This window comes from Shewanella sp. AS16 (assembly GCF_021412365.1).
In the GTDB taxonomy this organism is placed as follows: domain Bacteria; phylum Pseudomonadota; class Gammaproteobacteria; order Enterobacterales; family Shewanellaceae; genus Shewanella; species Shewanella salipaludis.
The window spans coordinates 1-57671 of the sequence record NZ_JAKCLK010000004.1 but is presented as its reverse complement, the minus strand read 5'-3'; the positions used below and the strand labels follow the sequence as shown (position 1 = coordinate 57671).

The window sequence follows — 57671 nt, the reverse complement described above, 5'->3', positions numbered from 1 at the left end:
AATGCCCTGTGGGAAGTGGCCGAGAAAGATGCCTTTGGTAACGCCTTTCACGGCGACGTGATTGCCACAGATACCCGTAATACCTTAGTACACAGCGGTGACAAGCTGGTGGCCGCAGTAGGTCTGGATGATCTGGTGGTGGTTAACACCAAGGATGCCGTGCTGGTGGCTCACAGGGACAGGGCGCAGGAGGTCAAGGCGATAGTCAATCGGCTTAAGACCGATAATCGTTCCGAGGTCAGCTTCCACCGTGAGGTCTATCGTCCCTGGGGTAAATATGATTCTGTGGATATGGGGCAGCGCTTTCAGGTGAAGCGGATCACAGTTAAGCCGGGGGCCAAGCTGTCGGTGCAGATGCACCACCATAGGGCCGAGCACTGGATAGTGGTATCGGGTACCGCCAAGGTCACCAATGGCGAACAGCAAATTTTGCTGTCCGAAAATCAGTCCACCTATATCCCCATAGGTGTCGTTCACGCGCTGGAAAACCCGGGTAAGATGCCGCTGGAGCTGATAGAAGTCCAATCCGGTTCATATCTGGGGGAAGATGACATAGTCAGGTTTGAGGATCGTTACGGCAGAGACTGATCTAAAACGGGCTTCAGCCAGGAAGGTTGGAACGGAGTAGATCAAAGATACAAGTAGAAAGTTGCCAGGGCATAGGGAGATGCTGATGAGTATGAGGTTTGAAGATTTAGAGGTTTGGAAACGGTCGGCGCGGCTGTCCTGTGATATTTATAAAGATTTTGCCGAATGTCGCGACTTTGGATTTAAGGATCAAATTACGCGTGCAGGTCTATCTGTACCGTCCAATATCGCCGAAGGCTATGAGCGATTTTCCAACAAAGATACGATCCGCTTCTCATATTACGCCAAAGGTTCCTGTGCTGAGTTACGTACCCAGATTTATATCGCAATGGAAATTGAGCTGCTTACAAAAGAATCCGGCAAGCAGCGGCTTAATGAAACGGTAGACATTTCCAGGATGCTCCAAGGTTTGATCCAGTCACTGCGTCATACCAGCTAGCAAGCTTCTATCTTTCTACTTTCTACTTTCTACTTTCTACTTGTATCGCCAGTGATATTGACTGACAAACAATGAAATCAAATTGGATAATTACAAATGAAAAATGTATCGCCCGAAACCCGATACTCGCAACCCGCAACTGTTTTCCCTCCTATCACTATTTCCGCTTTTAAGGCATACGATATCCGTGGAAGACTGGGCGATGAACTGAACCAAGATATTGCCTATCGCATTGGGCGGGCATTTGGCGATCTCAGGCAACCCAAGAAAGTCGTGTTGGGGGGAGATGTTCGCGCCACGTCCGAGGAGTTGAAGCTGGCGTTGGCCTCCGGCTTGATGGATGCCGGCGTTGAGGTGATCGATTTAGGCATGACAGGCACGGAAGAAGTGTACTTTGCCACCTTTCACCTTGGTGTGGACGGTGGTATCGAAGTTACCGCCAGTCATAATCCCATCGACTATAACGGCATGAAGTTAGTACAGGCTGGCGCCAAACCCATTAGCGGGGATACTGGCTTGTTCGATATCCGGCACCTCGCCGAAAGCGGAGAGTTCAAGCCTCTGGGCAGCCGCGGTAGTCTGACACGGTTATCCGTGTTGCCCGCCTACGTCGAGCATCTGTTGGGCTATATCGATCCCGCCAAGTTCAAACCGCTCAAGATAGTAGCCAACTCGGGGAATGGTGCAGCAGGGCATGTAGTAGATGCGCTGGAACAGGCCTTTAATGACTCGAATATACCGATCGAATTCGTGCGGCTACATCATGAACCTGACGCAACTTTCCCCAATGGCATACCCAACCCCTTGTTGCCGGAAAATCGTGCCGATACCGCCGGGGCCGTCAGAGCACATCAGGCCGATTTTGGTATCGCCTGGGACGGTGACTTCGACCGTTGTTTTTTATTCGATGAAACCGGTGAATTCATCGAGGGCTACTACATAGTGGGCCTCCTGGCTGAGGCATTTTTGCAGAAACATAAGGGGGCGAAAATCATCCACGATCCGCGCCTGACATGGAATACCATCGCCTTGGTCGAGGGCGCTGGTGGGCAGGCTATTCAGTCCAAGACAGGCCATGCCTTTATCAAGGAGCGTATGCGGTTGGAGGATGCCGTCTATGGCGGCGAGATGAGCGCACACCATTATTTCCGTGACTTTGCCTACTGTGACAGTGGCATGATCCCTTGGCTGCTGGTGGCCGAGCTGATGTGTGTCAAAGGCCAGAGGCTATCCCAGCTGGTCAAGGCCCGCATTGCTGCCTTTCCCTCATCAGGTGAAATGAACTTTACCCTCGAAGAGCCGCAGGCAGCCATAGCGCGTGTGCTGGCTATGTACGCTAAAGATGCGCTAGTGGTCGATAAAACCGATGGCATTAGCGTCGAATTTGCCGATTGGCGCTTCAATTTGCGTAGTTCTAACACCGAGCCTGTCGTGCGCCTCAATGTCGAGAGCCGTGGCGATATGATTATGATGCAGCTCCAGACGCGCCGACTGGCCGCCTTGCTGCAAGGGAGCGAAACTTAGGGTTAGGCACTCGCTCAGTGTCGATTTTGTCATGAGAGTCGCTGGCACCTTCGATGTGGTAACTGGCAAGGTCAAACGTGCGCCCCTGTGGATGCAAAACGCCGGCCTGGAATGGCTTTCCGGCTGATGCAGGAGCCGGGCCGCATCTGGAAACGCTATCTGGTCACCAATACCAAGTTCGCTTGGTTGTTGCTGAAAGAAAAGTGTGCATCTCGATAAGATGCACTTTTGCAATAAGCCGTGAGTCGCAGCTTCATCTGCTCCGCTTATTTTCAGTTTATCTTTTGAGAAATGACGTCATGTGGCTGACCTATTCAGTACCTGTATCCCGGCGCAGTTTAAGCGCTAACCCATGGTCACTGCCAATATAGAAGCTTGTGTATGATGCACCCAGTAGATTGCCGATCCTTATTCTGCTATTTGGAGTGGGCTCTAAGGTTGCTCCTTTAGATTGATGTCTTTTTAGACAATTCTGCTGGCGTTTCTTCCTATGCTTTGCCTTAAGCTTGTCAGTTGGACTTGTGAGCAAAGTTGTCTTGTGCCATGAGCTTCGCGATCGAGTCATTTTGTTGACAAAGCGTGCTATAAGGCTATTTTATTGACGATTTTAGGCGGGTGCCACTTTTTTGTTGCTGTGAAAACAGGTATCATTCCGCACTATAAATTTGGGTATGGTTCAAGGATTATGAACGTCACCAGGGAGGAACCGTAATATGACAGGGCCGTCAAATTTCAAGTTTGAAAATAATAGTTTTTCTTTCCTATACCGCTTCATCGATGTGCTGATCCTCGGGATGGCGTTAGCCATCATGTTGATGCTTTATGGTGTCGAGTTCGATCGCAGCTATCTGTTGTTACTGGCGGTAGAGCTGTTTTTGTTCACCTACCTGGCTGAGTCTGCACAACTCTACAAATCATGGCGTATTGGGCGTTTCTCGCGAATGATTTGGTCTCTGTCCGGCATTCTCTTGCTGTCATTCTTTTTGATCGTGGCCGCGCTATTCATACTCAAAGAAGGCGAGACCTATTCCCGGGTCGTGATACTGGGATGGTTTCTTTGTGCCTGGTTCATTCTGGTTGCCTGGCGAGTCACGGCTAAAGCCATTAAAACCTATCGACGCAAGCATGGCTTGAGCATGCAGAAGGTGGCCATCATAGGCTTGACCCACTCGAGCATGGAACTGCATCGTCAGATCGAGAAAAATATCGAATTGGGGTTCGACTGTGTTGGTTTCTTCGATGATCGTGACGCAGAGCGCTTGAAAGAGTTTGACCCGCAACTTATTGCCGGTTCCATTGAGGATGCCGTCGCCTTGGCTCGCCGCGGTGAAGTGGCCAAGTTATATCTGTGTTTACCCATATGGGCCGAGAAGCGGATCGCCACTATTATACAGGCGCTCGGTGATACTACCGTAGACGTGCTACTGATCCCGGATTTTATGCTTAAAAACCTGATGCATGCGCGTATTGGCAGCGTGGGTGAGATAGATACTATCAGCGTATTCGAGTCGCCGCTTAATGGTATGAAAGACTTTTATAAACGCAGCTTCGATATCCTATTCAGTGTTTGCGTCTTGCTCGCCATTGCCCCCTTGTTGGTTATTATTGCCCTTGGGATTAAATTGACGTCGCGGGGCCCGGTACTATTTCATCAGGATCGCTATGGGCTGGATGGAAAGCGGATTGGTGTATATAAATTTCGCTCCATGACTGTGGCTGAAAATGGTGATAAAGTGACTCAGGCGACGAGGGGGGACAGGCGTATTACGCCATTCGGTGCTTTTTTGCGTCGCACTTCGTTGGATGAACTACCCCAATTTTTTAATGTGTTGATGGGCGACATGTCGGTCGTCGGTCCCCGTCCCCATGCCGTGGCGCATAATGAAGAATACCGCCAGCTGGTGAATTATTACATGTTGCGGCATAAGGTGCGTCCCGGCATTACCGGCTGGGCTCAGGTGAATGGCTGGCGTGGCGAAACCGATACGTTGGAAAAGATGGAAAAAAGAATCGAATATGATTTAGCCTATATTCGCAACTGGTCGTTGTGGTTGGATATAAAAATCGTCTATATGACGTTTTTTACAGGTTTTACCAATAAAAATGCGTATTAACTGGGTAACTAAAGTATGAATCAAGGAATTAAAAAATGAACCAAGGAATTAAATTATGTATCCTGGCCCTGAGCAGCAGTTGCACTCTGCTTGCCGGTCAAGTTGCCGCGCAGGATGGACAGCAAGGGGCTATCACTACCGCATCAGGCATAGATCTGATCCCAGGATTGAATTCCAAGTTAAAACACGATGACAACATTGCCAGCAGCAGTGCCAACGAAGAAGAGAGTTGGGTACTCGAGGTCATGCCGGCATTGAGAGCACAACTACTGCGCGGTGCTGACCAGTACAGCCTGGATGTTGCCGTGGCTGCGGGCCGCTACTTCAGCAGCAGTGACGATGACTATGTCGATTTCCGCCTGGGTGGGGATGCCGCCGTCGAATTGAATCAGAGCAACAGGTTCAACCTTAATGCTTTATGGTTGAAAGGCCATGAAGACAGGGGTACCGGGGTATCCGAGGGCGCGGGTAATGCGCAGGATGAACCCAACAAGTTCACCAGTTATGATCTGGGTGGCTATTACGAATACGGTGCCATGACGACTCCGGCGCGCATCAGATTGAATGCCAACTTACACGATAAAGACTATACCAACTTCGAGGCTGTGACCCGCTACAAAGATTATGCCTCTTACACCTTGGGTACAGCCTTCTATTATGACACTCGGGCCAACACCAGCCTGGTTGCCGAAGTCAGCCAGGAAAACATCAGCTACGATGAAATCGACCCAAGCGGCGATCGCGACAACATCAGTCGTGACTATAAGTTGGGTGTCGACTGGCAGGCTACCGCCGCCACCGCGGGTAGTTTCCGTATCGGTTACCAACAGAAAGACTTCGATAACCAAGCCCGTGAAGACTTTGGCGGTTTAGCCTGGTTGCTCAGTGTCACATGGCAACCCCTGACGTACTCGACGCTGCAGCTGAATTCGGGTCGTAAGGCGAAAGATCCCAGCACAGATGGCGATTATATTCGTGAGACCAGTTATGGCGTCAACTGGACCCATGAGTGGTCACCCATCTGGTCAACAGATGCAGGTTTCAGCCGGATGAAAGAAGCTTATACCGGCATAGATCGTGATGATACCCTCGATAGTTTCAACCTTTCTGTGACCTACGCCGCAGCACGTTGGTTGACCATGAAAGCCGGTGTCGATATCTCCGACAAGAGTTCCACGGTTGAAAACATCAAGTTTGACAAGAATGTGTTCTACCTTAGCGCAAACATGACACTCTAGGAATTGACATGCGATTTGTAGTACTGATGCTGATCCTGTGCCTGGGATGCGTTAACGCCCAGGCGGCTGATAACAGCTATAAACTGGGACCGGGCGATGAAATCGTGATCAAGGTCTATGGTGAGGAGGGGCTGGAGCTGGATACCCAGCTGACCGACAGTGGCACGGTAAATTACCCGTTTCTGGGGACTTTGCAACTGCGGGGCTTGACCATCAAGGATGTGGAGCAGCTGGTATATAACGGCCTCAAGGGCGATTATCTGGTTGAGCCCAATGTGTATGTGGGCATAGTCCAATACCGGCCCTTCTATATCCATGGCGAGGTGAAAAAACCCGGTGGTTATCCTTACCAGCCGGGGATGACAGTCAACCAGGCGATAGCCTTGGCCGGCGGCCTCACCGAGCGAGCCTCCCAGGATAAGATTTATATCTCCCGGGAAGGCGCCAAGACACAGAGTGAAAACGGTTCCATCAACAGCAAGATAAGCGCCGGTGACACCATTATCATAGAGCAGAGATTTTTTTAATGATGCCATCAGCAGCAGAACCCAAAGCAATATCGCAAACCGAAGTGATCGACCTGGGCAAGATGCTTCAGGTCGTTAACAGGGTCAAGTGGCGTATCGTCACCTTGGCCACTTTAGTGACTGTGCTGAGTGCCTTCGTGGTGCTCAGCATGGAGCCTATTTATAAATCGACCTCGACCCTATTGATCGAAGCTCATGAGGCGAGGGCGATTAAGATTGATGAAGTCTATGGCATCAACTCGGGGCAGAGCGAGTATTATCTGACCCAATTCGAGATTTTGAAATCCCGCTCCATCGCCGAGCGGGTATTTACCCAGTTGGATCTCGCCAGGCATCCGGATTTCATCGCCAAACCATCTCTTATCGATGACATCAGGGCCTCGCTCAGTTTTCTGCCGAAAGAAAACGCGACCCGTTCCGCCGAGGAACTCGAGGCCATCAGGCTGCAACAGCAGTTGGATGCCTTCATCGAGAAGATCAGCATAGCGCCGGTGCGCAAGACCCAGCTGGTGCGGATCAGCTTTGAAACCCCGGATGCCAAGCTGGCCGCCGCCGTGGCCAATGCCTTGGGCGATGCTTATATCAACAGCCAGTTGGAAGCCAAGATGGGTATCACCCAGAGAGCCAATAGCTGGCTGGGTGGCCGCCTTGGGGAGCTGCGTGAGCGTCTGGACGCCTCAGAGCTGCGCCTGGAAGCGTTTCGTCAGCAACATGGCCTGGTGGATGTGGAGGGGGTGACCTCACTCGATGCCAAGGAGCTTGAACGCCTGAGTGATGAAATTACCGTGGCCCGCTCCAGCCTGGCCCAGGCCGAAAGCTTCATGAAGGTGGTGCGTAAATACGGCGCCACTGACATAGGGCGTCTGGAGAGCCTCCCCGAGGTGACCTCGCATCTGTCGATACAGAACGTCAAGAAAGAAGTGGTTCTGGTCGAGCGCAAGGTATCCGAGCTGCGTAAGGTCTATGGCCCCAAACATCCCAAGATGATTGCCGCCGAGGCCGAACTGAGTGCGGTGCAACAGAGTCTGCATGCTCAAATAGCTCGTCTGGTTCAGGGCATAGAGGATGAAGCGCAAACGGCGAAGCAGAATCTGCAGGCGCTGCAGCAGCAATTCAACCAATCCAAGGGCGCGTTTCAACAGCTGAGTTCGGTTGAGACGGATTACCGCCGCATGCTGCGCGAAGTCGAAACCAACCGCCAGTTATTCCAAAGCTTCCTGTCGCGTCAGAAGGAAACCGAGGTCACGGGGGACTTCGACTCGCCGGTTGCCCGTTTCACCGACAGGGCAGTGGTTCCCACCGAGCCTGTGAAACCGAAAAAAGCGCTGATAGTCTTGCTGACTTTCGTCGCCAGCCTGGGGCTGGGCATAATGCTGGCCTTGATGCTGGATGCGTTTAACGACACCATCAAGACCACCCAGGACGTGGAGCTGCTGTTGGCACAACGCGCCCTGGGTTACTTGCCTAAGGCCGCGAAGCGCAGCAACAGCGAACAGCGGGACTTCGCCTTCTTCGACTCGGAGCAGAAGCTGCATTCGGAGGCGGTGCGCTCGATTCGTACTTCCTTGTCGCTGATGGCGATCGATAAGCGTCTCAAGTTCATCGAAGTGACCTCATCCTATCCGGGCGAAGGTAAAACCTCTGTGTCCATGAACCTGGCGTTCGCCTTCTCGTCACTGGAGCGGGTGTTGGTAATAGATGCCGATATGCGCAAACCCACCATGGGGATGCGCTTCGGTCAGCCGAGCTATCAGGCGGGCTTGGCCAATTTCCTGTCCGGCACAGACGCGCTTGGCGACTGCATTGTCAAGGAGGTTCGTCCGAACGTGGATCTCATGCCCGCAGGTGCCATTCCCCTCAACCCCTTGGAGTTGTTGGTGTCGCCGCGTTTTGCCGAGTTGCTGACACAGCTCAATGAGCAGTATGACAAAATCATCATAGACACGCCGCCGGTACAGGCGGTGAGCGATGCGTTGGTACTGGTTGGCCATGCCGATGCCGTGGTGATGGTGGTGAAGGCGGATCATACCCGTAGCGGTGCCGTTAAACAGACGCTGGGACAATTGAACCAGGCGCATGCCAAGGTGTATGGCGTGGTGTTGAACCAGTTCAACCCCAAGAATGCCAGCAGCTATTATGGCCAGTATGGCTATTATCAGGCCTATGAGTCGAACGAGGCAGTGTCTTGATCGATTTGCATTGTCATATTCTGCCGGGACTCGATGACGGCGCCAGAGAAATGGATGATGCCATTGCTCTGGTGCGTCTCGCCGCCGAGCAGGGCATTAGCCGCATGGTTGCCACGCCCCATATCCAGATTGGTCGCTTCGATAACAATCTGGCGACTATCCAGGCGGCCTTAAGCTCCCTGAATGAGGCGATAGCCCCCCTGGATCTTGGGGTGGATATACGGGCCGGAGCCGAATTTCGTATCTGCCCGGAAGTCATGATGCTGGCCGAGCGCAATGAATTGCCTTTCATAGGTGAATATCAGGGGGCCAAGGTGTTGTTGCTCGAGCTGCCTCACAGCCAAGTGCCTGCGGGTAGCGATAGGCTGGTCGATTGGCTGATCCGCAACAATATCTTGCCCATGATTGCCCACCCGGAACGGAATCGCGAGCTGCAGGCTTTTCCCGACAGGATAAGACCTTTTGTCCGCAGTGGTTGTTTGTTTCAGCTCACTGCGGCCTCGCTCGTTGGTGACTTCGGTGACGTTGCCATGGCGCTGAGTGAGCGTTGGCTCGGTGAACAACTGTTCACCGTCATTGCATCCGATGCCCATTCCGAAAAGCGTCGTCCCCCAAAATTAGCCCAGGCATTTGCCAGGGCCAAAGAGTTGATTGGTGAAACCCGGGCGCTGGAGCTGGTACAGCAGCGTCCTTGTGCTATCTCCCAGTCCTTGTTTATTTAATCCATGCGCCATTTCCTGTCCCGAAAACTGCTCCCCTGTCTGCTGCTCTTAGCTCTCTTGGCTAGCTTGCCTTTGCTGTTTCAGACCGGCTTGGCCAATGCCTATCACTTTAAGTCTCGTCACTATATAGACCTCTGGAACCTTGAGGCTAAGCTGACGCCGCCAGAGTTCGAGGATGCCTTGTCGGCCGCCCAGCGGGCCAATGAATTAGATCCCGGCAACCCCCATTATCAGCTAACCTTGGCCAAGGTGATGGAGTGGGGAGCGTTCGCCGGTATTTATCAAATAGATACCTCATTATCGACCAGCCTGTACCGGCAGGCGATTGCCCGTCGCCCCAACTGGCCCAATGCTTACGCAGATTATGCTTATCACTTGGCCTTCTTCCGGCAGGATCTTGCCGCCGCTTGGCCCCAATTGCTCTTGGGGCTGGATTATGGTCCCTTTACCCCGGAAGTGCTGCGGCAGGTGTTGGTGGTGGGCTTCAATTTTTGGCCCGAACTCAGTGCCGGCCAAAAGTTGTTGGTATTGCAAAGTGCCCATAAGTTAGTGCTTGCCAACGGCAGGCATTACCAATTGGTGAACAAATTGGCCAGGCAGTATCGGCGAAGCGGTGCGCTCTGCAGTTATTTGAAAAATCTGTCTGACCCCTTACCGGCTGCGAAGCTCACTCAGTTGAATCGTGACGTATGCCGAGCCTAACGCCCCGATAAGGGTGAGTCCCAGTGATTTTGTTCAGGAATTATGATGGAAAAACGACATAGCTTTGCCACAGGTATGGTGCTGGCGTTGGGGCTGCTGCTCGTCTGGATGCCGATCCCCCTGGGCAGCAATCGCCCCTGGGCCTGGTCTTTGCTCGAATTGGCTATCGCCATTCTGACCCTGGCACATCTCAGCCATTGCATTATTTACTCCTCCCCCCTGGTGCGTTCGCGTTGGCAGTGGCAGTTGCTCCTGCCTCTGTGGGGATTCATAGGTTTCATGGCGCTGCAACTCACGGGGATAGTGCCGGACATAGCGACCGTCGATCCCTATCAAACCCGTACCCTGTTGATTAAATCCGTTTTTTTCGCTTTTTTTATCCTGCTGGTGAGCCAGTATTGCCTCTCGGCCAGGCTGTTGCGTGTTTTGCTGGTGGCGATCATCATTTCCGGTTGCCTGCAGGCCTTCTACGGCACTGTGATCAACCTGCTGCAGTTTGAAAATTCCCCCATCTGGGGATATCCTGAGGCCGGCCGCGCCCGTGGCTCTTTCGTGTATCAGAATCACTTCGCCAACTATTTAGGCCTCTGTCTCAGTTTGGCAATCGGCTGGCTGATCTCCGAGATGAAGACCGGCAAGAGCCATTTTACCGTGCGCGGCTTCTTGGTGGGCGCCATGAATAATCTGCTCAGTCGTAAGTTTATTCTGCGTCTGGCGATTATCATAATGATCATAGGCCTCATCCTCAGTCGCTCCCGCATGGGCAATGCCGGCTTCTTTACCGCCTTGGGTGGGGTGGCCTTGCTGGCGCTGTTCATCTATCGCAATCCGCCCAGGTTATTCAAACCTCTGGTGCTGAGCATCTTCGTGCTGGATCTGATTATCGTGGGTTCCATGTTTGGCCTGGAGAAGGTCAAACAGCGTATCGAAGATACCAGCTTCGCCTCTGAAACCCGTGATGAGGTAGTAATAGATAGCCTGCCGATAGTCGAGCAGCACTGGCTGGCCGGCACCGGCGGTGGCAGCTTCTATACAGTGTTTCCCAATTATCAGCCCAATATCTATTCCGGCTTCTATGACCATGCCCATAACGACTATCTGCAATTTGCGCTGGAGTTTGGTATCCCTGCCACTGTGTTGCTGGGTCTTTGGGTGCTATACGCCTTCTGGCTCGCCTGCCGCAGCATGTACCTGCGACAGGAGAAGCTGTATCGAGGGATAGCCTTCGGTTGTGCCATGGCGATAGTGTTCATGTTGCTGCACATCACGGTAGACTTTAACCTGCAGTCGCCTTCCAATGCCTTGCTGTTTCTTTGCGTGCTGACTTGCTGTTATTTGGTGCGTTACCTGCCGGCGGAAACCAGGTCAGCAAGAGCCTAGTTTTCTATGGGGTAGGTGTGCAGTCTTACCCCAGTCGCTTGCTGGAATATAGCGCCGTTTTCACTGTTGGCAGGGCCGCCGACCGCAGCGCCGGCCTGCAGATGAATTTTGTGCAGATTCATTTGAATAGGATTCAGTTTTTTATCAGAACTGCTATTATGGCTGAGTTCCTTTTCCGGCATTAAGTGCGTATATGGCAAGCAGATCCCCGTTCGAATCCTTTCAGTGGAAGTCCAATATTTTCGATTGCGAAAGCACGGATATAGACAGCTTCTATCTTCAGTTGGCCCAGGAAACCCGTCGTCTTGGACTGACATCGAAGAAACTCGGGGAGGTCGGCGATTATCCTATTCACTTGTATCAGTCTCCCGCGCCCAAGGCAGGGTTGCCGTCTGTGCTGATCAGCGCAGGTTTTCACGGTGAAGAAGCCGCCGGCCCCTGGGGTTTGGTGCATTTCCTGAGCGAGGCCGGCAGCGAGCTGTTCGAGCGGGTCAATCTGACTCTGTTGCCGCTGGTGAATCCGACCGGTTTCAGGAAGGGGCATAGATTCAACAAGTTCGGCGAGAATCCCAATCGTGGTTTCGTGCTGGAGAATGGCAAACCCAAAGCCAACTCGGATACCTCGGTCGAGGGCAAGATGTTGCTCGAGCATAGCCAGTTGTTATTGGCGGCCAGCCGCGACGGCATACTGACCTGTCATGAAGACGTGCTGCAGCAACAGACCTATGTGTACTCCTTCGAGCCCAGCCAGGTGCCGGGACGTTTCAGCCTGGGATTGCGTGATGCCTTAACCCAGTACTTCCCCCAAGCCGTCGATGACGCCATAGATGGTTGTCCTGTGAAGGATGGCATCATATTCAACCACTTCGATACCTCGTTCGAGGCTTTCCTGGTTCGCAGCGGCGCTAAGCTCGGAGCCTGCAGCGAGACCCCTGGGTTGCAGAATTTCGATCAGAGGATCTTGGCCAACAGCGCCGTGATGACGGCCTTCCTCAACGTGTGCGCCCCAGCGGGCGAGTGAGCCCTGCCGTCAGTCGTTGATCTGTGTCGGTATGCCGCTGCGCTGATCCAGCAATTGCTTGATCACATGGGAGTTGGTATCCGCCTTGGCGATGAAGCGGGTGATCTCCCTCGGCAACGTCAGGCTGACCGGCTCCCGGGATTCAAATTCTTCCACTGAGCGCGACAGCGGCTGATGGACGGCGAGATAACGCTTGCCGTCCGGCTCTTCCGTGGCCTTGATTGGCTGGTTGACGAACTGCACTCGGGTACCCGTAGGCACCGAATTGAATAAGTGTTCTATGTCGTCGTTGCGCAGGCGAACACAGCCATGACTGACCCTGAGGCCAATACCGAAGTTGGCATTGGTGCCATGAATGGCGTACAGCTTGCCTATGTAGAGGGCGAAGAGCCCCATAGGGTTATCCGGGCCTGCGGGCCATACCTTAGGCAAGGTTTGACCCATGGCGGCATATTCCTTGTGTACCTTGGCCGTTGGCGTCCACGTCGGATTGGCCCGCTTGCGGTAGACCTGGGTGACCCAGTTCTCCGGGGTGTCCTTGCCTATCTGGCCTATGCCTATGGGCAGTACTTCGACCGTCTTCTTGCCCTTGGGGTAATAGTAGAGGCGCATTTCGGCCACATTGATGACTATGCCTTCGCGGGGGGCGTCGGGCAGGATCAGTTGATGGGGGATTAACAGGCTGCTGCCCGGGGTCGGCAAGAAAGGATCCACCCCTGGGTTGGCTTCCAGCAGGTTGGTCAGACCGAGTTGAAATTCGGCGGCGATAGCTTCCAGGGTGCGCTTATCGTCGGGCACCAGATAATGCTGATTCTCGCCTATGAGCCTGCTGTGTGCCGGCGGCAGGGGATATTCCAGGGCGGCAAGCGACAAACTAACCAGCATGAGCGGCAATAATAACGCCGTGGTACGAAGCATACTCATCATAGGGTAACTACAAGTCCTATTAGTAAAGGTGTTGGCTGGCCGCGGCTGCGAGTACCTCATAGGTACTGCAACAAAGAGTGCATAAGCACTGCCGGAGTCGGCGGCATAGGGCCCGCATCCTTGCTTATTTCGCACATAATTTCAACTGCTAAATGGCACTGAGCTCCTTTCTTAGCGGTTATTTTAGCCCCAGTCGCTTGGCGAGTCTATGCAGATTGCCCGAGTCCAGCTGCAGGCTTCTGGCGGTTGCCGCCCAGTTGTCGCCTTGCTGTGTCAGGGTCTGGCGTATGTAATCTGCCTGAAACTCGTCGGTGGCCTGCTTGAGGCTGCCGGTATAGTGGCAATAGGTAGGGGGTATTTGAGGGTGATTCATCTCCTGCTTGATGTCCCGCTGCCGCCCTGCCAGTTCGAAATGCTCCGGCTTGATGATGCAGATCTCATCGGCGCTTTGGGAACGGGCGAGAATGGCGGCCCTGTGGACCGCATGTTCCAGCTCGCGAACATTGCCCGGCCAGGCATATTGGTTTAACAAGCTCAGGCTGGAGGGACTCAGGTTGAGGTGTTTGAGCCCCAACTTCTGACGGTAACGTTCGGCGAAGAAACCGCTCAGCAAGGTGATGTCTTCTTCTCTGTCTCTCAGCGGGGGCACCAAGAGGGGGAATACGCTGAGCCTGTGGTATAAATCGGCACGAAACCGACCTTCGAGCACCTCGGTTTTCAACTCCTTATTGGTCGCGGCTATGATGCGCACATCGACCTTGAGGCTGCGATCGTCACCTATCTTCTGCAGATCGCCATATTGCAGCACCCGCAGCAGTTTGGCTTGTAACGACAGTGGCAGCTCACCTATCTCATCCAGGAATAGGGTGCCCTTGTCTGCCATCTCGAACTTGCCGCTTCTATGGCTTATGGCGCCGGTGAAAGCCCCCTTAACATGGCCAAAGAGTTCACTTTCGGCCACGGATTCGGGCAGGGCGGCGCAGTTGAGGTAGACCAAAGGTTTGTCGGCCCGCTGCGAGCCCTGGTGTATGGCCTTGGCGACCAACTCCTTTCCCGTCCCGGTTTCACCTAAGATCAGCACGTTCAGATCTGTGTTGGCAACCACCTGCAGTTCTTTATTCAGACTCAGCATGACGTCCGAGTGGCCTATGATTTCTGAGTCTGTACTTATGTTGACACTGTGGTCGTCGACGGTTTCCTGGCTATGTATCGCCATTCTCTCCAGTTTTTCCACCATGAGGGCATTGTTCAGCGACGCCGCGGCGATGGCACTCAGGTTTCTCAGTTCTGTGTTATTGAATTTGTCGAACTGCTCTGGGTTGAAGGCATCTATGGTGACGGCCCCTATGAGGCGTTCATTGGCGAATAGCGGCAACCCTATGCAGGCATGGACCCTTAGCTCGTCACCCTGATTGGGAATGAGGCCATCGTAGGGATCGGCCAGCTCGCTGTTGGCGGGAAAGCGGACTATGTCTCCGGCACGGGCTATGGCTTCCAGCCTCGGGTGTTCACTTAGAATGAAGCGGCGCCCCAACACATCGGCATTGAGGCCGTCTATCGCCAGTGGGGTAAAGTACTCCCCCTGGAAGGCGAGCAGGGCGGCGGCGTCACATTGTAGATTCTGGCGCACTGTGTTCAGCAGACGCGAATACCTGTCGCGATTTGCCAGTCCAGAGGTGATATCCAGTGCGATGCGAGTGAGATCGGATTGACTCAAAGCCATGGCATTCTCCACATGAGAGCTAGGTTGAGATTGCATGAGTCCTACCAGGTTGGGTAATTTGTTGTCATATTGACACCCACCACAGATGCAATCTTTGATTTGGATCTATATTTCTTCCACTTTATAAAAAAGGAGCCGCGAGCGGCTCCAATGTGAGTGAGCAGTAAAGCTTACCTCTTAACGCGTCGGCGTCGGCAGCACCTCACCGATGGCTTGAGGCTTGTTACCCAGGGTCTTCTTGATCAAATCGATCAGGAAGGCTCCCATGAACAAGGCACCGAAGCTGAAGATGATGTCACCGAACATACGCATCCACACCAGGTTTTCGACCGTTGCGCTGTGGATGACGGCTGGCGAACGTGCGTACCAGTAGCCATGGTCTATGACAGCGAAGAACTGGGTCAGGCCGACGGGCAGCAGTGACATGAACACCATGGCCGCCAGGCCCAGGTTCAGGCTCCAGAAGGCGCCCTTGAGCAGCTTGTCGTTCCACTGCATTCTGCCCGTGATCCCGCGCAGACAGAAGAGCATCAGTCCCATGCCCAGCATGCCATATACCCCCATGAATGCCGCGTGACCATGGGTCGCCGTGGTGTTCAGGCCCTGGATGAAGTACAGGGAGATGGGGGGATTGATCAGGAAGCCCAGCATGCCGGCACCGACCAAGTTCCAGAAGGCGGTAGCCACGAAGAACATGATGGACCAGTGATATCTATGCATCCAAGGGCTGGCCTTGCGCAGGCGGAAGGTTTCCATCGCTTCGAAGCCTATGATAGCCAAGGGTACGACTTCCAATGCCGAGAAGATGGCGCCCCAAGCTATGACAGGGGTAGGTGCACCCGTGAAGTAGAGGTGGTGCAGGGTGCCGATAAGACCGCCGGTCAGGAAGATGACGGTCGTGAACAGCACGGCACTGTTGGCGCTGCGGCCGCGGATGAGACCCAGGCGTACCAACATCAGGGCGATGACCGAAGTGGCGAAGGTTTCGAAGAAGCCTTCGACCCACAGGTGCACTACCCACCAGCGCCAGTATTCGGCGATAGCCAGGTTGGTGTGTTTGCCCATGAACAGACCGGCGCCGTAGAACAGGCCTATGGCAACACAGGAAGCGTACAGCACCCAGACCACGGCGCGCATGTCGTCACGCACCTTCAGCGCTGGACGTATGGCGGCCGTCACCAGTGCCAACCAGATAAGCAAGCCAGCCAGCAGCAACACCTGCCAGACACGGCCCAGATCTATGTATTCATAACCCTGATGACCGAACAGGAAGTTCATGTCCAGGCTGAAGTACTGTTGCACCCCAATCCATTCACCGGCCATGGAACCCAGAACGACTATCACCAGGGCAACCCAGAGCACATTGACCCCCAGGCGTTGGAACTTGGGCTCATGACCCGAGAGCGCCGGTGCTATGTAAAGGCCGGTACCCAGCCAAGCCGTGGCAATCCAGAAGACCGCCAGCTGGGTGTGCCAGGTGCGGGTAACAGAATAAGGTAAGATCTCGGACAGTGGCAGGCCGTAGAAGTTTTGCCCTTCCACCGCATAGTGCGCCGTGATACCGCCGAGCAGAATTTGCAGCAGGAATAAGCCCACGGCGGTTACGAAGTACTTGCCGACGGCCTTCTGGGATGCGGTAGGCTTGGTCATGAACAGCGGATCTTGCTCGGCAGGCTTGGGCAGGCTCTCGTGTTTTCCGCTGGCATGGTGCCACAACAGGGCGCCGACCCCCCCAATCAGGGTCACGATACTCAGGATCGACCAGACTATGTTGTTGGACGTTGGGGTATTGCCCAACTGGGGGTCGAAGGGCCAGTTGTTGGTATAAGTGTATTTTTCACCCGGGCGTTCGGTAATCGCGGCCCATGCTCCCCAGAACAGGAAGGCGTTCAACTGTTCACGGCGGCCAAGATCTGGCACTGTGCCTTCTTTCATGGCGTACTGTTCACGCAGACCGGACAGTTCAGGATCGTCACCGAACAACGCCAGATAGTGACGGCTGACTGCTTTTATGGCGTCGATGCGGGTGTTTGACAGTGTCACTTGGGTGGTGCCATCGGCATTTTGTATCACAGTGTTGTGGCGCATATCATCGCGCAGCGCCTGTTCAAGCTTGGCCTGTTCCTGTAGCGACAGGTCGGCAAAGTCTTGTTGCAGTGTTTGTTGGGCCGTGATGTTCAGCCAGGCCTGAGCCTCCTTATGCAGCCAGTCGGCTGTCCAATCCGGGGCAACGTAGGAACCGTGCCCCCAGATGGAACCGAGTTGATGGCCACCCATGGAGCGCCATACCAGCTGGCCTTGCTCTATGTCGTTTTGGGAGAATATGACCTGACCGCCGACGTCACTGAACGCGGTCGGTATGGGTGGTTTCTCCTGATATATTTCACTACCCAGACTCAGTAGTACGGTAAATGAAGCGATCAGCACTATTAGCAGCGCGATTGCCGTGAGTCGTAATTTGCTCATAAATCCCCTTAGCACAACGTCAATTGATACAGACGCCTTAGCTATAGCGGGTTTTATGCCAACTTTATATCTTATTGATTAAAAGCGGTTTTGTTTGTTTTGTTGCTGGAAGTTACTGTCGAAATGACAATGCCGCAAGGTGTCATTTCGACATGCGTGTCCTTATGACACTCTCGGGCCTGGGTCATAAAGACAGGGCACGACAGCCGGGGCATTTTGCCGCTATTGGCACGCCTGCGACTCGGGCCGACGCCCAGGCATAACAACGCCGGCGATAATGCCGGCGTTGTTATGTCTGTAAGAGGCGATGGGTAAACCCTATTGGTAGAGCGAGGCGCCTTCCGGCTGGGGGCGGGTCTTGAAGCGTCGGTGCAACCACATGTATTGGGCCGGATTTTTCTCGATAAGCGTTTCGATGATCTTATTCCCCCGGATGGCATCCTGGGTTTCATCCTCACCGGGAAAGTCCTCCAGCGGTGGCAGTATCTCTATGCGGTAACCCGTATCGCCTTCGGTGCGCTCGACAAAGAACGGCAGCACCTTGGCCTTACCCAGGCGTGCCAATGTGGTGGCGCCGGTGATGGTGGCGGCATCGGGCACGGCGAAGAAGGGGATGAAGACGGCGCTGGAGCGGCCGAAGTCCTGATCCGCCGTGTACCAAATCACATCCGGATGACGCAGGCAACGCACCATCTGGCGCAGGTCCCGCTTAGGGACCAAGGCCTTGTTGGAGCGCAGCCGGCCCTTCACCTGCAGGTATTCCATCACGGGATTGTCGTGGGGGCGGTAGACGCCGACGCCGGGTTGAAATTGACCGAAGATGCGGGCGCCCATTTCCAGCGGCAGACAGTGCACTGCGAACAATATCACTCCCTGACCTGCGTCCAGCGTCCGGCGCACATGCTCTTGCCCCTGGATCTGCATATGGCGGTGGATTTTCGCATCCGACCACCACCAGCCATTGATGGTATCGAATATTGCCTTGCCGGTTTCCTCGAAATTACGTTCGAGCAGGGCTTGCCGCTCGGCGGGGGACATGTCGGGAAAGCATAGCTCCAGATTGCGCCTGGCCGTATGGGTGCGGCTGCCGGCGAGCGCCATCGCCAACCGGCCTATGCCGGCGCCCAGTCGCATCTGCCAGCGCAGCGGTAATAGCTGGGTCAGCCGCATCAGGCCAACGCCGAGCCACAAGAGCCAATATTTGGGATGATACAGATGAGATGAAAATTCGGCTTTCTCTACCACAATGAACTCTAAACTTTGCAAAAATTACTGCACATTCTAACTCAAATTTTGCCGGAAATTAGGTACAATCAGGGTTTAATTCGGGTAAAAAATAAGATCCCCTATGAAGGTTACTCTGCCAGCGTTCGAAAAAGCCAAAGTATTAGTCGTCGGTGACGTGATGTTAGACCGTTACTGGGTCGGCCCCACGGGGCGTATCTCGCCGGAGGCACCTGTGCCTGTGGTCAAGATCAATCAGATCGAAGACAGGCCCGGCGGTGCGGCCAACGTCGCGCTGAACATAGCGACCCTGGGGGGCCAGGTGCAACTGGCGGGACTCGTGGGCAAGGACGAAGCCGCCGCGGCGCTGACACTTGGGGTGAAAACCTTGGGGGTCGAGCCTGAGTGGCTCGAAGTGAACGATAAGCCCACCATCACCAAGCTCAGGGTGCTGTCGCGTAACCAACAACTGATCCGCCTGGACTTTGAAGAGCCCTTCGCCAAGGCTGACAGCCAGCGGCTGCTCGAGCATAGCAGCGCCTTGCTGGACGGTGTCGGGGTGCTGGTGCTGTCCGATTATGCCAAGGGAGCCATCGACAGCCCGCAGGAGTTCATCGCCCAGGCCCGCGCCAGGGGAATCCAGGTGCTGGTGGATCCCAAGGGCAGCGATTTCGCTCGCTATCGGGGCGCCTCCCTGATCACTCCCAACATGAGTGAATTCGAGGCGGTTGTCGGCACTGTCACCTCGGAAGCCGACCTGCTGGAGAAGGCCAACAAGCTGCTGCAGCAACACGACTTGGGCGCCATCCTGGTGACCCGTTCGGAGAAAGGCATGACCTTGGTCACGCCCGGGCAAGCCGAGCTGCACATACCCACAGTGGCCAGGGAAGTGTTTGACGTCACGGGCGCCGGCGATACGGTTATCTCGGCCCTGGCGATTTCACTCGCCGCCGGCAGTGACCTGCCCCAGGCCTGCGCCATAGCCAACACGGCTGCGGGCGTCGTGGTAGGTAAGCTCGGCACCTCGACCGTGAGCCGCATCGAGCTTATCCAGGCCTTGTCAGTCCATCATGGGGAGTCGGGGTTTGGCGTCATCAGCGAAGATCAGCTGGTGTATGCCCTCGAGCAGGCGCGCCAGCGCGGTGAGACGGTAGTGATGACCAACGGCTGTTTCGATATATTGCATGCAGGCCATGTCAGCTACCTGAAACAGGCCAAGGCGCTGGGCCACAGGCTGATAGTGGCGGTCAACGACGATGCCTCGGTGAAGCGTCTCAAGGGCGAGGGGCGTCCCGTCAATCCGGTCGAGCGGCGGATGGCTGTGTTGGCCGGCTTGGCTTCGGTCGACTGGGTGCTGCCCTTCTCTGAAGACACGCCGCAGCGGGTGATAGCCCACCTGCTGCCGGACTTACTGGTCAAGGGCGGCGACTATAAGGTTGAAGACATCGCCGGCGGCGCCGAAGTGCTCGCCAACGGCGGCCGGGTCGAGGTGTTGGGCTTCGAAGACGGGGTCTCGACCACGGCGATTATCGAAAACATCATGGCCAACAAGTGAGGCTGTTAGCGTGAGCATGTTGGCGCTGGCATTGGTCTCAGGCCTCTACTGGACCCAGGTCGGCTCGGCACAGGCACTGGTGTGCCCAGTGTCCCTCCTGGGTCAGTGTCTGGAGGAGTTGAGCCCTGAGGTGCGGCGCCAGCTGCCCGACAGCGAAAGCAAGATCCTCGGCGCCATGGGGCTGCGCAGTGCCATGGTGATGCCGACGTCAGACGCCAAATGCGCCGGTCTGGTGCTGGTGAATGGCAACGAAGACCGCACCTCGCTGTCGGTAAACCTGAGTGGCAATAGCTATAGTTTGCCTCTGGCCCGGCAGCACGAACTCACCCTATGGCATGAATTGGGCCATCTGCAGAACCTGGCGCTGCTGGGCACCGTCTTGCCTCTCGAGCTGAGGCCCTATCAGCATGAATGGCTGGCCGACATGTATCTCGTCTGGCGCAGTGTCCATGAGACTGGCAGCCTCGACTTGGCCTGGCAGCAATACCATAGGCGCAATCTGGCGGTGCTGGCCGATGTCACCAACATGTCACACTGGAGTCCTCCTGTGTTGCGGCAATTACTGGAAAAGTACGATGCCGGCCAGCTGCTGGGTTTCGGCCATTATGCCGACTTCCTGAAGGCCAGCTATCCCCTGTTGCGGCAGTATGACGCAGATGCCCTGGGAGAGTTTTCGAGTCTGATCCAACGCACCTTCGGTCCCGGGACTGTGCAAGACCTGCCCAGGTATATCTTCTGGCGCAAGGCCAGGCTGGGTTACTACCTGCAGCCCACCTTGAGGGCATTGATGGGCCCAAATGCGGCAGATGCCTGGTTGACCCAGGCGGCGATGTTGCCTCTCTCCGAGCAGGGGGCGCCTTAGGTTTTGTTGCGAACTGAACCTTAGCTGAACGTAAGTGATATTCACTTAGTTTTCACATTTTTCCAGCAGTATTCTCTCGCCCGCTTTGGTAAGCTTTTCATTCACAAGAATAAGAAGGGGAGAAGTTGAACATGGCAAAGCGTTCGAAGGCTCAGACAGAGCAAACTATTAATCAGATCATGGACGAAGCATTAAAACAAATCCTGACCCTAGGATTCGACGCTATGTCCTACACTACCTTATCCGAAGCGACGGGGATCAGCCGCACGGGTATCAGTCATCATTTTCCGCGCAAGACAGATTTTCTGGTACGCCTGGATGAGCGTATCGGGCGTTTCTTCGTTGCCAGTCTGGATTTTTCCAGTGTGCAGGCGCTGGAAAACTCCTGGATGCAGGCACTGACCGAATCCCATTACCGGGCGGTACTCAAGTTGTTTTTCAGCCTCTGTGGCTACAGCAATTCGGAGATAGCCCTATTCCGCGCCATCAACAGTGCCCGCGAGACCGCCTTGCTGGAACTGGGGGCTGAAGGAGAGCGGGTCGTCAATCAACTTCTGGGCCGCAGTGCCTTACAGTTGCTGACCCAAGTCAACGACATGCCCAAGGTTCAGGCGGCATAAGCCGGGACAGCAGTGAAATAACTGTGACAAGCAAGAGGCGCCGATGGCGCCTTTTGCTTGTCCTGGGTTTGCTTTGGGCTGCGGCTCAGTCGGCTTCCTTCAGGCTCTGGGTCAGCTCGACGATTTCCTTCTTGCCATCGCCGAACAACATCAGGGTGTTGTCTTTGGCAAACAAGGGGTTGGGCAAGCCGGCAAAACCCGGGCTGAGGGAGCGCTTGACCACTATCACGGTACGGGCCTTATCCACGTTGAGGATCGGCATGCCATAGATGGGGCTGCCCTTGTCTTCCCTTGCCATGGGATTGGTGACATCGTTGGCACCTATGACTATCGCCACGTCTGTCTGTTCGAACTGGGGATTGATCTCATCCATTTCGATCAGCTGCTCGTAAGGCACCTCTGCCTCGGCCAGCAGCACGTTCATATGCCCAGGCATGCGCCCGGCGACCGGATGTATGGCATATAGCACCTCAGTGCCCCGACTCTGCAGCAGGTTGGCCAGCTCGCGCACCGCGTGTTGGGCCTGGGCCATGGCCAAGCCATAGCCGGGCACTATCACCACCTTAGCCGCGGTTTCCAGCATCATGGCGACTTCCTCCGGCGAGGTCGACTTGACCTTGCCGGCATAGACTTCGTCAGCGTCTATGGTTTCGCCACCTGCGGCCATGACACCGAACAAGACGTTGAACAGCGAACGGTTCATGGCCTTGCACATGATCTTGGTCAGTATGATGCCTGAGGCGCCCACCAGGGCGCCGGCGACGATCAGCACTGTGTTGCCCGTGATGAAACCTGTGGTGGCCGCGGCGATTCCCGAATAAGAGTTCAGCAGGGCGATCACCACAGGCATGTCGGCGCCGCCTATGGGAACCACCAACAGCACGCCGAGCAGCAGGGACGCGCAGGCCAGGGCATACAAGAGGCTGGTGTTGCCCGGGGTGATGACTAGGGCGATGGCCAGCCCCAGTGCGGCGGCGAGCAGCAGGGCGTTGAAAAACTTGTTGCCCGGCACCCTGATGGGATTTCCCGGGATCAGCTCCTGCAGTTTGGCGAAGGCGATCAAGGACCCCGAGAGGGTGACGGCCCCGATCAACACGGCGGCGCCTATGGAAACCAGGGCAACGCTGTGAGTCGCAGACTCTGGGTCCAGCAGGCTGGCGATGGCGATAAACAGCGAGGCGCCGCCACCGAAACCGTTGAGCAGGGCCACCATCTGGGGCATGGCCGTCACCTGGATCTTGGTCGCCATGATGGCACCTATGGCGCCGCCGAGCAGCAGACCGGCAATTATCCACTCGTAACTGAGAATGTTCTTGTCCAGCAGGGTGACCACCACAGCGACCAACATGCCCAGAGCCGACAGCTGATTGCCCCTGACTGCGGTTCTGGGCTTGGTCAGCCCCTTGATCCCCAGGATAAACAGGCTCGCCGCCAAGAGGTAGGCGAGATAGATAATCGTCATGTTCATTGATGTTATTTCCTTGTAAACCTGGCCGGCAGGCAGTAGTGCGCCTGATTGCGGTTGGCGGGCATGGAGAGGCGTGTGATGCTCATCCGTGGCTACTTCCTTTTAAACATGGCCAGCATGCGGTTGGTGACCAGCTGATTGTGGCGTACCACCCGATTTGGGTTGGCGGGCATGGAGAGGCGTGTGATGTTCATCAGTGGCTACTTCCTTTTAAACATGGCCAGCATGCGGTTGGTGACCAGATAACCGCCGACCACATTGATGCTGGCCAGCACCACGGCGATGAAGCCGAGCACATTGACCCAGAAGCCGGCGCCCGACCCGGCCGACAGCAGGGCGCCCACCAGGGCAATACCCGAGATGGCATTGGAGCCGGACATCAGCGGGGTATGGAGGGTCGGCGGCACCTTGGTGATGAGTTCGACCCCGAGGAATATCGCCACCACGAATAAGGTCAGCAAGAGTAAGATTTCCATCAGTGTGCCTCCTGGCTCAGGTTCGGGTTGGATTCGGTTAAGTGCAGCAGCTCACGTAGGCGGACGTTGACCAGTTGCTTGTCATGGGCCACCACAGTGTCGCGGACGATTTCATCCTCGAAGTCCAGGGTCAGCCGGCCTTGCTGATCCAGCAGCAGGTTGAGCAGGTTCTCGACGTTGGTGCCATACATCTGGCTGGCATGGTTGGCGGCGCTGGCGGGCAAGTTGGCCGGCCCAAGTATGGTGACCCCCTCATGTACCACCTCCTCATCCAGGCGGGTAAGCTCGCAGTTGCCGCCTGTCTCGGCGGCGAGATCGATAATTATGCTGCCGGTCTTCATGCCTTCGACCATGGCCCGGGTGATGAGTATTGGCGCCTTGCGCCCCGGGATGGCGGCCGTGGTGATGACGATATCCTGCTGCGCCAGTACCTTGGTCATGGCCTGCTGCTGACGCTTGAGGAAGTCATCGCTCTGTTCGGCGGCATAGCCGCCCTTGGTCTCGGTATTTTCCGCTTCTATGTCCAGCTCGACCGGCTTGGCGCCGACCGAGAGTATCTGCTCCCTGGCCGCCGGGCGTATGTCATAGGCCTCGACGACGGCCCCCAGGCGTTTGGCGGTAGCACAGGCCTGCAGCCCAGCGACTCCGACGCCCATGATGAAGGCGCGGCTCGGTTTGAGGGTACCGGCGGCTGTCATCATCATGGGGAAGAGGCGCGGTGCCCGGTAGGCCGCCAGCACTACCGCCTTGTAGCCGGAAATGGTCGCCATGGAGGAGAGCACATCCATGCTCTGGGCCCGGGTGATGCGTGGCATCAGCTCCAGGGCTATGCCTGTGGCGCCTGTGTCGGCCAGACGCCGGGCGTTCTGTGGCTGCATCAGGGGATCCATCATGCCTATGAGCAACTGGCCGGGTTTGAGTGCGGCGCTCAGCTCATCGAACTGACTGCCCTTGCAGTTCACGACCGTGATTATGTCGGCATCGCGCAGCAGTTGTGCGCGACTGGCGGCTATGCTGGCGCCTGCCTTGAGGTAGTCTTCGTCGGTGAAGCCTGCCGCCAACCCGGCCCCGCTTTCGACCTGGACCTCCAGCTGCTTCTTGCGTAATCGTGCCACATTGGCCGGGATCAGGGCGACCCGTTGTTCGCCGGCCTGACATTCTCTTGGTAGACCTAGTTTCACAGGAACACCTCTAAGGTTAAGGGCAAGGTTAGCCATGGGGCAGGTCGGCATTGGGCGCGTCCCGGCGCTGGCATGGGGGCTGTTTTTCATGCTGAGATCATTAAAGCGTGCAAAGTCAAAACTTTGCTGCTGTTGTACTTTTGTAGCTTAATTTTTCACCTTTGTATATTCCAAAATGGAATTAAAAATCAAATTTTATTCTTTTTTGCTTTTCTTAAAGGCGGCTAAGCTTACCGACATTACACTGACATAGGGCCGTCTTCATGTTGTTAAAAGAACTTTCATCGCTCGCTTCACCTCTGTCTCAGGGGCAGGTGGACAAGCTCAAGCAGCTCACCGCCGAGCTGAGTGCCGTGCAACTGGCTTGGGTCAGTGGTTACCTGGCGGCCTCGGCCAATCAAGGTCAACTCGCCGGCGCGCCCGAGAGCACTGCGGCGCAGAGCATCACCATCCTCTATGGCAGTCAAACCGGCAATGGCCGTGGTGTGGCCAAGGCGCTGGCGGCCAAGGCCCAAGCTCTGGGCTATGGGGTGAATCTGGCATCCATGGGCGAATACAATGTGCGCCAGCTGAAGCAGGAAACCTTGCTCTTGCTGGTGGTCAGTACCCATGGCGAAGGCGATGCCCCGGATGATGCGATCGAATTGCATAAGTTCCTGGCCAGCAAGCGTGCCCCCAAACTTGAGCAGCTGCACTATTCAGTGTTGGCGCTGGGGGATTCCAGCTACGAATTTTTCTGCCAGACGGGCAAAGACTTCGATGCCCGCCTGAGCGCCCTGGGGGCCAAGGCCCTGTTGCCGACCCTCGAGTGTGATGTCGATTACGAAGACAAGGCCGAGCAGTGGCAGCAACAAGTGCTGGAGACGGTTAAACCTTTGATCCAGACCGCGGGTGCCAATGTGGTGTCCATAGGGGCGGCCAAGGGCGACAGCGAATACAGCAAGCAACAACCGTACAGCGCCGAAGTCTTGGTCAGCCAGAAGATCACCGGCCGCGGCTCGGATAAAGACGTACGCCATGTGGAAATCGACCTGGCAGACTCGGGCCTGAGTTACCAGGTGGGCGATGCCCTGGGCGTCTGGTTCAGCAACGCCCCGGCACTGGTCGCCGAGGTTATCTCTGGTCTCGGGCTCGATGCCGCCGCGTCTGTGACTGTCGGCAAGGACACCATGACCTTGGCTCAGGCCCTGAGTGACAGGAAAGAGCTGACCCAACTGTATCCCGGCCTGGTCAAGGGCTGGGCCGAACTCAGCGGTAACGCCGAGCTGCTCGGCATCAGCCAGGACAAGGAGCTGACGCGACAGTTTATCCTCAAGCATCAGCTGGCGGATCTGGTGGCCCTGTATCCAGTGACTGTGACTGCGGCCGAGCTGCTGGAATTGCTGCGGCCACTGACGCCGCGCCTCTACTCCATCGCCTCCAGCCAGAGCGAAGTGGAGGCCGAGGTGCACCTGACGGTGGCCCTGGTGGAAGACGAGCGCCATGGCGCGGCCCGCTTCGGCGGTGCCTCCCACTTCCTGGCCTCGGCCGAAGAGGGCACCCGAGTGCAGGTCTATGTCGAGCCCAACAAACACTTCCGTCTGCCGGAGAACCCAGAGACGCCGGTGATCATGGTGGGTCCAGGCACTGGGGTGGCGCCGTTCCGTGCCTTCATGCAGGAGCGTGTGGCCCAGGGGGCGAGCGGCGACAGCTGGTTATTCTTCGGCAATCCGCATTTCGAGCAGGACTTCCTCTACCAGACCGAGTGGCAACAGTACCTCAAGAACGGCGACTTGAGCCGCATAGATGTGGCCTTCTCCCGGGATCAGGCGCATAAGATCTATGTGCAGCATAAGATCCAGGAACAGGCCGAGACGCTGTGGCAATGGCTGCAGGCCGGTGCCCACCTGTATGTCTGTGGCGATGCCGAGCGCATGGCCAAGGATGTGCACCAGGCGCTGATCCAGGTAGCCATCCAGGAGGGCGGCTTGGAGCAGGAAGCGGCGGAAGCCTATTTCGAGTCACTGCGCGCCGATAAACGCTATCAGAAAGACGTGTACTGAGCCCGAACGACTTAAGCCTGTACTGAAAGCCTGTCCGCAGAGACAGCACAGCAGTGACGCCGGTTGAACGCGCCGGCAATTGAACCGAATTTTAAGAGGCAGTGGCCATGAGTGAGCAAAAGTTAGCCGTAAACGAATATTTGAAAACCGACAGCGATTATCTGCGCGGTACCATCAAGGAAGGCCTGGACTCTTCTGTCACAGGGTCATTCAGCGATGGCGATCAGCAGTTGATCAAGTTCCACGGCTTCTATCAGCAGGATGACAGGGATCTGCGCAACGAACGCAAGGAACAGAAGCTGGAGCCCTTGTACAGCTTCATGCTGCGCGCCCGTGTGCCAGGCGGCATCTGCACCCCTGAGCAGTGGCTGGGGGTCGACAAGATAGCCTCTACCCTGACCAGCTCCAACAGCATACGCCTGACCACCCGCCAGACCTTCCAGTATCATGGCATCCCCAAGCGCAACCTCAAGACCATAATCCAGGATCTGGACAGGGAGGCGCTGGACTCCATCGCCGCCTGTGGCGACGTCAACCGCAACGTCATGTGTAACCCCAATCCGGTCGAGTCCAGGCTGCATGAGCAGGCCTATGCCTTCGCCAAGATGTTGTCGGATCACCTGTTGCCGCATACCCGCGCCTATGCCGAGATCTGGCTGGACGAAGAGAAGCTGCTGAGCACCCAGGATGAGGTGGTCGAACCCGTCTATGGCAAGACCTACCTGCCGCGCAAGTTCAAGATGGCGGTAGCGGTACCGCCGGACAACGATGTCGACGTCTACACCAATGATCTCGGTTTCATCGCCGTGGCCGAAGACGGCGAGCTGCTGGGCTTCAACCTAACCGCAGGTGGCGGCATGGGCTCGACCCATGGCGAAGTCGAGACCTTCCCGCGTCTGGCCGATGATCTGGGTTTCATCAAGCTGGAGGATGGCCTCAAGTTTGCCGAAGCTGTGATGACGGTGCAGCGCGACTGGGGCAACAGGGTCAACCGCAAGCGCTCACGCCTGAAATACACCATAGTCGACCATGGCCTGGAGGCCTTCAAGGCCGAAGTCGAGGCCCGTGCCGGGGTCAAGTTCGAACCCAAACGCGAGGTAGTGATAGGCGATCGCGGCGATCGTTATGGCTGGGTGCAGGGCCTGGACAGCAAGTGGCACCTGACCCTGTTCATTGAGAGCGGCCGCATCAAGGACATGCCGGGACAGACGTTGCAGACGGGGCTGAGAGAAATTGCCAGGATCCACAAGGGTGATTTTCGCATGACCTCGAACCAGAACCTGATCATCGCCGGCGTGGCCGAAGCCGATAAGGTGAGCATAGAAGGCCTGGCGCGTAAACATGGCCTGCTTGGCCAAGTATTGACCCAGACCCGGGGTCATTCCATCGCCTGTGTGGCGCTGCCGACCTGTCCGCTGGCCATGGCCGAAGCCGAGCGCTACTTCCCCGAGTTTATCGACCATATAGACGCGCTGCAGGCCAAGCATGGCATCAGCGAGCAGGCGATAGTGGTGCGCATGACGGGTTGCCCCAACGGCTGTGCCCGTCCCTTCGCCGCCGAAATAGGCCTTGTGGGCAAGGCCCCCGGGCGCTATAACCTGTATCTGGGCGCCAGCTTCGAAGGCACCAGATTGAACAAGATGCACAGGGAAAACATCCAGGAGGCCGAGATCCTCGCCGAACTCGACACCCTGTTTGCCCGTTATGCCGCCGAGCGCGACGCGGGTGAAACCTTCGGTAACTTCACTGTGCGCATCGGCGTGGTGAAGGCGGTGATAGACGCCGCTAAGGACTTTCATGGCTGATATCAATACAGGCGCGCAAGCCGAGGTGACATCCTGCGTCACCCGCGCCGAGCTGGAGGCGCTGCTGACTGCGCCCAAGGCGGAGCAGGCGCTTGAATTGGCGCGAGTCAACGACTTCCTGGCCGGCTTAAGCACCGCCCAAAGGGTCGTCTGGGCGCTGGAATACCTACCGGGTAACCATGCCTTATCCTCCAGCTTCGGCATCCAGGCGGCGGTGATGCTGCATCTGGTGAGCCAGGCCAAGGCGGATATTCCCGTGATCCTCACGGACACAGGGTACCTGTTTCCCGAGACCTACCAGTTCATCGATGAGCTGAGCGAGCGGCTGCAACTGAATCTCAAGGTGTATCAGGCACCGCAGACGGCGGCCTGGCAGGAGGCGCGTTTCGGCAAGTTGTGGGAACAGGGCCTGGACGGCCTGGAGCAATACAACCGCCTGAACAAGGTCGAGCCAATGCAGCGCGCCCTGAATGAACTCGAGGTGGGCACCTGGTTTGCCGGTCTGCGCCGCAGCCAGGCGAGTACCCGCGAGGCCTTGCCTATCCTGGGGATCCACGGCAGCCGCTACAAGCTCTTGCCCATCATAGAATGGGGCAACAGGGAGGTGCATCAGTACCTGACGGCTCACGGCCTGCCCTATCATCCGCTGTGGGAGCAGGGCTATGTGTCGGTCGGCGATACTCATTCGAGCAAGCCACTGGAGCTGGGCATGACGGAAGAGGAGACCCGCTTCAACGGTCTCAAGCGTGAGTGCGGCCTGCACTATGATATTTGAGCTTGATCTTAGTTAAGCTCAAGCCCGCGCCTTGGGCCCGGACCCAAGGCGCGGGCTTAATGTCATCTTAGTGTCATCATCCGCCATTAGACTGTTCTTGGTTAAGTGGCTGAATCTTAGTGAAGAATGTTCATAAAAAATTTTGTACATTTTTACTCACAGAGTTATGCACAAAGATGGATTATGCTCTATAGTCCAAAGTTCCCGTAGATGGTTTTAGCCTCTTGGAAGCATGCGGGTTTCACTCTCGGTTGTTTTGCTCCCGGCTTTTCGCCCGGACAGCGGCGGGGAGGTTTTACCCACATAGGGTTTTGCTTGGCCCATTGGCTGGCCCCTATGCCGACATGCTGCCGGAGCTGGAACCCGGCTCATAGAGCCATGTTGTCTGATTGACCTTGTTAGCGCCTGTTCAATCGAGAGTCAGCCCCGGACGGTCAGTGGTCAAGACTGTCCGGGGAGATGCTGAAGCCAGACCATTCTCTCTCTCCCCCTAGCTTGTTATCCCTTCTCATGGCCTGAGGTATTTTCGCCGCATTTCCTTGATGCAGGTTGGCCCGGGAGCCTGGCAACTGCTAGAGTCATTAGGTGTTTTTCAGTCTTGAATCAAGCTGCTGGACCATGGGCGTCGAGCCCTGCTGCCGGTAGTTTGCCCCTGGAATGGAGTGGCTCAGATGAAGAAATTCCTGCTCGCTGCGGCGCTCATCCTGGCCGGTGCCATGGCTTATTGGTTCCACCAGGCATCTACCCCCCAACTCGTTAAGGCCAATGCCGTGCTGGAGTGGGTGCCGGCGGACACTCTGGTGTTTTCTGGCCTCTTGACCCCCTTTCCCCTCAAGCTGTATCTGCAAACCGTGGCGGACAATTACCCTGGGGGGCTGACACATAGACAGCTTCAGTCCCGGGCGAACGAGCCCATGGCGGCTTTCCTGCTCAGCATTTTCGATACTTACCTGCGGGGGCTCAAGGATCCCGCAGCCCTGCTGGCGAAGTTCGGCCTGGCGGATACCCTTAAGGCCTATGTCTATACCCTGGGCACTTCACCCGTCATCAAGCTCGAACTGGCCCGGCCGGAAGCCTTCTGGGCCCTGCTGGATCAGGCCGAGCGCGACACGGGTGTGACTCATACCCAAGGCCAGTTGGTCGGGATCGACTATCGCAGCTACCTATTGACGGACGGCGCCGGGGCTGAGCCCCTGTCCCTGGTATTCGCCGAATACCTGGGCATGCTGACCATCACAGTATTGCCCCTGTCCAGGGACACTGAATTGTTGGAGACGGCGCTGGGGTTGAAGCGGCCGGCCGAGTCGCTGGCGTCTTCCGGCATGCTGGAGGAAATCATAGACACCCATGGCTTCAGCGGCGACAGTGTGAGCTTCATCAATCATGTGGCGCTCGCCAAGGCCCTGACCTCAGGGGATGCCGGTCCCTTGGCCAGGCAGCTCGGCCGGCGTATCTATGACCTGTCGCTCGCCGGCGTGGGCGAGCTGCAGACGTCCGAGTGTCGGCGAGAGCTGATGGCACTGGCCAGCCATTGGCCGCGTACCCTCATAGGGCTCAATGAGATGCGCATAAATGAGCAGCACAGTCATATAGAAGCGACCATGGTGATCGAGAGCCGGAATAGGATCATCCTGACGGCATTGCAGCGACTGCGGGGCTTCATTCCCGCCTATGTGGGCGAGGCCAGTCTCTTCGGCATGGGACTGGGGATAGATGTTGATGAGTTCCCCCCGGCCGTGAAGACAATTTGGTCCGAGTTACGAACGCCGGCATATCAATGTGTGCCCCTGGCCCGCTTACAGGCCGGGTTGAGCGCCCGGGATCCTGCCATCCTGGGGATGTTCACTGGCCTGGCCGAGGGGGTCAAGGGCGTGAGTCTGGCATTGCTGGATTACCGCCTGGATGAACAGCAGGCCGAGCCTGTGATAGCGGCTATCGACGGCTTGCTGAGCCTGGCGGCCGATAAGCCGGCCGCCTTGTTCGATACGGTTAAAATCTTCGTGCCCGGATTGGCCGAGACGCAGCTGGTCGATGGCGCCGAGGCGATCGACCTCTCGACCCGCTTGAGGTTGCCGGCGACATTCGCCATTAAACCTATGTTGGTGCTCAGGGGGCAACACTTGGTCATCTACGCCGGGGATAGGGCCAAGGTGCTGGCCGATAGCCTGGCCGATGTGCCGGTCGCTGCCAATGGCTTGTTCAGCATACTGACAGATTACCCCAGGTTATTCGGTCCATTGTTGACCCTGGCCGAGATGGCTGCCGAGCCTTTACCCGAGGAGTTTGCCGTGCTGCAAGGTTACAAGATGCGTCAGCAGATACACCTGGATGTGAATGACAAGGGCATAGTCCTGACCTCGGTGGTGGACAGCGAGGCGCGGGCCCGCGACTAGGGCCTCAGTGCTGCGCCGTTTGCAACGACTGCGGCTCGGCCCCTGAAGCCTGTGCCTCAGTCTGCAAGAGTGCCAGCCTGTGGCGCAGGTCATCCGGCTGGGGTGAGAGGAGTTCCTGCAACCTGCGCCACTCGAGTGCCTCCCCCTCTGTAAGCTCGATATCCGGCAGAGTCCCCACTCCGGATAGGAGCTGTCCCTCGTTGGTGTAGGCCAGGGAGGCGCTCACGCCTATCCGCAGGCCGGAATTGGGCAGGGTGAAATAATATTTGCGCCCCAGATCGCCGACGGTCCGCTCGCCAATCAGGGTGACCCTGGACCAGGACTTGGCGCTGTGGGCTATCCATTCGCATTCCTGGCGGCAGTCTGGGCCTATGAGCAATGCCAGGCGGTTGTTGGTGGGGAATGCGGCGCTTGGGGAAGATACAGACGGATAGGGACGCACATAGAAGGGGCTGAATGCCTGTTGCCCCGACATAGGCATGAGCCTGGGTCTGGGCTGGGTTGTGGCTGCCGAGTCCGTGGCCGCTGTCAGCCGGGATTGGCGGCTCGGTTCCTCCAGGCGAATGAAGTGGAGGGGGCCGAGGTAATCGTTGCGAAGCCCAGGGGCCCGCCGGTAGTTGGCGAACCCCAGGGGCCGCATGGCCTTAGGGACATCGTCGTAGCCGGTCAGCAGCTGCAGCAGTTCAGGGTGGGTGCCATGGGCATGGCGCAGATCGAGCAGCAGCAGTGGCCGTTGCAGGCCGGCGGCCAAAGTGGCTTGCAGTATCGGGTCCATGGCCAGCTCATCCAGGTCCGTGATGGATATCCTCATGGCCTGGCGGGCCAGTTCGGGCCCGGCGCCCATGTCTGTCTCCAGCTGGCTGGGTCGCGTTGGGGATTGCAGCTTGGGCTCCGAGACCCATTGTTGCAACTCAGGTGGCGCCGAGTTCTGCGCGGTTAACCCTGGTTCGGTTAACCCAGTCTCGGTTACCTCTGGTTCGGTTAACCCAGTCTCGGTTACCTCTGGTTCGGTTAAGCCAGGCTCGGGAGCGAGAGTTTGCCGTGGCTGGGCCAGGGCGAGGGTCAATTGCCGCTGTTGTTGGTCATCATTGCTCAGGGTCAGGGTGACTTCGGGTCTCTGCCTTAGGCCTATGTCTTGTCTGAGCAGCCCGAGTCGCTCCAGCCAGAAGGCTTGCATGCCGGCATGTTGTTGCATCTGGGTTGGCAGATATGCCTGGCTCGCCTGCAGCCACCTGCTCAGGGGGATACCATCTATATGGCTGATGAAGGGGTAATCCGGGTCCAGCGGTCGTTGGGCCCGGGTCAGTGCCAGCCAGCGGTCCTTGTAAGGCCGCAGTGTGACGGGCAGACGCGCTGCGCCGGAAGGGAAGGGGGCGACACTGACGCCTGGATCGCCCAGGGGGCTCAACAGCTTGGTGAGCTCTGCGGCCAAGCGGTCGCCGGTTATGCTGATGGGATAGCGCTCGGCGAGCCTATGGGCGGCCTGCTTGAGTGCCGCCTGGCGGCGCTGGGGTTCCAGGGCGAAGAAGGCGGAATGTTCGGCTAGCCGTTCGAGCAGCACATAGAGATCCTGGCGCAGGGCTTGACCTTCTATCCGCTGGGCCGGGGGCCTGGCGGGCAGACTGAAGAGACTTAGCCTGAGCAAGCAGCAGCCGAGTAACAGGCAAAACACACCTACTATGGTGCGGTATCCGTATGGCATATCACTCCTTGATATGAGTCCTGAGTGGTGACAGAGGCCGCTGTCCTGTTATCCCCGCCGCTCACCGGCTAGAGAATATCATTGAGAGACACGCCTATGCCAATACGTTGAGTATGTACATTATAGTCAATCAAACTCTCGCCATAGCCATTGAAGTACTGAGTGTAGAGTCTCAGGTTGCCTATGAGGGGATAACTCCAGGTGAATTCCATGGCACCGTGATTATCTTTTTGCAGGTTATTGCGCAGGGTCAGAGAGAACCTGTGTTCATCCAGGCCGTAGACGCCTATGAGTTCGAAGTTCCCCAGGTAATCTTCTATGTCCGGGTTGTCGTCGCCGCGGGCCTTGTTGGGATCGGTTTTCTCCTCTTCGGGAATGCGCCACCAGACTTTGGCTGCCAGGGCGAAGGGGCCCTCATCGAAGATCATGGTGCCATAGAGGCGGTTCCAGCTGCGCGACAGGCTTCCCGAGCGGCCGTTGGATTGATGCACGGCACCAAAGCCCCAGAAGGAGTTGGTGAGTCCGCCAAACTGCCAGTCGTTGTTGAACAGGATAAAGGCTTCGGGCTCATGATTGGTTTCCCTGAAGGGCGAAGAGGCGTCCTGGTTGTAGACTTGCCAGTAAGATTGATTGGTGTAGGCGAAGAAGAGATGCCCATTGTCGCCAAAGAGGTTATACACCAGGGGAAACTTAAAACTTATCTGAAACTTGGCCTCGAAATCCGTCAGGCTATAGTCTTGGCCGGTCGAAATGTCTTCGAAGGGGGCGAAATTGGGGGAGGGATTATAGGTCACGGGCAGCAGGTAGTTGACCTTGTGCGGGGTGATCACGAAGGGACGCTCCGAAGTCGCCAGTTCATCTTTGACCCTGCGGTTGACCAAAGAGTCATCGGCATGCAGGGGCAGAATTGGCAGCCAAGCCAGACAGAACGAAATGAGTTTTAGTGGCAGAGGTGTCGACATAGAGTTATCCCTGATAATGATGACGGATCCCATGCTTATGGCAGCAGAGGTTGCGGTAGAGATTATACCAATCGTACTAAATATCTGGTTATTCAGCGGGAATTGAAAGCACTTTAGGCAAGGCGAAGGCTTGAAGACATAGTGGTGCTCTGTAGAAAGACTTCAACGCAGTATAAAGTGTTTTCAAACCCGCCCTACGGGAGCCGCTCAAGCATTCCACTTCAGTGTTCCATTGATTTAAAAGGGAATGACCATTTCTGCATCAATGCGCCTTGAATTGAAAAGCTTGGGCGGCTCTGAACTGATTAGATATTTAATGTGATTGGTATTATGCCTGTACCGGGAAAGCCTGCCGATGGCTAGATATTCGAGTCTATCATCGTGACCGGCATTTCTACAGTTTCAGTCTGTCGCGGTGGAAAACCGTGGCGACCGCAGGAGTCCGCCCATGGTTTGTGGTCACAGACGCTGAACCAAGTAGAATTTTTTGCCATAACTTAGTACCGGAAGCTAGATGTCCGGGCGGCCGGTCAAGATTTTATTCCCGCATTGATTTAATTATCCTATTGTTATGTAATGAATAATCAATTTCATGTGCTCATGGCAAGCCAGTCGAAATCGCGCCTTTGTCAGTCCCGGATGTAAAATGCGCCATTTATAACTAATGGTTATAAAAACTAATTATTATCTATTTATTGTGGAATATAAGAAGGGCTATATTTCATCTCAGTAGAAGTGAGTGGGGAATGGCGATGGAATTAGTGTCTTTACCTGGCCAAGGGGCCAAGGGCAAAGTTTGGCTTGTGGGTGCGGGCCCTGGCGATGTGGATCTCTTGACCATGAAAGCCTGGCGGGTGCTCAAGAGTGCCGATGTCGTGCTCTATGATGCCCTGGTCAGCCAGGAGATACTGGCGCTCATCCCCAATGATGCCGAAAAAATTGCCGTAGGTAAACGCGCCGGCAAACACAGTGCGGGTCAGGATGAGATCAACCAGCTGTTGGTGACCAAGGCCTATACCCGCAGCAAGGTGGTGCGCCTCAAGGGGGGCGATCCCTTCATCTTCGGTCGTGGCGGTGAAGAGTTGCAGACCCTGGTCGCTGCCGGCGTCGAGTTTGAAGTCATTCCCGGGATCACCGCCGCCAGCGGCACCTCGGCCTACGCCGGCATTCCACTCACCCACAGAGATCATGCCCAGGGGGTGACGTTCATCACAGGCCATTGCCAGCTGCAGAGCCGCCCCATGGACTGGCAGGGGTATGCCAATCCCCATAACACCTTGGTGGTCTACATGGGCATACTCAACGCCGGCATCATACGTCAGGGGTTGATGGACGCGGGCCGGGATGGCGCGACGCCTGTGGCCATTGTCTCCAAGGCGACCACGGCGGAGCAGCGTTGTTTCGTCGGCCGCCTGGAGCAGTTGGAGCAACTGGCGGCAGACCCCGAGCTGCAAATGCCGGCGCTGATGATCATAGGTGAAGTCGTTTCGCTGGCCGGCAGCCTCAACTGGTTCCTGCCCCAGGTGACAGCGAAGACGCAAGCGGCCAGTCAGGCAAACACATGAATCCTGCTGTTAACAGCACAATTTAGCTAATCGGAGAAGAGTATGGCAGGGCGAACATTAAGCCATTTACAACAACTGGAAGCGGAAAGTATCCAGATCATTCGTGAAGTCGCAGCCGAATTTGACAATCCTGTGATGCTGTATTCCATAGGCAAAGACTCTTCTGTGATGCTGCATCTGGCGCGCAAGGCCTTCTATCCGGGCAAGATCCCTTTCCCCTTATTGCACGTGGATACCGGCTGGAAATTCAAAGAGATGATAGCCTTCCGTGATCAACAGGCGAAGAAGTTCGGCTTCGAGTTGCTGACCCATATCAATCCCGAGGGACTGGCACAGGGGATCAACCCGTTCGAGCATGGCAGTGCCAAGCACACGGACATAATGAAGACCCAGGGCCTGAAGCAGGCGCTGGAGCAATATGGTTTCGACGCCGCCTTCGGTGGCGCCCGGCGTGACGAGGAAAAGTCCCGCGCCAAGGAACGAGTCTACTCTTTTCGCGATAAGCACCACAGATGGGATCCCAAGAATCAGCGGCCCGAACTGTGGCGCACCTATAATGGCGCGGTCAACAAGGGCGAGAGCATCAGGGTATTCCCGCTGTCAAACTGGACCGAGCTGGATATCTGGCAATATATCTATCAGGAAAACATCGAGCTGGTGCCCCTGTATTTCGCCGCCGAGCGCCCCGTGGTCGAGCGCGATGGCATGATGATCCTGGCCGATGACGAGCGCATGCCGCTCAATGAGGGCGAACAGATCAAACTGGCCCAGGTGCGTTTTCGGACCCTGGGCTGCTATCCGCTGACCGCCGCCATGCATTCCGAGGCGGATAATCTGGAGAAGATCATCGAAGAGATGCTGCTGACACGTTCGAGTGAGCGTCAGGGGCGGTTGATCGATTCGGATCAGAGTGCGTCGATGGAGCAGAAAAAACGTCAGGGCTACTTCTAAGCAGCCCTTCTTGAGACGAGCGGATAGAGTGAGAAAGAATATGGATCAAGCAGTAAATAAAACCACCCGCATGGCGGCCGATATCGAGCTGCATGGCGTGAAAGAATACCTGGCGCTGCAACAGCATAAGGGGCTGTTGCGTTTCCTGACCTGCGGCAGTGTCGATGACGGCAAGAGCACCCTCATAGGGCGTCTGCTGCACGACAGCGCGCAGATCTATGAAGATCAACTGGCGAGCCTGAAGAGCGACAGCGCCAAGATGGGCACCACGGGTGAGGCCATAGATCTGGCGTTGCTGGTGGATGGCCTGCAGGCCGAGCGCGAGCAGGGGATCACCATAGATGTCGCCTACCGCTATTTTTCCAGCGATAAGCGCAAGTTCATCATAGCCGACACCCCAGGCCACGAGCAGTACACCCGCAACATGGCCACGGGTGCCTCTACCTGTGACCTGGCGGTGATCTTGGTCGATGCCAGATACGGGGTGCAGACCCAGACCAAGCGCCATGCCTTCATCGCTTCCCTGCTGGGTATTCGTCACTTCATAGTGGCGGTCAACAAGATGGATCTGCTCGATTTCGACCAGTCGGTATTCAACAAGATAGAGGCCGAGTTTGCCGATTTCGTCAAAGATTTCGGTGAACTGGACATACGCTATGTGCCGCTGTCGGCGCTCAACGGCGACAACGTGGTCGAGCGCAGCCGCCGTGCCGATTGGTATCGGGGCGGTACCCTGCTCGAATTGCTGGAAACCATAGACACCCAGCGCGAACTCAGCGCCTTGCCTGTGCGTTTCCCTGTGCAGTATGTGTCGCGCCCCAACCTGGATTTCCGTGGTTTTGCCGGCACCCTGGCGGCGGGGACTATCGCTGTCGGTGACGAATTGGTTGCCTTGCCTTCAGGCAAGCGCAGCAAGGTCGAGCGCATAGTCACCTTCGATGGTGACCTGGCCGAAGCCGTGGCGGGCCAGGCGATAACCCTCACCTTGGAAGACGAGATAGATATTTCCCGTGGCGATCTGTTGGCCAAGCCGGAGAATGTCCCCCAGGTGGCGAGCCACCTGAGTGCCGATCTGGTGTGGATGGATGAGAAGCCATTGCAGCTGGGGCAACTGTACGATCTCAAGGTGGCGGGCAAGAAGACCCAGGCCAGCGTTACCTCAATCGAGTACCTGGTCGACGTCAATACCCTGGAGCGCAGCCAGGCCGACAGCCTGGGACTCAATGCCATCGCCAGGGTCAAGCTGGAACTGACCGAGGCCATAGTGGTTGACCCCTACAGCCTGGTGCGTGATACGGGTGGCATGATCTTGATCGACAGATTGAGCAATGCCACGGTCGCCGCCGTGATGCTGGTCGCGGCCGAGGCAGCCCCTGCCGCCGAGAGCGCAGGCTTCAGTGCCTTCGAGTTGGAGTTCAACGCCTTGGTGCGTAAGCATTTCCCGCACTGGCAAGCGCGTGATATCAGCAAGCTGGGAGCCTGATTGGTGAGTGAGCTGTGGTTACTCGGCATCATTCTCAGCGGACTCATCTGCGGCCTGATCGCCGGCGTTGCCACCCCGGCGGCGCTGTTCGCCGGGGCGTCGCTGCTCACTTACCTCTTGGGTATGCAGGGGCTGGAAGCCGCGCTGGCAAGTTTCACCAATGCCAGCCTGGTGACTCTGGTGTTGTTGGTCCTGGCGACCACGGCACTGGAGAAGACCTCTCTGCTGGGGAAACTCAGTCAGGTCATAGGCAATGGTTCCCTGACCCTGACCATGGCCAAGCTGGGGTTCTCCACCGCCTTGTTGTCGTCATTTACCAACAATACCGCCGTGGTGGCCTCCCTGATAGGAGTGGTGCGGCGCAATCAATCCCATGCGCCGGCTAAGCTGCTGTTGCCCTTGTCCTATGCCGCCATCCTGGGGGGAACCCTGACCCTGATTGGCACTTCGACCAATCTTATCGTCAACTCCTTCGTCGAGAATGCCGGCCTAGAGCCCTTGGGCTTTTTCGAGTTCACCGCCGTAGGTGTGGTGATAGTGGTATCCGGCATCGCCTTGTTGGTGCTCCTGGCCAATGTGCTCCCCGACCGGCGGGAAGATCAGGATGAAGAGAGCCTGCCCTATCTGCTCGAGGCCCATGTGGCGGCAAATTCTGCCCTGGTGGGCCGCAGCGTCCAGGACAACAGATTGAGGGCCTTGAAGAAACTCTATTTGGTCGAGCTGGAGCGCAGCGGCATACGCATCTGCCCTGTGCCGCCACAGCTGGTGCTGCAGGCGGGCGACATGCTGAGGTTCAGTGGCGCGGTAGAATCTGTGGAGCTCCTGCATCAATTCGAGGGCCTGGACTGGTTCGGCAAGCAACAGGCGCGCGGCCAGAATCTGGTCGAGGCGGTGCTGGCACCTTCGTCCATGCTGGTGGGCACTTCCCTCAAGGCGTCACGCTTTCGCGAGCAGTTCGATGCGGCTGTGATGGCGATCCGCCGGGGTCATCAGCCCCTCAAGGGCGGCCTGGGTGACATAGTGCTGCAGGCCGGCGACGTCCTGTTGTTGACTCCTGGGGATGGCTTCGCGGCCAATCCCAGGCTGGTGACCGACTTTGCCGCCGTCAGTGGCTTGGACCTGAATGTGCGCCTGGACAGCAGGCGGGGCCTCTGGGTGTTGAGCGGTTTCGCCCTGACCATAGCGGCCAGCCTGACTGGGCTACTGCCGCTGACCAAGGGGCTGGTGTTGCTGCTGCTCAGTTATCTGGCCATAGGGGCAGTGACCCTGGCGGAGTTGAAGCGGCGCTTTCCGCTGGAGCTGGTGGTGGTGGTGGGCTCGGCCCTGAGCCTGGCCAATCTGATGCTGAATACGGGCCTGGCCACGAATCTGGCCGATACGTTACTCGGGGTGTTCGATGTTTATGGTGTCATGGGGGCATTCGTGGGGGTCTATTTGCTCACACTGCTGCTGACCGAGCTTATCACCAATAATGCCGCGGCGGCCCTGGCCTTCCCCGTGGCCTATGCCGTTGCCTTGCATTACGGGGTCGATACCCGGCCCTTCATTTTGGCGGTGATCTTCGGGGCCAGTGCCAGTTTCATCTCACCCTATGGTTATCAGACTAATCTTATGGTGTATAACGCCGGCAATTATCAGTTCAGTGATTTTATGCGCTTGGGGCTGCCGTTATCTTTGCTCTACTCGGCGGTAGTGCTGTTTTTGGTACCAATTCTGTTTCCGTTTTAGGGATTGGTCTGTTTGGAAATTATGGGATCCGCTGCCGTTTGGCTGCAGGTGTTGAGGAGTAGTTATGACTGATATCGTTTGGCACCAACATGCCATAGATCAAGCCGCCAGAGCCGGGCAAAAAGGCCAGAATCCGGTATTGCTCTGGTTTACCGGTCTGTCGGGGGCGGGAAAATCCACCCTGGCTGGGGCATTGGAACACGCCTTATTCGCAGCGGGTTTTCATACCTATCTGCTCGATGGCGACAATGTGCGTCATGGTTTATGTCAGGATCTGGGCTTTAGCGCCGAGGATCGCGACGAGAATCTGCGCCGGGTGGGCGAGGTGGCCAAGCTGATGGTTGATGCCGGTCTGGTGGTCCTGTCCGCCTTCATCTCGCCGACCCGCGAGGAACGCGACGGCATCCGGGCCAAGTTCCCCCAGGGACAGTTTATCGAAGTGCATGTGTCGACTCCTATCCAGGTGTGTGAGGCGCGCGATCCCAAGGGCTTGTATCTCAAGGCCAGGAGCGGCGAAATCAAGGACTTCACAGGGATCTCCGCCCCCTACGAGGCGCCATTGGCGGCCGAGCTGACCATAGATACAAGCAAAGGCGATCTGGCGACTCAGGTGCAGGCCTTGCTGGACTACTTAACCGCCATTCAGGTCATAGGTACCAAGACAGAGACGGCCGACAAGTTAACGGCATTGGCCTGATAGCCGCCGGGGGGCTCTTGGGGCCCCCAGGCAACGTTCCCCGCTCCCTTCCTTGAATCCTGCCTCATTCACCGCCCTGAATTGGCTCATCCGCCTGGCTCATCTCCAGCCTAAGTTGTTAATAGTATTGCATTCTGTATTCTTGTTGGTGTTTTTCGCCTGATTTCAGTGGCCGGGGGAAATAATTCACTCGTTGGCGTTGCTTTGGGGTTTAAGTTCGGATTACACTCGTCATCGAAACTAGAATGCAACCAAGTTTCAACATATTTGCAACATCTTATGGATGATAATAATAACACCCGAGGACAATTGAATGAGTAAGCAGAACAAGCTACACGCCTTAGCCATAGCCGCCGCGCTGTTCAGTACCAGCGCACTCGCCGACGGCATTCATGCCAGCTTGAGCATGAGTCAACAAGATTATCAGGCCAGTGACGATGTGATAGTCACTGTCACCCTGACCAACGAGGAGCATGTTCCGGTCAAGCTCCTCAAGTGGTATACCGCCGCCGATGGCGTCGAAGAAGCCCTGTTTAAAGTCACAGCCGACGGCGAGCCACGCCATTACCTGGGGGCCCATTACAAGCGTCCTGCACCTACCAAGAATGACTATGTGAAACTCAAGGCAGGTGAGAGCGTGTCCTATCAGGTTGAGCTCTCCTCCCTGTATGACATGTCGCAAAGCGCCAATTATGAGATCAGCTATGATGTCAGCTCTATGCAACTGTTTGCGCCCAATCCTGGACAGGCGAAGAAACTCGCTCGCCTGGGCATAGATGGCATCAAGTCAGACAGCGTGAGTTTTTACCTCGAAGGGCGTGAATTCAAGGGCGGCGCTGCCAACAAGGGCAAGCCGGGCACGGGCGATGGCGGCACCACGGTAGACGGCGTCAGCTTCACGGGTCGCTGCAGCAACTCGGAACAGACGGCCATCTTAGCCGGCCTGGATGCGGCCAAGGCGATGGCGGCCAATGCCAAGGGGTATCTGCAAGGCACAAGCACGGCCAATCGCAGCCAATCCGTGCGCTATAATACCTGGTTCGGCAACTATGATGCCGGTCGCTGGGATGCAGTGACCAGCAACTTCGTCAATATCGACAGCACCTTGAATACTCAGCCGCTGACCTTCGATTGTGGTTGCAGCAAGAGCTACTACGCCTACGTCTACCCGAACCAGCCTTACAAGATCTACATGTGTAATGCCTTCTGGAGCGCACCTACCACGGGCACAGACTCCAAGGGCGGTACCATCATCCATGAGACCAGCCATTTCGATGTGGTAGCAGGCACGGATGATATCGTCTATGGCCAGAGTGGCGCCAAGTCGCTGGCAATCAGCGATCCGTCTCAGGCGATTCAGAATGCCGACAGTCATGAATATTTTGCCGAAAATACCCCGAATCAAAACTAAGCTTTAAAGGGGAATGACCTTGTCAGAGGGCGGAGTCTATCCGCCCTTTTTTTATGTCTGTATCCAGGGGAGCACGGCATGAATGCCATAATGTCTGCGAGCTTAGCTCTGCTGTTGGCGAGCATAGACCAGGTAGGAGCGGCTGAGATGGTAACGAACCAGGCCATAGAGTGTCGGCTGACACAAGTGCGGGACACGACCGAGGTGCAGTTCAGGCTGAGCAATGGCGGGCAGGATACCTGGCGGCTATTGAGCTGGCATACCCCCTTCGACGCCTGGTTCAGTGAGTTTATGCATATCAGCAGGGAGGGCAGGGCGCTGCGCTATCTTGGGGCATTGGCCAAGCGCGGCGCGCCGGTCGCGGAGGATTATCTGCTGCTGCCCCCTGGGGCCAGCCTGGTGACCGACTTGGATCTGAGTCAGGCTTATCGGCTGGAATCGGGTAGCTACAAGGTCGAGCTGGAGCCTATTGTCTTAAGCTCTTACACCGGGGATAGCCATGCGGCGACCCGGCAACTGAGCCTGGCGTGCGAGCCGCTGCTGCTCAGGCTGCCGGAGCCTGATGACCGCTAACCAGTCGTGCAACCAGGCCTGCAATCCCGGCACTCGTACCGGGAGCACTCCTGCGCCTCCATGTCTATCCCTAGGCCTCCATGTCTATCCCTAGGCCTCTATGTCTATCTTGAAATCCTTGGCGAACAATAGTTGTAGCGCCCTGGCATAGTCCTGATCCGGTTTGGGCTGCACCAGCTGAGCCAGCTCGTCACCGACCGGGGTGAAGCGATAATAACTCAGCAGCAGGTTGCCACTCTTGGGGGCGAGTCTCATCTGGGTGCCATGCAGCACCAGCCTGACGGGGCTCTTGCTGTCGAGCAGACCCGTTTCAAACTCGCTGCTGTGCAGGATCCCGGCATCCACCAGGGTGAGAATTGCCGAATAGGGCAGGCCAAACTGGGACAGACCCAGGTTGACCGAACTCGACTTGCGAAAATATTGCCCCAGACCGCCGGAGAGGCGATAACCGCTGATCAGCTTGAGTCTGGGCTCATTATTCACCTTGGCGGCCATGCCCAGGGTCTTCTCCAGCACCTGGGCCTCTCTGTGGGTGAGTTGTTTCAGGGTGGCCAGGGTCCGCAGGCTGAAATTCCCCGGGGTGACTATTTCACTGGCGAGGATCCGCGCCCACAAGTCTTGCATCTTGCGGTTGTGGATCTGCTCCGCCATCAGGAAAAATTGGTGACTCCAGTCGGGATCCAAATCGACCCCAGTGACATCCGAGGGAGTATGGTTCAGCGCCATGGCATAGATGGTTTCCAGGTTGAGCTGATACTGGCAGGCGCGTTTCTTGTCCCTGTGGTCGGCGCGCTCCAGGATAGAGGCGTTGGCCGGCCGGTAATCCTGTTCGCTCGCCAGCCCAAGTTGTCGCCCCAACACCAGGGCCTTCTTACGGGCCGAAACGCCGGAAGGACTGTCGGCGCTCCTGTCGGTTTCACCCGCTTTGGCCAGATTGCTGTCATTCATTATGGCTCAATTCCTTGTGAAGCTATTCTGGATCCTGTCCGAGTCTGGCCCGGGCGTCGATCTCTGGGGCCCTGTCCGAGCGCCATTGCCAGAGGGCTTCCTTACCCTGTGCCGGTGCCCTGGGCACATTGAGCGCCAGCAACAGGGAGCAGACGGCGAAGCCGGCACCTATGTAGAATACCGCCGCCGGAGATGTCAGCCATAGTAGTCCAAGCAGCGCCGGGATGATCACAGCGGCGATATGGTTGATGGTGAAACTGACCGACATGGTGGCGGCTATGTCCTGGCGGTCGGCGATCTTCTGGAAATAGGTCTTGATGGCGATCGCCATCGCAAACAACAGATGATCTACCACATACAGGGCAGCCGCGAGATGGGCTTGCTCAACCAAGGCGTAGCCGACAAACACCAGGATCAGGCCGATATATTCCAGCGTCAGTGCCCTGCGCTCGCCGATGCGGCCTATGAACCTGCCTATGGCCGGCGCGAACAGCAAGTTGACCAGATAGTTGATCAGGAATAGGGCGGTGATCTCACTCACGCTGTAGCCAAATTTTTCCACCATCATGAAGCCGGCGAACACCATGAAGATCTGTCGCCGTGCGCCGGAGAAGAAGGTCAGCAGATAATAGAGCCAGTAACGCCGGCGCAGTATGATCTTCTTATGCTGGATCTCTCCCACCTCGAAGCTGGGGTAGTAGAATTTCATGGTCACTACCATCAGCAGGCCCAAGGCACCTATCAGGGCATACATCCACACATAATCCAGCTTGAGCCAACTCATGACCAACCAGATGCTGCCATAGCCCAGCAGGGCAGCGGCCGAGCGCCAGGCCAGTGCTTTGCCCATGAAGCCGGCTGTCTTGTCTTTATCTACCCATTGCAGGGTCAGCGACTGGTTGATGGTCTCGAAATAATGAAAGCCGACCGACATCAGGACCGTGGTGAGGTAGAGCCCCAGCACCTGGGGAAAGAAGCCTGTGATGGCGACGCCGACACAGAGCAATGCCAGCGAGAGCAAGGCGAAGCTCTGTTCGCGGATCAACAACAAGGCGAAGATAGCGGTAAAGGCCAGGAAGCCGGGAACTTCCCTCAGGCTCTGCAATAGGCCTATCTCGGCGCCGGTGAATTGGGCGCGTTCTATGACGAAGTTATTCAACAGGGCTTGCCAGACGGCGAAGACCAGTGACATGACGAAGGTCATCCATAACAGCAGATGTTGGGGATTTTTTCTCATCTGAGATCCATGTTTAAGCGAATGTTTTGTGTAGTTTGCATGCTAATCGCTTTGGCTTGCATAAGCCAGTGCCGTCAACTCCGCCGGCAATGGACCTGGCTGCCGAACCCTAAGGAGTAGATCAGAGGCCGGCGTCCCTGAGTGCCCGCCAAGCTTCACACACCTCGCGAAACTTGGCCGCGTCGCCTTCGGGTCTGTCCGGATGCCACTTCAAGGCCAGGCGGCGCCATTGGCGGCGGATCTCCCTGTCGGTTGCCGTCTCATCCAGTTCGAAGACGTTGAGTGCATGGCTCTGCTGCATCAGCCTGGGGTTGACGCCTATGTAGGATTGATAGCGATTCCAGAAGGACTCCAGCATGGCGCGCACCGCATTGGCACAGGTGTCGTAGTTGTTCCAGTCGAGGTAATACTCCCGCAGCGAGGCATCTTGGGCGAGGATGAGATTCAGCTCTGCCGGCAGGAGACGGAAAATCTGGATTTCCATTGCCCGGACCTGCAGCCATTGTTTGGGCAGCAGCATCTCCTGTAACTCGAACAGGGCGTTCATCAGCAGGAAGTTGCGCTTGAACAGATCTTTGTCCGGTTCGGGATCCAGCCGGCTCAGCAGTCCCCTGGATTGTAACTCGGCCGCCAAATGATGCACTTTCCAGCTCTGATGTGAGGCCTGCAATAGGCTGAGCAGGGGCCAGATCAGCGGATTATCGCCTTTGACTGCGGGACTGCATGAGGTCTGTTCGGTGGCGAGCGTCGCTTTGGCGAGTAACATGGCGCTGAGTCGTCCTGATGTGGCGATAAAATCTACTATGCCATAGCCCCCCTGGATACAAAAGGGGATTCGAGTCGCATCCGGCAGGGGGCCGAGTGGCCATCCCCGCTAGCCGGCTGGCGGCAGACGTTTCGAGCCATGGCGCCTATGGGATCACCCTGCAAGTATAAGACATGGATTCCGTATTTCGTACTGAATTGATTTGCATTGATAAAGTGCTTATCAATATGTCACGCTTGTGTAATAGTTGTGTTGCAAAATAAGACTCATTAGACCTCATACCAGATGGCGGCGCGTGAGCAGGTCGCCGGCAATGGGGCAATCAATAATAAAATTAAAGGAATAAGCATGAAGCGTTCGATTTCCAGACGTGATTTTTTGGCCATGTCGGCTAAGGGTGTTGGAGCCGCCGTGATTTCTTACGGCTTGATGGGGTGCAGCAGCGGTGATGATGAGAGCCAGCTGCAGGCGCAATTCTTACACGGTATCGCCAGTGGCGATCCGGCCCAGGATGGGATCATCCTCTGGACCCGGGTGACCCCGGAGGCCGAAGGCGAGGTGAAAGTCGCCTGGCAGCTGGCTTTGGATGCCGACTTTACCCAGTTGGTGAATACGGGAGACACCCGCACCAATGCCGAGCGGGATTACACTGTCAAGGTCGATGCCATGGGGCTGGACTCTGGCACCGCCTATTACTACCGCTTCATGGTGGGAGACACCCAATCCGCAGTGGGCCGTTGCCGCACTCTGCCCCAGGGCGCCGTCAGTTCACTGAAGATGGCTGTGATGTCCTGCGCCAACTATCCTGCCGGTTACTTCAATGTTTATGCCTTGGCGGCCGAGCAGGAGGATCTCGATCTTGTGGTGCATCTGGGGGACTACATCTATGAATACGCCAGAGGAGAGTATGCCAGCGAACATGCCGCCGAATTGGGGCGCGAGGTATTGCCGGCCACTGAGCTGTTTAGCTTGAGCGACTATCGTACCCGTTACGGCCAGTATCATGGTGACGCCAGCCTGCAGAAATTGCACGCTAAGGTGCCTTTCATCACAGTCTGGGACGACCATGAGGTCGCCAACGATACCTGGCGTGATGGCGCCGAGAACCATAACGAAGGTGAAGGCGATTTCGATGCCCGCAAGGAAGCCGCCATGCAGGCCTACTTCGAATGGCTGCCTATCCGTCCCTGGCGTGAAGGGAATCATGAAGAGATTTACCGCAGCTTCAGTTATGGCGATCTGGTGGATCTGCACATGCTGGACACCCGGGTGTTGGCGCGGGATAAGCAATTGCAATATGCCGACTATATGGACCCGGCCACCGGCGCCTTCGCCGGCGAGCAGTTCATGGCCGATGTGACAGACACCCAGAGAAGCATGTTGGGCCAGACCCAGCTGTTGTGGCTGCAGAGCAAGTTGTTGACCTCGAATGCCAAGTGGCAGGTGCTGGGACAACAGATCTTGATGGGTAAGATGTTATTGCCGGCGGCGATCGCGACCCAGAAATTGAGCATTCCGCAATTTGCCCAGTTGGCGGCTTTGGCCAAGTTGGCGGCCAGGGCACAGGCGGGGGATCCCAGCCTGACTGCCGAAGAACTCATGTACCTGGAGGCCAACCAGGCCATGTTGACCCCGGAAGTGCTGGCCATGCTACAGCTGCCATCTATTCCCTATAACCTGGATGCCTGGGATGGTTACGCCTATGAGCGCGAAGTGATCCTGGCTACGGCCAAATCCAAGCAGCATAATCTGGTGGTGCTGGCCGGTGATACCCACAATGCCTGGGCGAGCGAGCTGAAGGACGTCGAGGGTGACAAGGTTGGGGTCGAGTTTGCCACCAGTTCAGTGTCGTCACCCGGGCTGGAATATTACTTATCCCTGCCGGCCGAGCAGATCCCGGCGACCGAGGCGGCGATCGTCGAGCTGGTCGAGGATCTTAAGTATGCCAACCTGATGGACAGGGGCTTCATGACATTGAGCTTCAGCCATGAAGAGGTGCGTTGTGACTGGCATTATGTCGACAGCATACTGACCCAAGACTTCGCCGAAAACAGTGCCAGAGGCTATAGCGCCAAGGCGGTTGCCGGTACCGTGGGCATAGCTGCAGTCTAAGCCGCATGCTCAAGCCATAGCGACACCCGGGGGCGACGCCTCCGGGTGTTTTTTTATCCCGGGTAAGAAAAAGTACCAGGGCAGAGCCCCTGCAATAACAGATGTTTTGCGATAGCTGCAGCATAACCCCTCATTTTGGTATAAAATTCGCTCCCAAACTCGGGCAGGGCGTCTATGGCCAATGGGTGCCACTCTGGCATCGGCTTTCGCCGCTGTATGCCGGGGCAATAATCACATCAAATAAAATCAATAATCGCTACTGGCTAAGCCGTTGGCGGCATTCGGGCAAGCATAGTCCGGGTAGCAAGGATAAATACGGGGTCCCTATCATGTCAGATAAATATTTCATCACTGCTCAGCAGTTACTCGAAGATTCGTTTCGCCTGGCCGCCCAGGTCTATGAGAGCGGGTTTCGGCCGCAATTCATTGTGGGTATCTGGCGTGGCGGTGCCCCTATAGGTATCGCAGTACAGGAATATTTTGATTTCAAACAGGTGGAGACGGACCATATTGCCGTGCGCACCTCGTCCTATTACGGCATAGGCACGGATAAACAGAACAAGAAGATCAAGGTGCATGGCCTGCATTACATAGTGGAAAATGCCAACGCGAGCGATGGCTTGCTGATCGTCGATGACGTGTTCGATTCGGGTCGCAGCATCTATGCCCTCAAAGACAAGTTGAGCCAGCTGATGCGCCTGAATATGCCGACGGATATACGTATTGCCTGTCCCTATTACAAGCCAAAGAATACGGCCGTGCCGCTAAAACCTGACTACTTCATTCATTCTTCGGAAGATTGGTTGGTCTTCCCCCATGAAGTGTCGGGCCTGAGCCCGGAGGAGATAGCCGAAGGCAAGGGCGATCTGAAAAATATCCAAGACTTGTTTCTTTGATGCCTGCCCGAGCCCAACTCAGCCTCGGTCGGTAAACTGAAAAAGCAGTCGGGCCAGTCGTGCCGGCCCGGCTGCTTTTTTGCATTCAGTTTCCCGCCGGCTTACAGCCCCATGCAGTTGGCGTAATAAGTCACAGTCGCTGGCCAGTCCGAGAACACCCCCAGCACCCCTATGTCCTTTGCCAGCACGTCCAGTAACTCCAGGGCATCGCCCTCGTTATCTATCGCCTCCGTGACCCCCTGATAGTACCAACCACCGCCATCCTTGAGCAGTCCGGAACGCTCCAATGACCAGGTGATGATGTCTAGCCCGGCGGCCTTGGCCGCGAGCGCATACTCAGAAGGCACTAGCTTGTTGTTGGCATCCAGGGCCACCAAGACCCACAGCGGCGGAGCTATGATCTCGACCCCCTGGGCCTTGAGTTCCGCCATGCCGGGCGTCCAGGTCGTAGCATCCTGAGGGTTGAAACTTGTGTCGAAATCATACCTGTCGTCCAGGAATACCGCTTGCTTGGCAAATTCCGGGGCATTGGCGACCCAGTACTTCACATCCTCCAGGCTGAACGACTGAGGATAAACCTGGCCGGGATCGACGCCGGCGGCGCTGTACTCATCCAGCATCTTCTGGGCATAGTCTTGCTGACTCATGCCGTCGAAGGGCATGGGCACGCTTGGCGCCTTCAACTCGGGCGTCATCTTCACCCCGGCCGCCTTAAAGAGTGCGATGCTTTCGGCGTGGGTCATGAGTGTGCCATTGCCGGCATAGAGATCCGTGCGCCAGCCCGGGGTGCCCGCCATATAGGCCTCGACCGTGGTGGCCTCGGGATTGGCACCGTCCATCTTGCCTTTGAGTGTCTTGAATTCGGCCAAGCTGATATCCGAGGTGCAACAGGTGGCCGAGGCGCTGACGCCATTGGCCGGATCGGCAGGGCTGAATCCCTGGCTGCATTTGTTGGCCAGTTCCGGAATAGCGAGGATATTGGTGGTGGTCGCCAGATCGCACTGGGAGTGACGGCATACCAGCTGTTTGTCGGCGGTGAAGGTGACATCACATTCCACTATGCCGGCGCCCGAGTCGATCGCCGCCTGATAGGATTCTTTGGTGTGCTCGGGAAATTGCAGCGGCGCGCCGCGATGCCCTATGGCAAAGTCAGTACGGTAGAAGCTGTTATTCCGGCATTGGCTCAACTTATCTTTTAGCTCACCCGCGGGCAGCTGATCGACCAGAAACAAGGGTCTGGGTCCCGGGTGTGCCATGACCTTGGCAACCTCTTGTGCCGGCGGTATCTCTGCCTGTGGATCATCTGTCCCCTGTGCCTTGTCGCTGTTGCAGGCGCTGAGCAGCATGCCACAAGTGAGCAGCAGCCATAATGGGCTCGGCTTGAGCGCTCGGGTTTTGAGTGTCGGGAGATTGAGGGGTATCTGTGTCATCTGGGTGTCATTCCTTTGGGTTTCTTGGTGAGCATCCTCGAGCCTGGTGTTCATGGATGGCCGGACAAGGTTAATGTCGCTATGTGACTCTATGACCAAAGATTTATGACACTTGGCGCGCACTTCTCCATCCCATGTTGCCCATGCAGATATGGCGCGAGAACTCCTCTTGTGTTGCTGGCGGGAATCCGGACTCTCACCTATATTTCTAAGGTAAGTCTTGGACTTAAGTCGCTTGCGAAACACGCTTGGGTTAATAATTGTACAGCCGAAAGCTGTGTGCTAGTCTTTGCTTGTTGAATTGTTAATGGGATGTAAACAAATGCCTCATGGATCGAATCTAACAGAAGAAGAGCTCGCGTGTTTCAGCGAGTTATTTTCACCTTCGAGTCTGCTCAAGCGGAATTCGCAGGATCCCGTCACCGTCATCACAGAGATCCCCTCTGGGTTGGCCTCCATCATGGGAAGGTCGAGATTAACCCTGTGGGTCGAGTTGGGGCATTACAAGCTGTGGTTTACCGTCAGCGTGGGCAAGGATGAACTGGGACAATTCAGCGCCTCTCTGGGGATCCCGGAGATCCTGGACGTGCGCGGCTGTGAACGCTGCTGGCGTTTAACCGAAGTCGACAACATAGGGGTGTATGACAGGCAGCGGCGCCAGGAGGTGACTGTGTTGTCCTTATCCAGTTCGGGCATCGCCTTACGGATTGCCTCTGAGGCGGTTGCCCGGCGCTTGATGCATCGCCGTGAGATCCAGCTAAAGCTGCCGGGGGCTGAGCCCATGACCCTGGGGTTTGAACCCTTGAGGGTCGAAAAGGGCATAATGGCCGCGAGGATCAGTACCTTAGGCAAGGATAAGGACACCCTGAGACGATTTCTGTTTAAGCAGCATAGATCCAAGTATGCCTATCTGTATCGCAACCTGGGCTTTCCTGAATTCGAGGGCAGCTGATGCTGCCCTCGGGCCCTCGCTTGCCGACAGGCCTCAGAGGCGGTTAATTTCCTCACCCAATTGGTAGTTCTTATCCGTCACTATGGTTTCCAGGGTGGACACCCTGGCTTTTAATTTGCCGATCTCGGCTTGCAGCGCCTGTATGATTTCATCATCGGCAGCCGACTTTTTATTGTTGTATTCCTTGAAGACTTTGTAACCGAATACACAGATGATGGTGATTGCGGCCAAGGTAAAAGGGTTCATGTCACTCTCCTTCGTGATATGTCCGGCGACAGTATGGCTGCTCTTTCGCCACCTGTCGCCGGAGGCATTATTACATCATCTTGTTTTTTATCAACACACAGCGTTGTTCCCGCTGGCGGGTTTCCAGCAGGGCTCTGCGGGTCAGTGCCGACAGCTCTGTTTGCTGCTCCAATGCCTGGCTCAATGCCGCTATGCCGGCATGGCTGCAGTCTGTCGGCAGTAGCAGGTTGGCGTAGCTGCGCATGAATACCGGCCCCTTCTCATCCAGGGTCATCAGCCTGTCCAGACGCTGTTCGGCGGTGGCGGCACTGAGCAGTTTCTGCTCCGCCGGATAGAGATGTGCCATGGCGGTGCGCAGCTTGGAGAAGGGGATGTCAGTGTTCGTCTGGATACGCTCCAGCCATTGACGCTTGATACCGGCTTCGGGCCGTACCACTTCGGCGGCAATGGCTGCCTTCTGCCCTGAATCAGACTGATCTGCCTGGGCTTCTTGCTTCAACATGGCGGCACTGTTGGGATAGTCATAGCGATTGAGCTGAGTGATGATGGCCCAACGTGTATCTTGATCTATCTTCAGCCCCTTGATTTGGCTGTCGCCATGGAGCAGCTGGGCCAGATGTTGCAGGCTGTCGCCATCGCTCGCCAGGCTCAGGTAGGCATTGAACCAACGGCGCTGAAAATCACTGTCGTCGCTGGTCTCCATGGCTCTGCGCAGGCTCATCTGTGCCAGGGCCTTGATGACCTTGTCGGCATAATGCTGTCGAGCCGGCGCCATCAGATTGAGGTAGTCTTTGGCATCCAGGAGCGTTGCTATTATCTGGCCGGCCAGGGGATAGTCGGTTTCCTGGGGGGCGTTGACTATCACTGTGCTCAGGTATTGATCCAGTCCCAGCTTGCCGTCTCTGACGCTGTCCCACAGGCTCTGCCATAACATAGATCGCAACAGGGGATCGACAACCTTGCTCAGGTTCTGTCTGGCGGTTTCGAAGGATTGGGCATCCAGTTCGACTTTGACATAACCCCAGTCCTGATAATTGGGGTACACAAGGGCAGGGCAAGCTTGGCCGACCAGCTCTGAGACTTGGGTGCGCTGTCCCTTGTAGGTCACGGCCACGCTGGTTTGCTTTTGCAGTTCACGGCGCCCCTGACTGAAGAGGGCGACCTGCACCTTCTGTTCCCTCAGGGTCGGCAATTCGGCACTGGCCGGGGTCTGCACCAGGCTGAAGCTGTCAATCCGGCCATTCTGGCAGCTGAATTCGGCTTTGAGCGTGTTGACCCCGGCGCTGTATAGCCAGTCCCGGGTCCATTGGCTCAGATCCCGTCCGGCGGCCTTGGCCAGGCTGTCGATGAAATCGCTCAGCTCGGCATTCTGATAACTGTATTGCTGCAGGTATTGCTGCACGCCACGACGGAACACGTCTTCACCGAGCAGGTGGCGCAGTTGTTTCAGGGTCGAGGCGCCTTTCTGGTAAGTGATGGCGTCTATGTTGTCGAAGGCATTCTGGGTGGTGGCCACGGGCACTTCTATGGGATGGGTCGTCACCAGACTGTCCTGAGTGTAGGCACTCTGTTTACCGCCGGCATAGAAGCTGCGCCAGGCATAGTCAAACTCGGTCGCCTGGCTGGTGGCCAGGGTGCCCATGAAGGAGGCGAAGCTCTCGTTTAACCACAGGCCATTCCACCATTTCATGGTGACCAGATCGCCAAACCACTGATGGGCCATCTCATGCATTATCACCCCGGCGAGCCGTTGTTTCTGCTGGGAGGTCATGGCCGCCTTATAGAGGAATCTGTCCTCGGTGAAGGTGATGGCGCCGGCGTTTTCCATTGCCCCATAGAGGAAGTCCGGCACCAGCAGTTGATCGTATTTCTTGAAGGGGTAAGGAATGCCGAAGTAATCATCGAAGAAGGCCAGCCCCTGCTTGGTATACCTGAACCAATCGCTCGGCGTGACCTGGCCGGCCACGGATTGGCGGGCGAATAAGCGCATGGGGTATTTGCCCGAGTTGTCCTGCCACACATGGTAGGGGCCGGCATGCATGGAAAAGTTATAGGGACTCAGTTTGGGGGTGACGGGGAAAGTCCAGCGGTTGAGTTCTCCTTGGGATTCGACCCGGGTCTCACGCATGGTGCTGATCACCTGCCAGTCCTTGGGAGCCGTCACACTGAGCTTATAATTGGCCTTGAGATCCGGTTGATCAAATACCGCAAACATCTGCTGCGCCGCCGCAGGTTCGAAATGGGAATAGAGGTACACCTTGTTGTCTATGGGATCGACAAATCTGTGCAGGCCTTCGCCGTTGGTGCTGTGAAGTCGGCTGAAGTCGACCTCCAGGGTGTTGGCACCCGCATTGAGCAGATCTGCATTGATGCTGATGTAGGCACCGTTATAGTTAGGATAGAGAGGTTTACCGTTGACCAGCAGGTGTTTGATCTTGGCCTGGCTGAGATCCAGGGTCAGGGGGCTGTTGTTGTCGCTGAGGTTGAAACTGACCTTGGTGCTGGCACCGAACTCTATGCCGCCCGTGAGTTGAAAGTCCAGTTCATAGCTGACATCCGACACCCGTGCCGAGCGCTCGGCCGCCTGTTGCTGGCTGATGTAATGGCTGCCGTCCCTGGGAGGTATGTGGGCCTGCTGGGTGCTGCTGCAGGCGAACAGGCCGCCGCAGATGAGGGCGATGAGACTGGCTTTTAACTGTGTCACTGAATGAGTCCTTTAATAGCAATATACGGTTTATTTTCCCATGCCCAGCTTGTGGCAGGGCGCGCTGGCCTGGGGATTTTTGCGTCTTACACTACGCTATTCACCGGCCTTAACCAATGTTAAATATGTAAAAAAAACCAGCCCGGCGGGCTGGTTCGGCTGGGGCGATTGGACTTTGGCGCCCTGTGGTCGCGTTACAAGCCCAGGAAAGACTTGGATTTCATCTTGCGGATTTCCTTTTCATCGGACCACTCTATCAGCCCGGTTTCCAAATCCATCAAACGCATGGTCATCTTGTAATACACGTCCTTGGTGCTGCCATCTTGCTTCACTATGCTGGACAGGTTGCCGTACAGCATATATTGGGCACCAATCTGGCGGCCAAATTTGATCGCAGTGGATGGATCGACCATGCCGGCATTGTTCTGGTAATCCAGTTGCTTGCGCACTGTGTCTACCTTGGTCATATCGATGAAACGGAACCGGCCCGAGCGCAACAATTTATTGCTGATAGAATCTGTGACTGATTCCGTGTCTATATGCTCCGAGGTCTTGTTCTTGACCCTGTCGACGAAGATGATGGGGCGGCTATTGGCTGTCATGGCCGCCACTGGGGGATAGACCAGCATGCTGTCGACCATCTTGGCGGCGATGGCCTGCAGATCGCTCGAGCCGAAGTTTTCGTTGACCGTTTCGACTTCGGTTGCGTCGCCATACTCCACCTTGGATTGACAGGCCCCCAGGCCCATGAGTGCCGCCAGGATAAAAATCAGTTTGAATTGTTTCATAGTCGGTTCCATTAAGTGATTGCTAGATGATTATTGTATAAAAACGTGTGATATTGCCAGTGTCTATCGCCCATACCAAAGTGCTTCTGCCCGGCTGGACTCTTATCTGTGCCCTGGCATTGTCTAGGCTGAGATCATAGTCTCCCGCATCCAGGAAGCGCCTGGCCAGCTGCGCCTGACGCGGCAATGTCAGCCAGCTGCGCCTGTCTGCCTGCTCTGTGACTATGTTGAACAGCTGCATCGCGATCCCTGCGATATCGCCGCCCGTGCCCTTGCCATGTTTATCGACCTGGCGATTCATCTCGGATTTGGCATATACCCGGGCGACCTGACGCACCAAGGCCGCAGGCAGGCTTTCTTTCAATGCAGTGATGGCCAGGGCATCGATATTGGCTATCGGCGCCAACTTGAGCACGCTTCCCAGGCCCTGTACCCGTGCCGGCGCCACTGGCGTCCGGTTCGGCAGGTAGGTTGCCAGAGATGCAGTCTGCCAATTGCCATGAAGGGTGAATGGCACTGTCAGGCTCTGTTTTTCCGGCACGAACCCCCGCTCCAACATCATGATGAGCTGCCCCTGCTGCGGTCCCGGGGGGGAGGCATCGCCCCAGCGCCGCTTAAATTCCTCATACTGGGGCATCTGCAGCTGTTTGGCCAAACGCACCAAATCCTGCTGCAAATAAGGGTTGTCCGGGGTGATCTGCGCCGCCTTGCGGTAATCTATGAAGGCATCATTGGCCTCACCCAAGAGTTCATGCAGCACCCCGGTAGTATAGTAACTGTAGGCGTTGAGGAAGGAGCTGGTCACAGTGCCGGCGGCTTGCCCCAGTCGGCTGACTTCGGCATCTATGGTGCCATTGGCCATGGCCTGCACCGAGGCTTGCGATGCCTGGTACCTGGCCTGTTCGCTGCTCTGCAGCTCGTTGCTGCGGCGCACTTCGACCAAGGCGCCCTGAGGATCACCGCTGAACAGATAGTTGAGCGCCTGGTATTGATGCAGCATGATGCGTTCATAACCAGGGCCACGATAGGGGATGGCATTGTCGTTGAGCAACAGACTGCTGCCGATGGCACCTATGGCGCTCAGGCTGATTGTCGCCTTGTCGTCGAAGGCCTGATAGGCAGCGACGGCCTGTTGATAATAGTCTTTGCTGGCGCCGAAATCGCCATTGATCTGCGCCACCCGACCCGCTTCCTGGGCATAGAGCAACCCATCCTGGCCCGGGATCTTGTCGGCCAGGTGCGCCGCCACGGCCTGAGAGTCAGCGCCGTTGAGGCGCTGTTTCACCGAGGCCAGTTGCGCCGGATAGTTGATAAAAATGCTGTTGGCGGCGCAGCCACAGAGGCATAGCGCAAGGAAGAAAGAGGCGAGCAGCAGAGGAGCGCGTGTCATTCCTGTGTCCCATAGGTCTGGCCTGGCAGCTCCGGACTCAGTTGCCCAGACAGCTGCTCCGGCATTTTGACCCGTTCGCGCAGGGTGACTCCCTGAAGATGATCATACTCGTGCTGGAAGATGCGGGCGATAAAGCCACTGAATTCGGCCGTCTGCCAGATGCCATCCAGATCTTGATATCTGACGCCGACGCTCCTGTGCCTCCAGATGTTCAGTCGGCATCCGGGCAAGGACAAGCAGCCTTCCTCACCAACGACCAGGTCGGGCGACCGCGTGATAATCTCAGGGTTGACCAGCACCAGTGGCGCCATAGTGGGCGCGGCCGGGTAACGCGGGTTGGGGTGCGATGCCATGATAAACATGGCTTTCGAGCTATGAACCTGGGGCGCAGCAATGCCGACCCCTTGGGCCGCCCGCAGGGTGGCGAGCATCTTGCCGGCCAAGGCGGTTAACTCGGCGTCGAAGTTGGTGACCTGTGCGGCGGTTTGGGTCAAGATGGCTTCACCGGCCAGGGCCAGGCTCAGGCTCTCATGACTCCTCTGATGACTGGGCATCGCATTCCTTTACTTGAGACTGGGTCAATAGTGTGGCGGCGGTGTTTCTTCTGCAGCGCTGGCCATATTGCTCGGCTCCATCGCTTGCAGTTTACCTATTAATAGCTGAATTTGCTGCTGTTGAGTAGCCATTAAACGATTAAGTTTGATCACTTCCTGATTTAATTCTTCGACCGTGAGCTCCTGAAAAGCCAGTTTCATTTCCAGCTCATCTATCTGTTGTTGCGCTTGTTGCATCTATTACCTCTGATAGGGACCCTGGGGTCAAGTTTGACGCCATCCTGAGTAAATTATGAGGAAGAGTCCTGGTGTCTGTACCCTGACTCGCCGCCGAGTATACAAGGTCGCGCCGCGTTTAGCGGTTTTTTGTGAGTGTAACCTGCCGCCCCGAGGTTTTCTAGCACGGATAGCCTGCGGCGTGGGGCGGATGCTAAAGGAAAAGGCGGGGAAGTCCCCGCCTTTTCAGTTGAGCGCTCGGCCCTTGCCTATGACTTGAAGACTCTGCGTCTGATGAGCGCCAAACCGCCGAGCAGCAGGCCAAGCACGCCGGCCGCGCCGCCGTTCGACTCATTGTCAACCACCACGGCCCCGGCCTTGACCGTGATCAGCACCCGG

General features: G+C 56.5%; 50 protein-coding genes (1 of these 50 running past the window's edge). 29 read left to right on the top strand and 21 right to left on the bottom strand.

Annotated elements, in window-relative coordinates:
- From LZP73_RS12310 to LZP73_RS12260, 11 genes are all read left to right on the top strand, one after another.
- Positions 1–588, top strand: the 3' portion of a protein-coding gene (locus LZP73_RS12310) for a mannose-1-phosphate guanylyltransferase/mannose-6-phosphate isomerase (RefSeq protein ID WP_234235324.1). It extends 951 nt beyond the left edge of the window; the window shows 588 of its 1539 coding nt (coding positions 952–1539); its start codon lies off the left edge, out of view; it ends in the stop codon at positions 586–588.
- An 85-nt stretch (positions 589–673) separates the two neighbouring features.
- The gene (locus LZP73_RS12305; RefSeq protein ID WP_326490347.1) at positions 674–1027 is read left to right on the top strand and encodes a four helix bundle protein; all 354 of its coding nucleotides are present in this window, start codon (positions 674–676) and stop codon (positions 1025–1027) included.
- A gap of 153 nt (positions 1028–1180) precedes the next feature.
- Complete coding sequence (locus tag LZP73_RS12300; RefSeq protein WP_234235495.1) at positions 1181–2551, top strand: phosphomannomutase CpsG; 1371 nt, start codon at positions 1181–1183, stop codon at positions 2549–2551.
- 31 nt (positions 2552–2582) lie between these two features.
- The gene (locus LZP73_RS21540) at positions 2583–2678 is read left to right on the top strand and encodes a WecB/TagA/CpsF family glycosyltransferase (protein ID WP_442800742.1); all 96 of its coding nucleotides are present in this window, start codon (positions 2583–2585) and stop codon (positions 2676–2678) included.
- Between the two features lie 586 nt (positions 2679–3264).
- Positions 3265–4665 (top strand): undecaprenyl-phosphate glucose phosphotransferase, encoded by a 1401-nt coding sequence (locus LZP73_RS12290; RefSeq protein WP_234235323.1) that lies wholly within the window; start codon positions 3265–3267, stop codon positions 4663–4665.
- Positions 4666–4700: 35 nt separating this feature from the next.
- Positions 4701–5903 (top strand): outer membrane beta-barrel protein, encoded by a 1203-nt coding sequence (locus LZP73_RS12285; protein WP_234235322.1) that lies wholly within the window; start codon positions 4701–4703, stop codon positions 5901–5903.
- A gap of 8 nt (positions 5904–5911) precedes the next feature.
- Positions 5912–6430 carry a polysaccharide biosynthesis/export family protein gene (locus tag LZP73_RS12280; RefSeq protein WP_169564078.1) on the top strand — a complete coding sequence of 173 codons (519 nt, stop codon included), beginning with the start codon at positions 5912–5914 and terminating at the stop codon, positions 6428–6430.
- Entirely contained in the window at positions 6430–8619 is a 2190-nt protein-coding gene (locus LZP73_RS12275) for a GumC family protein (protein WP_234235321.1), read from the top strand. The genes LZP73_RS12280 and LZP73_RS12275 overlap by 1 nt, the downstream gene beginning before the upstream one ends.
- A complete protein-coding gene (locus tag LZP73_RS12270) occupies positions 8616–9341 on the top strand; it encodes a tyrosine-protein phosphatase (protein WP_234235320.1) in 726 nt (241 codons plus the stop codon). Before LZP73_RS12275 ends, LZP73_RS12270 begins: the two co-directional genes overlap by 4 nt.
- Positions 9342–9413: 72 nt before the next feature.
- Positions 9414–10043, top strand: a complete 630-nt coding sequence (locus tag LZP73_RS12265; RefSeq protein ID WP_234235319.1) for a hypothetical protein — start codon at positions 9414–9416, stop codon at positions 10041–10043.
- Between the two features lie 42 nt (positions 10044–10085).
- On the top strand, positions 10086–11423 hold the full coding sequence (locus LZP73_RS12260; protein ID WP_234235318.1) for an O-antigen ligase family protein: 1338 nt from the start codon (positions 10086–10088) through the stop codon (positions 11421–11423).
- Here the strand turns inward: LZP73_RS12260 and LZP73_RS12255 are convergent.
- Positions 11420–11623: a hypothetical protein gene (locus LZP73_RS12255; RefSeq protein ID WP_234235317.1), complete on the bottom strand. Its 204-nt coding sequence runs from the start codon at positions 11621–11623 to the stop codon at positions 11420–11422. The two genes, LZP73_RS12260 and LZP73_RS12255, sit on opposite strands and share 4 nt — an antisense overlap.
- Here LZP73_RS12255 and LZP73_RS12250 point away from each other — a divergent pair.
- On the top strand, positions 11617–12444 hold the full coding sequence (locus tag LZP73_RS12250; RefSeq protein ID WP_234235316.1) for an N-acetyl-ornithine deacetylase: 828 nt from the start codon (positions 11617–11619) through the stop codon (positions 12442–12444). The genes LZP73_RS12255 and LZP73_RS12250 overlap by 7 nt on opposite strands.
- Positions 12445–12453: 9 nt before the next feature.
- Here LZP73_RS12250 and LZP73_RS12245 read toward each other — a convergent pair whose 3' ends face one another.
- From LZP73_RS12245 to LZP73_RS12230, 4 genes are all read right to left on the bottom strand, one after another.
- Positions 12454–13368, bottom strand: coding sequence for a L,D-transpeptidase family protein (locus tag LZP73_RS12245; RefSeq protein ID WP_234235494.1), 915 nt, complete (start codon positions 13366–13368; stop codon positions 12454–12456).
- 181 nt (positions 13369–13549) lie between these two features.
- Positions 13550–15094 (bottom strand): nitric oxide reductase transcriptional regulator NorR, encoded by a 1545-nt coding sequence (gene norR / locus LZP73_RS12240; RefSeq protein ID WP_234235315.1) that lies wholly within the window; start codon positions 15092–15094, stop codon positions 13550–13552.
- Between the two features lie 177 nt (positions 15095–15271).
- Entirely contained in the window at positions 15272–17560 is a 2289-nt protein-coding gene (locus LZP73_RS12235; protein ID WP_234235314.1) for a nitric-oxide reductase large subunit, read from the bottom strand.
- Between the two features lie 318 nt (positions 17561–17878).
- Positions 17879–18805, bottom strand: a complete 927-nt coding sequence (locus LZP73_RS12230) for an LpxL/LpxP family Kdo(2)-lipid IV(A) lauroyl/palmitoleoyl acyltransferase (RefSeq protein ID WP_234235313.1) — start codon at positions 18803–18805, stop codon at positions 17879–17881.
- A gap of 103 nt (positions 18806–18908) precedes the next feature.
- Here LZP73_RS12230 and hldE point away from each other — a divergent pair, with 103 nt between their 5' ends.
- From hldE to LZP73_RS12215, 3 genes are all read left to right on the top strand, one after another.
- Positions 18909–20339, top strand: coding sequence for a bifunctional D-glycero-beta-D-manno-heptose-7-phosphate kinase/D-glycero-beta-D-manno-heptose 1-phosphate adenylyltransferase HldE (hldE, locus tag LZP73_RS12225; RefSeq protein WP_234235312.1), 1431 nt, complete (start codon positions 18909–18911; stop codon positions 20337–20339).
- Positions 20340–20355: 16 nt separating this feature from the next.
- The gene (locus LZP73_RS12220; RefSeq protein ID WP_267960177.1) at positions 20356–21201 is read left to right on the top strand and encodes a hypothetical protein; all 846 of its coding nucleotides are present in this window, start codon (positions 20356–20358) and stop codon (positions 21199–21201) included.
- A gap of 131 nt (positions 21202–21332) precedes the next feature.
- Complete coding sequence (locus tag LZP73_RS12215; protein WP_234235310.1) at positions 21333–21821, top strand: TetR family transcriptional regulator; 489 nt, start codon at positions 21333–21335, stop codon at positions 21819–21821.
- 85 nt (positions 21822–21906) lie between these two features.
- Here the strand turns inward: LZP73_RS12215 and LZP73_RS12210 are convergent, their stop codons facing one another.
- The 4 genes from LZP73_RS12210 to LZP73_RS12195 all read right to left on the bottom strand — a co-directional run bounded on the left by LZP73_RS12210 (position 21907) and on the right by LZP73_RS12195 (position 24946).
- Entirely contained in the window at positions 21907–23289 is a 1383-nt protein-coding gene (locus tag LZP73_RS12210) for an NAD(P)(+) transhydrogenase (Re/Si-specific) subunit beta (protein WP_234235309.1), read from the bottom strand.
- Positions 23290–23381: 92 nt separating this feature from the next.
- Positions 23382–23483 (bottom strand): NAD(P) transhydrogenase subunit alpha, encoded by a 102-nt coding sequence (locus tag LZP73_RS12205; protein WP_234235308.1) that lies wholly within the window; start codon positions 23481–23483, stop codon positions 23382–23384.
- A gap of 6 nt (positions 23484–23489) precedes the next feature.
- Entirely contained in the window at positions 23490–23765 is a 276-nt protein-coding gene (locus LZP73_RS12200; protein ID WP_169564089.1) for an NAD(P) transhydrogenase subunit alpha, read from the bottom strand.
- Positions 23765–24946 (bottom strand): Re/Si-specific NAD(P)(+) transhydrogenase subunit alpha, encoded by a 1182-nt coding sequence (locus LZP73_RS12195; protein WP_234235307.1) that lies wholly within the window; start codon positions 24944–24946, stop codon positions 23765–23767. Before LZP73_RS12195 ends, LZP73_RS12200 begins: the two co-directional genes overlap by 1 nt.
- A 263-nt stretch (positions 24947–25209) precedes the next feature.
- Here LZP73_RS12195 and LZP73_RS12190 point away from each other — a divergent pair, with 263 nt between their 5' ends.
- From LZP73_RS12190 to LZP73_RS12175, 4 genes are all read left to right on the top strand, one after another.
- The gene (locus LZP73_RS12190) at positions 25210–26988 is read left to right on the top strand and encodes an assimilatory sulfite reductase (NADPH) flavoprotein subunit (RefSeq protein ID WP_234235306.1); all 1779 of its coding nucleotides are present in this window, start codon (positions 25210–25212) and stop codon (positions 26986–26988) included.
- A gap of 107 nt (positions 26989–27095) precedes the next feature.
- The gene (gene cysI, locus LZP73_RS12185) at positions 27096–28793 is read left to right on the top strand and encodes an assimilatory sulfite reductase (NADPH) hemoprotein subunit (protein ID WP_234235305.1); all 1698 of its coding nucleotides are present in this window, start codon (positions 27096–27098) and stop codon (positions 28791–28793) included.
- Positions 28786–29568, top strand: a complete 783-nt coding sequence (locus LZP73_RS12180; protein WP_234235304.1) for a phosphoadenylyl-sulfate reductase — start codon at positions 28786–28788, stop codon at positions 29566–29568. Before cysI ends, LZP73_RS12180 begins: the two co-directional genes overlap by 8 nt.
- 671 nt (positions 29569–30239) lie before the next feature.
- Positions 30240–31961: a hypothetical protein gene (locus LZP73_RS12175; protein WP_234235303.1), complete on the top strand. Its 1722-nt coding sequence runs from the start codon at positions 30240–30242 to the stop codon at positions 31959–31961.
- A gap of 4 nt (positions 31962–31965) precedes the next feature.
- Here LZP73_RS12175 and LZP73_RS12170 read toward each other — a convergent pair whose 3' ends face one another.
- The gene (locus LZP73_RS12170) at positions 31966–33663 is read right to left on the bottom strand and encodes a S41 family peptidase (protein ID WP_234235302.1); all 1698 of its coding nucleotides are present in this window, start codon (positions 33661–33663) and stop codon (positions 31966–31968) included.
- A gap of 68 nt (positions 33664–33731) precedes the next feature.
- A complete protein-coding gene (locus LZP73_RS12165; protein ID WP_234235301.1) occupies positions 33732–34625 on the bottom strand; it encodes a phospholipase A in 894 nt (297 codons plus the stop codon).
- A 752-nt stretch (positions 34626–35377) separates the two neighbouring features.
- Between LZP73_RS12165 and cobA the strand changes: the two genes are divergently transcribed.
- The 7 genes from cobA to LZP73_RS12130 all read left to right on the top strand — a co-directional run bounded on the left by cobA (position 35378) and on the right by LZP73_RS12130 (position 43033).
- Positions 35378–36190 (top strand): uroporphyrinogen-III C-methyltransferase, encoded by an 813-nt coding sequence (gene cobA / locus LZP73_RS12160; RefSeq protein WP_234235493.1) that lies wholly within the window; start codon positions 35378–35380, stop codon positions 36188–36190.
- A gap of 42 nt (positions 36191–36232) precedes the next feature.
- Positions 36233–37141 carry a sulfate adenylyltransferase subunit CysD gene (gene cysD / locus LZP73_RS12155; RefSeq protein ID WP_234235300.1) on the top strand — a complete coding sequence of 303 codons (909 nt, stop codon included), beginning with the start codon at positions 36233–36235 and terminating at the stop codon, positions 37139–37141.
- 40 nt (positions 37142–37181) lie between these two features.
- Positions 37182–38624, top strand: a complete 1443-nt coding sequence (cysN, locus tag LZP73_RS12150; protein WP_234235299.1) for a sulfate adenylyltransferase subunit CysN — start codon at positions 37182–37184, stop codon at positions 38622–38624.
- A 3-nt stretch (positions 38625–38627) separates the two neighbouring features.
- Positions 38628–40352, top strand: coding sequence for an SLC13 family permease (locus tag LZP73_RS12145; protein WP_234235298.1), 1725 nt, complete (start codon positions 38628–38630; stop codon positions 40350–40352).
- 64 nt (positions 40353–40416) lie between these two features.
- Positions 40417–41049 carry an adenylyl-sulfate kinase gene (gene cysC, locus LZP73_RS12140; protein ID WP_234235297.1) on the top strand — a complete coding sequence of 211 codons (633 nt, stop codon included), beginning with the start codon at positions 40417–40419 and terminating at the stop codon, positions 41047–41049.
- 313 nt (positions 41050–41362) lie between these two features.
- A complete protein-coding gene (locus LZP73_RS12135; protein WP_234235296.1) occupies positions 41363–42460 on the top strand; it encodes a M35 family metallo-endopeptidase in 1098 nt (365 codons plus the stop codon).
- Between the two features lie 147 nt (positions 42461–42607).
- On the top strand, positions 42608–43033 hold the full coding sequence (locus tag LZP73_RS12130; protein ID WP_234235295.1) for a hypothetical protein: 426 nt from the start codon (positions 42608–42610) through the stop codon (positions 43031–43033).
- 90 nt (positions 43034–43123) lie between these two features.
- On the opposite strand, the gene LZP73_RS12125 is transcribed toward LZP73_RS12130, so the two are convergent.
- The 3 genes from LZP73_RS12125 to LZP73_RS12115 form a co-directional block, all read right to left on the bottom strand.
- Positions 43124–43981 carry a TIGR03899 family protein gene (locus tag LZP73_RS12125; RefSeq protein ID WP_234235294.1) on the bottom strand — a complete coding sequence of 286 codons (858 nt, stop codon included), beginning with the start codon at positions 43979–43981 and terminating at the stop codon, positions 43124–43126.
- Positions 43982–44003: 22 nt separating this feature from the next.
- Positions 44004–45218, bottom strand: a complete 1215-nt coding sequence (locus LZP73_RS12120) for an MFS transporter (protein WP_234235293.1) — start codon at positions 45216–45218, stop codon at positions 44004–44006.
- A gap of 121 nt (positions 45219–45339) precedes the next feature.
- A complete protein-coding gene (locus LZP73_RS12115; RefSeq protein ID WP_234235292.1) occupies positions 45340–45984 on the bottom strand; it encodes a DNA-J related domain-containing protein in 645 nt (214 codons plus the stop codon).
- Between the two features lie 348 nt (positions 45985–46332).
- On the opposite strand from LZP73_RS12115, the gene LZP73_RS12110 reads away from it, so the two are divergent.
- Together LZP73_RS12110 and LZP73_RS12105 are read left to right on the top strand one after the other, a co-directional pair.
- The gene (locus LZP73_RS12110) at positions 46333–48096 is read left to right on the top strand and encodes an alkaline phosphatase D family protein (RefSeq protein ID WP_234235291.1); all 1764 of its coding nucleotides are present in this window, start codon (positions 46333–46335) and stop codon (positions 48094–48096) included.
- A 329-nt stretch (positions 48097–48425) separates the two neighbouring features.
- Entirely contained in the window at positions 48426–48992 is a 567-nt protein-coding gene (locus tag LZP73_RS12105; RefSeq protein WP_169564106.1) for a phosphoribosyltransferase, read from the top strand.
- 101 nt (positions 48993–49093) lie between these two features.
- Here the strand turns inward: LZP73_RS12105 and LZP73_RS12100 are convergent, their stop codons facing one another.
- Positions 49094–50338 (bottom strand): glycerophosphodiester phosphodiesterase family protein, encoded by a 1245-nt coding sequence (locus LZP73_RS12100; protein ID WP_234235492.1) that lies wholly within the window; start codon positions 50336–50338, stop codon positions 49094–49096.
- 406 nt (positions 50339–50744) lie between these two features.
- On the opposite strand from LZP73_RS12100, the gene LZP73_RS12095 reads away from it, so the two are divergent.
- Positions 50745–51374 (top strand): hypothetical protein, encoded by a 630-nt coding sequence (locus LZP73_RS12095; protein ID WP_234235290.1) that lies wholly within the window; start codon positions 50745–50747, stop codon positions 51372–51374.
- Between the two features lie 33 nt (positions 51375–51407).
- On the opposite strand, the gene LZP73_RS12090 is transcribed toward LZP73_RS12095, so the two are convergent.
- The 6 genes from LZP73_RS12090 to LZP73_RS12065 form a co-directional block, all read right to left on the bottom strand.
- Complete coding sequence (locus tag LZP73_RS12090) at positions 51408–51620, bottom strand: hypothetical protein (RefSeq protein WP_234235289.1); 213 nt, start codon at positions 51618–51620, stop codon at positions 51408–51410.
- Positions 51621–51690: 70 nt separating this feature from the next.
- Complete coding sequence (gene pepN / locus LZP73_RS12085) at positions 51691–54324, bottom strand: aminopeptidase N (RefSeq protein WP_234235288.1); 2634 nt, start codon at positions 54322–54324, stop codon at positions 51691–51693.
- Positions 54325–54518: 194 nt separating this feature from the next.
- Positions 54519–55112: a penicillin-binding protein activator LpoB gene (gene lpoB, locus LZP73_RS12080; RefSeq protein ID WP_169564111.1), complete on the bottom strand. Its 594-nt coding sequence runs from the start codon at positions 55110–55112 to the stop codon at positions 54519–54521.
- Positions 55113–55134: 22 nt separating this feature from the next.
- Positions 55135–56502, bottom strand: coding sequence for a COG3014 family protein (locus LZP73_RS12075; RefSeq protein WP_234235287.1), 1368 nt, complete (start codon positions 56500–56502; stop codon positions 55135–55137).
- Positions 56499–57056, bottom strand: coding sequence for a peptide deformylase (gene def / locus LZP73_RS12070; RefSeq protein WP_234235286.1), 558 nt, complete (start codon positions 57054–57056; stop codon positions 56499–56501). Before def ends, LZP73_RS12075 begins: the two co-directional genes overlap by 4 nt.
- 24 nt (positions 57057–57080) lie before the next feature.
- Positions 57081–57293, bottom strand: coding sequence for a SlyX family protein (locus tag LZP73_RS12065; protein ID WP_234235285.1), 213 nt, complete (start codon positions 57291–57293; stop codon positions 57081–57083).
- Positions 57294–57671 lie beyond the last annotated feature (378 nt).

Excerpts from the sequence above, each read along its gene's own strand:
- LZP73_RS12305 (WP_326490347.1), top strand. The coding sequence starts at position 674 with ATGAGTATGAGGTTTGAAGATTTAGAGGTTTGGAAACGGTCGGCGCGG.
- LZP73_RS21540 (WP_442800742.1), top strand. The coding sequence starts at position 2,583 with ATGAGAGTCGCTGGCACCTTCGATGTGGTAACTGGCAAGGTCAAACGT.
- LZP73_RS12290 (WP_234235323.1), top strand. The coding sequence starts at position 3,265 with ATGACAGGGCCGTCAAATTTCAAGTTTGAAAATAATAGTTTTTCTTTC.
- LZP73_RS12285 (WP_234235322.1), top strand. The coding sequence starts at position 4,701 with ATGAACCAAGGAATTAAATTATGTATCCTGGCCCTGAGCAGCAGTTGC.
- LZP73_RS12280 (WP_169564078.1), top strand. The coding sequence starts at position 5,912 with ATGCGATTTGTAGTACTGATGCTGATCCTGTGCCTGGGATGCGTTAAC.
- LZP73_RS12275 (WP_234235321.1), top strand. The coding sequence starts at position 6,430 with ATGATGCCATCAGCAGCAGAACCCAAAGCAATATCGCAAACCGAAGTG.
- LZP73_RS12260 (WP_234235318.1), top strand. The coding sequence starts at position 10,086 with ATGATGGAAAAACGACATAGCTTTGCCACAGGTATGGTGCTGGCGTTG.
- LZP73_RS12250 (WP_234235316.1), top strand. The coding sequence starts at position 11,617 with ATGGCAAGCAGATCCCCGTTCGAATCCTTTCAGTGGAAGTCCAATATT.
- LZP73_RS12245 (WP_234235494.1), bottom strand. The coding sequence starts at position 13,368 with ATGAGTATGCTTCGTACCACGGCGTTATTATTGCCGCTCATGCTGGTT.
- norR (WP_234235315.1), bottom strand. The coding sequence starts at position 15,094 with ATGGCTTTGAGTCAATCCGATCTCACTCGCATCGCACTGGATATCACC.
- LZP73_RS12235 (WP_234235314.1), bottom strand. The coding sequence starts at position 17,560 with ATGAGCAAATTACGACTCACGGCAATCGCGCTGCTAATAGTGCTGATC.
- hldE (WP_234235312.1), top strand. The coding sequence starts at position 18,909 with ATGAAGGTTACTCTGCCAGCGTTCGAAAAAGCCAAAGTATTAGTCGTC.
- LZP73_RS12220 (WP_267960177.1), top strand. The coding sequence starts at position 20,356 with ATGTTGGCGCTGGCATTGGTCTCAGGCCTCTACTGGACCCAGGTCGGC.
- LZP73_RS12215 (WP_234235310.1), top strand. The coding sequence starts at position 21,333 with ATGGCAAAGCGTTCGAAGGCTCAGACAGAGCAAACTATTAATCAGATC.
- LZP73_RS12210 (WP_234235309.1), bottom strand. The coding sequence starts at position 23,289 with ATGAACATGACGATTATCTATCTCGCCTACCTCTTGGCGGCGAGCCTG.
- LZP73_RS12205 (WP_234235308.1), bottom strand. The coding sequence starts at position 23,483 with ATGAACATCACACGCCTCTCCATGCCCGCCAACCCAAATCGGGTGGTA.
- LZP73_RS12200 (WP_169564089.1), bottom strand. The coding sequence starts at position 23,765 with ATGGAAATCTTACTCTTGCTGACCTTATTCGTGGTGGCGATATTCCTC.
- LZP73_RS12190 (WP_234235306.1), top strand. The coding sequence starts at position 25,210 with ATGTTGTTAAAAGAACTTTCATCGCTCGCTTCACCTCTGTCTCAGGGG.
- cysI (WP_234235305.1), top strand. The coding sequence starts at position 27,096 with ATGAGTGAGCAAAAGTTAGCCGTAAACGAATATTTGAAAACCGACAGC.
- LZP73_RS12180 (WP_234235304.1), top strand. The coding sequence starts at position 28,786 with ATGGCTGATATCAATACAGGCGCGCAAGCCGAGGTGACATCCTGCGTC.
- LZP73_RS12175 (WP_234235303.1), top strand. The coding sequence starts at position 30,240 with ATGAAGAAATTCCTGCTCGCTGCGGCGCTCATCCTGGCCGGTGCCATG.
- LZP73_RS12170 (WP_234235302.1), bottom strand. The coding sequence starts at position 33,663 with ATGCCATACGGATACCGCACCATAGTAGGTGTGTTTTGCCTGTTACTC.
- LZP73_RS12165 (WP_234235301.1), bottom strand. The coding sequence starts at position 34,625 with ATGTCGACACCTCTGCCACTAAAACTCATTTCGTTCTGTCTGGCTTGG.
- cobA (WP_234235493.1), top strand. The coding sequence starts at position 35,378 with ATGGAATTAGTGTCTTTACCTGGCCAAGGGGCCAAGGGCAAAGTTTGG.
- cysD (WP_234235300.1), top strand. The coding sequence starts at position 36,233 with ATGGCAGGGCGAACATTAAGCCATTTACAACAACTGGAAGCGGAAAGT.
- cysN (WP_234235299.1), top strand. The coding sequence starts at position 37,182 with ATGGATCAAGCAGTAAATAAAACCACCCGCATGGCGGCCGATATCGAG.
- cysC (WP_234235297.1), top strand. The coding sequence starts at position 40,417 with ATGACTGATATCGTTTGGCACCAACATGCCATAGATCAAGCCGCCAGA.
- LZP73_RS12135 (WP_234235296.1), top strand. The coding sequence starts at position 41,363 with ATGAGTAAGCAGAACAAGCTACACGCCTTAGCCATAGCCGCCGCGCTG.
- LZP73_RS12130 (WP_234235295.1), top strand. The coding sequence starts at position 42,608 with ATGGTAACGAACCAGGCCATAGAGTGTCGGCTGACACAAGTGCGGGAC.
- LZP73_RS12125 (WP_234235294.1), bottom strand. The coding sequence starts at position 43,981 with ATGAATGACAGCAATCTGGCCAAAGCGGGTGAAACCGACAGGAGCGCC.
- LZP73_RS12120 (WP_234235293.1), bottom strand. The coding sequence starts at position 45,218 with ATGAGAAAAAATCCCCAACATCTGCTGTTATGGATGACCTTCGTCATG.
- LZP73_RS12115 (WP_234235292.1), bottom strand. The coding sequence starts at position 45,984 with ATGTTACTCGCCAAAGCGACGCTCGCCACCGAACAGACCTCATGCAGT.
- LZP73_RS12110 (WP_234235291.1), top strand. The coding sequence starts at position 46,333 with ATGAAGCGTTCGATTTCCAGACGTGATTTTTTGGCCATGTCGGCTAAG.
- LZP73_RS12105 (WP_169564106.1), top strand. The coding sequence starts at position 48,426 with ATGTCAGATAAATATTTCATCACTGCTCAGCAGTTACTCGAAGATTCG.
- LZP73_RS12100 (WP_234235492.1), bottom strand. The coding sequence starts at position 50,338 with ATGCTGCTCAGCGCCTGCAACAGCGACAAGGCACAGGGGACAGATGAT.
- LZP73_RS12095 (WP_234235290.1), top strand. The coding sequence starts at position 50,745 with ATGCCTCATGGATCGAATCTAACAGAAGAAGAGCTCGCGTGTTTCAGC.
- LZP73_RS12090 (WP_234235289.1), bottom strand. The coding sequence starts at position 51,620 with ATGAACCCTTTTACCTTGGCCGCAATCACCATCATCTGTGTATTCGGT.
- lpoB (WP_169564111.1), bottom strand. The coding sequence starts at position 55,112 with ATGAAACAATTCAAACTGATTTTTATCCTGGCGGCACTCATGGGCCTG.
- LZP73_RS12075 (WP_234235287.1), bottom strand. The coding sequence starts at position 56,502 with ATGACACGCGCTCCTCTGCTGCTCGCCTCTTTCTTCCTTGCGCTATGC.
- def (WP_234235286.1), bottom strand. The coding sequence starts at position 57,056 with ATGCCCAGTCATCAGAGGAGTCATGAGAGCCTGAGCCTGGCCCTGGCC.
- LZP73_RS12065 (WP_234235285.1), bottom strand. The coding sequence starts at position 57,293 with ATGCAACAAGCGCAACAACAGATAGATGAGCTGGAAATGAAACTGGCT.